The sequence below is a fragment of the Actinomyces sp. oral taxon 170 str. F0386 genome (genome assembly GCF_000195595.1).
GTDB lineage: Bacteria > Actinomycetota > Actinomycetes > Actinomycetales > Actinomycetaceae > Actinomyces.
Window position 1 is genome coordinate 1 of sequence record NZ_GL882544.1, and the last position, 57671, is coordinate 57671.

At 67.5% G+C, this 57671-nt stretch carries 42 protein-coding genes (1 of these 42 running past the window's edge); 34 read left to right on the forward strand and 8 right to left on the reverse strand.

What is annotated here, in order from left to right; translation table 11 throughout:
* The first annotated feature begins 137 nt into the window (after positions 1–137).
* From HMPREF9056_RS08110 to HMPREF9056_RS13135, 15 genes are all read left to right on the forward strand, one after another.
* Positions 138–911, forward strand: a complete 774-nt coding sequence (locus HMPREF9056_RS08110; RefSeq protein WP_009404330.1) for a glycerophosphoryl diester phosphodiesterase — start codon at positions 138–140, stop codon at positions 909–911.
* A 59-nt stretch (positions 912–970) separates the two neighbouring features.
* The gene (locus tag HMPREF9056_RS08115) at positions 971–2365 is read left to right on the forward strand and encodes an MFS transporter (protein WP_009404331.1); all 1395 of its coding nucleotides are present in this window, start codon (positions 971–973) and stop codon (positions 2363–2365) included.
* Between the two features lie 65 nt (positions 2366–2430).
* Positions 2431–3048, forward strand: coding sequence for an L-threonylcarbamoyladenylate synthase (locus tag HMPREF9056_RS08120; RefSeq protein WP_009404332.1), 618 nt, complete (start codon positions 2431–2433; stop codon positions 3046–3048).
* A 133-nt stretch (positions 3049–3181) separates the two neighbouring features.
* A complete protein-coding gene (locus HMPREF9056_RS08125; protein WP_009404333.1) occupies positions 3182–4588 on the forward strand; it encodes a replication-associated recombination protein A in 1407 nt (468 codons plus the stop codon).
* Between the two features lie 255 nt (positions 4589–4843).
* Positions 4844–5467: a 30S ribosomal protein S4 gene (gene rpsD / locus HMPREF9056_RS08130; protein WP_003782217.1), complete on the forward strand. Its 624-nt coding sequence runs from the start codon at positions 4844–4846 to the stop codon at positions 5465–5467.
* A gap of 231 nt (positions 5468–5698) precedes the next feature.
* Entirely contained in the window at positions 5699–8410 is a 2712-nt protein-coding gene (alaS, locus tag HMPREF9056_RS08135; RefSeq protein ID WP_009404336.1) for an alanine--tRNA ligase, read from the forward strand.
* A 34-nt stretch (positions 8411–8444) separates the two neighbouring features.
* Complete coding sequence (gene ruvX, locus HMPREF9056_RS08140) at positions 8445–8960, forward strand: Holliday junction resolvase RuvX (RefSeq protein WP_050793025.1); 516 nt, start codon at positions 8445–8447, stop codon at positions 8958–8960.
* Positions 8957–10171, forward strand: a complete 1215-nt coding sequence (mltG, locus tag HMPREF9056_RS08145) for an endolytic transglycosylase MltG (protein WP_009404338.1) — start codon at positions 8957–8959, stop codon at positions 10169–10171. The genes ruvX and mltG overlap by 4 nt, the downstream gene beginning before the upstream one ends.
* Positions 10164–11117 (forward strand): shikimate dehydrogenase, encoded by a 954-nt coding sequence (locus HMPREF9056_RS08150; protein WP_009404339.1) that lies wholly within the window; start codon positions 10164–10166, stop codon positions 11115–11117. The genes mltG and HMPREF9056_RS08150 overlap by 8 nt, the downstream gene beginning before the upstream one ends.
* A 65-nt stretch (positions 11118–11182) precedes the next feature.
* The gene (gene aroC / locus HMPREF9056_RS08155; RefSeq protein WP_009404340.1) at positions 11183–12403 is read left to right on the forward strand and encodes a chorismate synthase; all 1221 of its coding nucleotides are present in this window, start codon (positions 11183–11185) and stop codon (positions 12401–12403) included.
* A 73-nt stretch (positions 12404–12476) separates the two neighbouring features.
* The gene (gene aroB / locus HMPREF9056_RS08160; protein ID WP_009404341.1) at positions 12477–14348 is read left to right on the forward strand and encodes a 3-dehydroquinate synthase; all 1872 of its coding nucleotides are present in this window, start codon (positions 12477–12479) and stop codon (positions 14346–14348) included.
* On the forward strand, positions 14345–14911 hold the full coding sequence (locus tag HMPREF9056_RS08165; RefSeq protein WP_034514308.1) for a shikimate kinase: 567 nt from the start codon (positions 14345–14347) through the stop codon (positions 14909–14911). Before aroB ends, HMPREF9056_RS08165 begins: the two co-directional genes overlap by 4 nt.
* A gap of 90 nt (positions 14912–15001) precedes the next feature.
* Positions 15002–15565, forward strand: coding sequence for an elongation factor P (efp, locus tag HMPREF9056_RS08170; RefSeq protein ID WP_003782199.1), 564 nt, complete (start codon positions 15002–15004; stop codon positions 15563–15565).
* Positions 15565–16056 carry a transcription antitermination factor NusB gene (gene nusB / locus HMPREF9056_RS08175; protein WP_009404344.1) on the forward strand — a complete coding sequence of 164 codons (492 nt, stop codon included), beginning with the start codon at positions 15565–15567 and terminating at the stop codon, positions 16054–16056. Before efp ends, nusB begins: the two co-directional genes overlap by 1 nt.
* 473 nt (positions 16057–16529) lie before the next feature.
* Positions 16530–17012: a hypothetical protein gene (locus HMPREF9056_RS13135; protein WP_009404345.1), complete on the forward strand. Its 483-nt coding sequence runs from the start codon at positions 16530–16532 to the stop codon at positions 17010–17012.
* 116 nt (positions 17013–17128) lie between these two features.
* On the opposite strand, the gene HMPREF9056_RS08185 is transcribed toward HMPREF9056_RS13135, so the two are convergent.
* Positions 17129–17992, reverse strand: coding sequence for a family 16 glycosylhydrolase (locus HMPREF9056_RS08185; protein ID WP_034514310.1), 864 nt, complete (start codon positions 17990–17992; stop codon positions 17129–17131).
* A gap of 383 nt (positions 17993–18375) precedes the next feature.
* On the opposite strand from HMPREF9056_RS08185, the gene pyrR reads away from it, so the two are divergent.
* From pyrR to HMPREF9056_RS08245, 12 genes are all read left to right on the forward strand, one after another.
* Positions 18376–19047 carry a bifunctional pyr operon transcriptional regulator/uracil phosphoribosyltransferase PyrR gene (gene pyrR / locus HMPREF9056_RS08190; RefSeq protein WP_009404348.1) on the forward strand — a complete coding sequence of 224 codons (672 nt, stop codon included), beginning with the start codon at positions 18376–18378 and terminating at the stop codon, positions 19045–19047.
* Positions 19044–20033: an aspartate carbamoyltransferase catalytic subunit gene (locus HMPREF9056_RS08195; RefSeq protein ID WP_009404349.1), complete on the forward strand. Its 990-nt coding sequence runs from the start codon at positions 19044–19046 to the stop codon at positions 20031–20033. The genes pyrR and HMPREF9056_RS08195 overlap by 4 nt, the downstream gene beginning before the upstream one ends.
* On the forward strand, positions 20030–21352 hold the full coding sequence (locus HMPREF9056_RS08200; protein ID WP_009404350.1) for a dihydroorotase: 1323 nt from the start codon (positions 20030–20032) through the stop codon (positions 21350–21352). The genes HMPREF9056_RS08195 and HMPREF9056_RS08200 overlap by 4 nt, the downstream gene beginning before the upstream one ends.
* Positions 21345–22568, forward strand: a complete 1224-nt coding sequence (gene carA / locus HMPREF9056_RS08205; RefSeq protein WP_009404351.1) for a glutamine-hydrolyzing carbamoyl-phosphate synthase small subunit — start codon at positions 21345–21347, stop codon at positions 22566–22568. Before HMPREF9056_RS08200 ends, carA begins: the two co-directional genes overlap by 8 nt.
* A gap of 1 nt (position 22569) precedes the next feature.
* Positions 22570–25929, forward strand: coding sequence for a carbamoyl-phosphate synthase large subunit (gene carB, locus HMPREF9056_RS08210; RefSeq protein WP_009404352.1), 3360 nt, complete (start codon positions 22570–22572; stop codon positions 25927–25929).
* Positions 25926–26810: an orotidine-5'-phosphate decarboxylase gene (gene pyrF, locus HMPREF9056_RS08215; protein ID WP_009404353.1), complete on the forward strand. Its 885-nt coding sequence runs from the start codon at positions 25926–25928 to the stop codon at positions 26808–26810. Before carB ends, pyrF begins: the two co-directional genes overlap by 4 nt.
* A gap of 144 nt (positions 26811–26954) precedes the next feature.
* A complete protein-coding gene (gene mihF / locus HMPREF9056_RS08220) occupies positions 26955–27266 on the forward strand; it encodes an integration host factor, actinobacterial type (RefSeq protein WP_034514311.1) in 312 nt (103 codons plus the stop codon).
* A 57-nt stretch (positions 27267–27323) separates the two neighbouring features.
* A complete protein-coding gene (gene gmk / locus HMPREF9056_RS08225; protein WP_009404355.1) occupies positions 27324–27911 on the forward strand; it encodes a guanylate kinase in 588 nt (195 codons plus the stop codon).
* 45 nt (positions 27912–27956) lie between these two features.
* Positions 27957–28355: a DNA-directed RNA polymerase subunit omega gene (gene rpoZ, locus HMPREF9056_RS08230; RefSeq protein ID WP_034514379.1), complete on the forward strand. Its 399-nt coding sequence runs from the start codon at positions 27957–27959 to the stop codon at positions 28353–28355.
* An 11-nt stretch (positions 28356–28366) separates the two neighbouring features.
* The gene (gene coaBC / locus HMPREF9056_RS08235; protein ID WP_009404359.1) at positions 28367–29698 is read left to right on the forward strand and encodes a bifunctional phosphopantothenoylcysteine decarboxylase/phosphopantothenate--cysteine ligase CoaBC; all 1332 of its coding nucleotides are present in this window, start codon (positions 28367–28369) and stop codon (positions 29696–29698) included.
* A gap of 68 nt (positions 29699–29766) precedes the next feature.
* Positions 29767–30972 (forward strand): methionine adenosyltransferase, encoded by a 1206-nt coding sequence (gene metK / locus HMPREF9056_RS08240; RefSeq protein WP_034514380.1) that lies wholly within the window; start codon positions 29767–29769, stop codon positions 30970–30972.
* Positions 30973–31012: 40 nt separating this feature from the next.
* On the forward strand, positions 31013–33154 hold the full coding sequence (locus HMPREF9056_RS08245) for a primosomal protein N' (RefSeq protein WP_009404363.1): 2142 nt from the start codon (positions 31013–31015) through the stop codon (positions 33152–33154).
* A 32-nt stretch (positions 33155–33186) separates the two neighbouring features.
* On the opposite strand, the gene HMPREF9056_RS08250 is transcribed toward HMPREF9056_RS08245, so the two are convergent.
* From HMPREF9056_RS08250 to arcA, 7 genes are all read right to left on the reverse strand, one after another.
* Entirely contained in the window at positions 33187–33909 is a 723-nt protein-coding gene (locus HMPREF9056_RS08250; protein WP_253269990.1) for a TetR/AcrR family transcriptional regulator, read from the reverse strand.
* A gap of 131 nt (positions 33910–34040) precedes the next feature.
* Positions 34041–35384, reverse strand: a complete 1344-nt coding sequence (locus HMPREF9056_RS08255; protein ID WP_034514312.1) for an MFS transporter — start codon at positions 35382–35384, stop codon at positions 34041–34043.
* Positions 35385–35530: 146 nt separating this feature from the next.
* Positions 35531–36538: a DMT family transporter gene (locus HMPREF9056_RS08260; protein WP_009404369.1), complete on the reverse strand. Its 1008-nt coding sequence runs from the start codon at positions 36536–36538 to the stop codon at positions 35531–35533.
* Between the two features lie 192 nt (positions 36539–36730).
* Positions 36731–37858 carry a serine/threonine protein kinase gene (locus tag HMPREF9056_RS08265; RefSeq protein WP_009404371.1) on the reverse strand — a complete coding sequence of 376 codons (1128 nt, stop codon included), beginning with the start codon at positions 37856–37858 and terminating at the stop codon, positions 36731–36733.
* Positions 37859–38069: 211 nt separating this feature from the next.
* The gene (arcC, locus tag HMPREF9056_RS08270) at positions 38070–39050 is read right to left on the reverse strand and encodes a carbamate kinase (RefSeq protein ID WP_009404376.1); all 981 of its coding nucleotides are present in this window, start codon (positions 39048–39050) and stop codon (positions 38070–38072) included.
* 3 nt (positions 39051–39053) lie between these two features.
* Complete coding sequence (gene argF / locus HMPREF9056_RS08275; protein ID WP_034514313.1) at positions 39054–40061, reverse strand: ornithine carbamoyltransferase; 1008 nt, start codon at positions 40059–40061, stop codon at positions 39054–39056.
* A 78-nt stretch (positions 40062–40139) separates the two neighbouring features.
* On the reverse strand, positions 40140–41363 hold the full coding sequence (gene arcA, locus HMPREF9056_RS08280) for an arginine deiminase (protein WP_009404380.1): 1224 nt from the start codon (positions 41361–41363) through the stop codon (positions 40140–40142).
* Between the two features lie 349 nt (positions 41364–41712).
* Between arcA and HMPREF9056_RS08285 the strand changes: the two genes are divergently transcribed.
* From HMPREF9056_RS08285 to HMPREF9056_RS08315, 7 genes are all read left to right on the forward strand, one after another.
* Positions 41713–42393: an HAD-IA family hydrolase gene (locus HMPREF9056_RS08285; RefSeq protein ID WP_157185044.1), complete on the forward strand. Its 681-nt coding sequence runs from the start codon at positions 41713–41715 to the stop codon at positions 42391–42393.
* 39 nt (positions 42394–42432) lie between these two features.
* The gene (gene fmt / locus HMPREF9056_RS08290; RefSeq protein ID WP_009404384.1) at positions 42433–43401 is read left to right on the forward strand and encodes a methionyl-tRNA formyltransferase; all 969 of its coding nucleotides are present in this window, start codon (positions 42433–42435) and stop codon (positions 43399–43401) included.
* Positions 43402–43634: 233 nt separating this feature from the next.
* Positions 43635–45026 carry an RsmB/NOP family class I SAM-dependent RNA methyltransferase gene (locus HMPREF9056_RS08295; RefSeq protein ID WP_009404385.1) on the forward strand — a complete coding sequence of 464 codons (1392 nt, stop codon included), beginning with the start codon at positions 43635–43637 and terminating at the stop codon, positions 45024–45026.
* A gap of 45 nt (positions 45027–45071) precedes the next feature.
* Complete coding sequence (gene rpe, locus HMPREF9056_RS08300; protein ID WP_009404386.1) at positions 45072–45761, forward strand: ribulose-phosphate 3-epimerase; 690 nt, start codon at positions 45072–45074, stop codon at positions 45759–45761.
* Between the two features lie 358 nt (positions 45762–46119).
* Complete coding sequence (locus HMPREF9056_RS08305) at positions 46120–47967, forward strand: biotin carboxylase N-terminal domain-containing protein (protein ID WP_034514314.1); 1848 nt, start codon at positions 46120–46122, stop codon at positions 47965–47967.
* Between the two features lie 54 nt (positions 47968–48021).
* Complete coding sequence (locus HMPREF9056_RS08310) at positions 48022–49590, forward strand: acyl-CoA carboxylase subunit beta (protein WP_009404389.1); 1569 nt, start codon at positions 48022–48024, stop codon at positions 49588–49590.
* A 91-nt stretch (positions 49591–49681) separates the two neighbouring features.
* A protein-coding gene (locus HMPREF9056_RS08315; RefSeq protein WP_009404412.1) for a type I polyketide synthase crosses the window boundary here: on the forward strand, positions 49682–57671 show its 5' portion. It continues 1463 nt past the right edge of the window; only the first 7990 of its 9453 coding nucleotides appear in the window; it begins with the start codon at positions 49682–49684; its stop codon lies off the right edge, out of view.

Below are 57671 nucleotides of genomic sequence, written 5' to 3' on the forward strand. Positions count from 1 at the left end.
AAGACAACCACCACACTAGAACACGACCCTCCGCGGGTGTGCCCTTTAGCGTCATGTATTCTTCCGAGTGTTCTCCACCTTGCTCGCGGATATCGGCGATTCCTGAGGGCTGCCGCCGCTCATGTAGCATTCGGCCCATGTCATCGGTGACCACAGAGAGTGACAGATTCCTACTCGACGGCGAGTGCATGATCATCGGGCACCGAGGTCTGAGCTCACTCGCCCCGGAGAACACCATGGCCGCCTTCCGCAGCGCGGTGGGCCATCAGGTGAGTTGGGTGGAGGCCGATGTCGACGTCATCGCCGACGGAACAGTCATCATCTGCCACGACTCGACCCTGGACCGCACCACGAACCGGACTGGCCGGTACGACGACCTGACCATCGCCGACCTGGCAGGTATCGACGCCGGAGGCTGGTTCTCCTCCCAGTACGAGGGCGAACCGCTCCCCACCCTGGGGAATCTCATTGATCTCATGAACGAGGCCGGCCTCAATGCCAATATCGAGATCAAGCCCAATGAGACCGGTAAGGAGGGGACGCTGCGACTCATCGACGGTGTGGTCGCCCAGCTCGAGCGACTGCGCCCAGGCCCGAAGGTCATCGTCTCCTCCTTCAGCCACGTCCTGCTTCATCTGCTCAAGCAGCGCGCTCCACACGTTCCCGTGGGATGCCTCTACGAGAGTCGCACTCTTGGCGACGACTGGAGGAGCACGCTGGAGATTGTGGGAGCCGACTACATCCATCCTGAGGACACAGGCCTGACCCGGCAGCAGGTTCAGGCCTTTCGAGCCGAGGGCTACGGCGTCAACGTCTGGACCGTCAACTCGCTCGGCCGGGCCAACGAGCTCTTCAACTGGGGAGTCACCGGAATCTTCTCCGACATCGCCCACCAGATTCCTCGCCGCTGACACTCCTGTCCGCAGCACATATTTCTCAGATCATCCCTTGAAAGGACGGACCTGGTCCCATGACTGCGTCCATATACGAGTCGTTCCCTGACTCGTCTACCGCCATCGTCTCGGAGAAGAACTCTGAGGGGAAGGGCGAGCATCTCGTCGATCCGCAGGAAGGCGCCGCCGGTCAACGGCGTCCGGTCTTTCTGCGCCGTGACCACGTTGGCGCGTTTCTCAGCATCGTGCTCTCCGGCCAGCTCGTGTACGCCGCCTTCGAAGCGCTCAAGGGCTCCCTCATGCTGCAGATCTCCGACGTACTGGGGATCGGCATCGACGGCTTCGGCGCCATGATGAGCGTCATCGGTCTGGCCATGTACATGTACATCCCGGCCGGATGGATCAACAACCGCTTCACCATTCGCTCGATCCTGGCGACGTGGTGCGCCTGGAGGCTGGTGACGCTTATGGTGCTCTACCTCGTTCCGGGCCTGCCGTTCACGATGATGCTCGCCATCGCGTTCTCCTGGGCGGTCTGGGACGCCATCGGGTGGCCGGCGGTGGTCAATGGCCTCACCTTCATCTCCCGAGGTGATCGCCACCATGGCAGAGGTATGGTTATGGGATTCTTCGAGGCGATCAGACGCAGTGTGGAGTTCATCCTGGCCATGATCGTCGTCGGCTGCGTGTGGGCCTTTCCGCAGCACTGGAGGGTCATCATCATCGGCTTCGCGGTCGGCTACTCCCTGCTGCTCGTCCCGCTGATCGCCTGCCTGCTCCGCCTCGTGCCGAGGAACGCGATCGCCCATCAGGACAACACCTCGGCAAGTACCGCTGCCCTCCTCGGACTGCTCAAGGTCATGGCGCATCCGCGTATCTGGCTGGCCGGGCTGGCGGCCATGTGCCTGTACTGGGCCTACGTCAACCTCATCTACTCCTCGGCCCCCTACCTCAAGCTCGTCTACAACGTCTCCGACGGCGTGGCCGGACTGTTCGGGGCTACGACGACCAGCCTCGTCGGCGCCCTCATCTGCATCCCGTCGGGATTCGTCGCCGACTACATCTTCAAGTCCTCAGCCGCCATGATGACGGCGGCGCTGACCGTCGTCGGGGTCAGCGCCGCAGCGGTGTACATGCTGCCATCATCAAAGATGATGATGTGGCCCGCGATCATTCTCCTTATCGTCATGTCAGTGGGTGTCTTCATGGGAAAATCGGTCATCCTGGCCCCGATCGCCGAGCTCGACCTGCCCGAGGAGGTCAACGGCTCGGCTATGGCGGTTGCCTCGTTCCTCGCCTACGCATCCATCATCTGGGGTAACTCGATGACCTCCGGCATCGTCGAGTCCCACCGCCACAACGCCTACGAGGGCTACCAGACCGTCTTCCTCATCACCTTGGCCGTGGCACTGGCGGGAGCCGCCTGCGCCTTCGCTCTGACCGTCGTCGGACGGGGTCGCCGGCACGTCTGATCAGTTGATTCAATGCATGGCCCGGAAGGCTGTGTGAGCGCAGTCACCAGGGGTAGGGTGAGGGCATGTCACGCTACATCGAGCTCCACCCCGTCAACCCGCAGGCACGTCTGGTTGAGAAGGTCGTCGACACGCTGCGCGACGGCGGCCTGGTCGCCTATCCCACCGATTCGGGCTACGCCCTGGCCTGCGCGCCTGGGAACAAGGAGGGCCTGGACCGTATCCGCGCCATCCGCCAGCTCGACGGCAAGCACAACTTCACCTTCGTGTGCGCCGACTTCGCCCAGGTGGGTCCCCTGGCCATCGTGGGCAACAACGCCTTCAGGCTCATCAAACGCCTCACCCCGGGACCGTGGACCTTCATCCTCAAGGGAACCAAGGATGTTCCCCGGATGACGCTCAACCCCAAGAAGCACACGCTGGGCGTGCGCATCCCCGACCATGCCATCACTCAGTCCCTCGTGGCGGAGTTCGGCGCCCCCATCCTGTCGTCCACCTTCATCCGACCTGGACAGGAGGAGCCGGAGACCAACGGGTGGGAGGTCGAGGAGTCCCTCGGTCATCTCATCGACGTCGTCATCGAGGGGCCTGTGGGACAGGGCGAGCCGACCACCGTCGTCGACCTGACCGACGACGTTCCCGAGGTACTGCGCGAGGGTGCGGGAGACATCAGCCTCCTGTGACCCGCTCTGAGGCCGACACGGCCCCGGATCAGCGATCTGAACCTGGTATCCACCGGTGCGCTCGGCGTCTGAAGTCGAGGTCGAGCCGACCTTCAGCGCGGAGTCGAGAGCAGGTGAGCGATAGGGTCGGTCCATGGACCTCTTCGAGTCGGCCGGTACGGATGACGCCGGGCTCCCTGCGGACTCCCACGCGCCTCTGGCCGTGCGGATGCGTCCCCGCACGCTCGACGAGCTCGAGGGACAGACGCACCTGCTCACTCCTGGTTCTCCGCTGCGACGACTCGTGGAGCCGTCCCGGACCACGGAACAGGTGGATTCGGGGGCGCCGGCACGACCCAATGCGCACAGGCTCGGCGCATCCCTGTCCTCAGTCGTCCTGTGGGGCCCGCCCGGCACCGGCAAGACGACGCTCGCCTACCTGGTGGCGCGCGGCAGCGGGCGCCGCTTCGTGGAGCTGTCGGCAGTGACCGCCGGCGTCAAGGACGTACGCGCCGTCGTCACCGATGCCAGGCGGCGCCTGTCGGCGGGGGAGGAGACGGTACTGTTCATTGACGAGGTCCACCGCTTCTCCCGTTCCCAGCAGGACGCTCTCCTGCCCAGCGTGGAGAACCGGTGGGTCACGCTCATCGCCGCCACCACGGAGAACCCGTCCTTCAGCGTCGTCTCGCCGCTGCTGTCCCGCTCCCTGCTTCTGACCCTTCACCCGCTGGGGGCCGATGACATCGGGCGCCTGGTGGACCGCGCCCTGAACGACGAGCGCGGCCTGGCCGGAGCCGTCCGGATCACCGAGGAGGCCCGCGAGCAGATCGTGCGCATGGCCGGCTCCGACGCCCGCAAGGCCCTGACCGTGCTGGAGGCCGCTGCGGGCACGGTCCTGGCTCAGGGGACGGGGGCCAGCTCGCCGCCACGGATCGAGGTGGCCGACGTCGAGCAGGCCGCCGATGTGGCGGCGGTGCGCTACGACCGCGCCGGCGACCAGCACTATGACGTCGTCAGCGCCTTCATCAAGTCCATGCGCGGTTCCGATCCCGACGCCACCATGCATTACCTTGCGCGCATGATCGCGGCGGGTGAGGATCCCCGCTACATCGCCCGCCGCATCGTCATCCACGCCGCCGAGGACATCGGTCTGGCCGACCCTGCGGTGCTGTCCACCGCCGTGGCCGCGCAGCAGGCGGTCGCCATGATCGGGATGCCCGAGTCTGGGCTCATTCTGGCTCAGGCCGCGCTCGCCGTGGCCACCGCGCCCAAGTCCAACGCCGTCACCGTGGCTCTGAGCGAGTCCCTGGCGGATGTGAGCGCCGGTAGGGCTGCAGCCGTGCCGGCCCACCTGCGCGACGCCCACTACGCCGGGGCCGAGGGGCTCGGACACGGTAAGGACTACCGGTACCCGCACGACTTCCCGCACGGAGTTGTTGGCCAGCAGTACCTGCCCGAAGGGCTCGAGGGCAGCCGGTACTACCGGCCCACCGGCAACGGCTTCGAGAAGCAGCTGGCCTCCCGGCTCGAGGCGGTCCGGCGCATTCTCGACGAGCGATAGCTCGGAGCGACAGCGGATGCCAGCCGCACCACTGCTGAGGAGCGTCTCACACCGGGCGGTTCCGACATAGGTTTTTGCCGGCGAGCACGCTAGAGTTCTCGAGTTGTCCACATCGAAGACGTCTGGCGGCGCCTGGTTATCCGTCCGTCGGCAACGATGCAGACCTCCTGGGGTCCCGGCCCGAACCGCGGCTGACCCCGCGCCGTCGGCACCAGCCCACGGCGTGCGACCACCAATCCGACAGGAAAGAAGTACATGAGCTCTTCGCGCTCCCGCCGTCAGGTGCGCCTTTCTCGCGCCCTCGGCATCCCGCTGACCCCCAAGGCCGTGCGCTACTTCGAGCGCCGCCCCTACGGCCCCGGTGAGCACGGCCGTGCGCGCCGGCGCACCGAGTCCGACTACGCCGTCCGTCTCAAGGAGAAGCAGCGCCTGCGCGCCCAGTACGGTATCCGCGAGGCCCAGCTCCAGCGAGTCTTCGAGGAGGCCCGTCGCGGCCAGGGCCTGACCGGTGAGTCCCTCGTCGAGCTGCTCGAGATGCGCCTGGACGCCCTTGTCCTGCGCTCCGGGATCGCCCGTACCATCGCCCAGGCCCGCCAGGACGTGGTCCACCGTCACATCCTCGTCGACGGCAAGGTCGTGGACCGTCCCTCTTACCGGGTCAAGCCCGGCCAGACCATCCAGGTCCGTCCCCGCTCCCAGGTGATGGTGCCCTTCCAGGTCGCCGCAGCCGGCGCCCACCGCGACGTGCTTCCCCCTGTTCCGGACTACCTCAACGTGGACCTCGAGAAGCTCTCGGCCACGCTGGTGCGCCGCCCCAAGCGTGACGAGGTCCCTGTGACCTGTGACGTCCAGATGGTCGTCGAGTACTACTCGCGCTGACGCCCACGTTCATCCTGACGCCGGGGCGCCCCGGACCCATGAGAGGTTCGGGGCGCCCCGGCGTGGGAGTACGCTCTCCAAGGAGCAACCCAACCGGCTGAGGCCTCGCGGCCACCTGCATATCACCGGGATATCGATTCTGCCGGTCGACCACACCACACAGTCCACACGCCCCGTCACACGGCCCGAGCGCCAAGTGCCCGGGCGCCCCTCGAACAGGATGAGGACCCTATGCGCACATCCGAGATCCGCAGCCGCTGGCTGGACTACTTCGCCGCGAATAAGCACGAGATCCGTCCCTCGGTCTCCCTGGTGTCCCCGGAGCCCTCCATCCTGTTCACCGTGGCGGGCATGGTGCCGTTCATCCCCTATATCCTGGGTACGGAGGAGGCCCCCTGGCCGAGGGCGGCCTCGGTGCAGAAGTGCATCCGCACCAATGACATCGACAACGTCGGCGTCACGACGCGCCACGGCACGTTCTTCCAGATGAACGGCAACTTCTCCTTCGGCGACTACTTCAAGGAGGGGGCCATCTCCTACGCCTGGGGTCTGCTGACCGGTAGTCGCGAGGAGGGCGGCTACGGCCTGGACGGGGACCGGCTGTGGATGACGATCTGGGAAAAGGACCAGGTCTCCCTCGACTACTGGACCCGCGAGATCGGCGTTCCCGCCGAGCGGATCCAGCTGCTTCCGTTCAAGGACATCTCCTGGTCCACCGGTCAGCCCGGACCGGCCGGATCCTGCTGCGAGATCCACTACGACCGGGGCCCCGCCTACGGGCCCGACGGCGGGCCCGCCGTCGACACCCAGGGAGACCGCTTCCTGGAGATCTGGAACCTCGTCTTCGACGAGTTCCTGCGCGGTGAGGGCAAGGGGCACGACTTCGAGCTCCTGGGCAAGCTCGACCAGACGGCCATCGACACCGGTGCCGGCCTGGAGCGCCTGGCCTTCATCATGCAGGACAAGCCCAACATGTATGAGATCGACGAGGTCTTCCCCGTCATCAGAGCCGCCGAGGAGCTCTCCGGCAAGGTCTACGGACGTGGCTCGGCCGGCCCCGAGGCCGGGGACGCCTACCACGACGACGTGCGCATGCGAGTCGTGGCCGACCACGTGCGCTCGGCCCTCATGCTCATTTCCGACGGTGTGCGCCCCGGCAACGACGGGCGCGGCTACGTCCTGCGCCGCCTCATCCGCCGTGCGGTGCGCTCCATGCGCCTGCTGGGCGTCGACGAGGCCGCCATGCCCACGCTGCTGACTGTCTCGAAGGATGCCATGAAGGCCTCCTACCCCGAGCTGGAGACCAGCTGGAGCGCCATCTCCGAGATCGCCTTCGGTGAGGAGGACGCCTTCCGCCGCACCCTGACCGCCGGGACCACGATCCTGGACACTGCGGTGGCCTCGGCCAAGAAGGACGCAGGTCGGACTGGTCGCCCGCTGATGTCCGGCAGAAGCGCTTTCGAGCTGCACGACACCTACGGCTTCCCCATCGACCTCACTCTGGAGATGGCCGCCGAGCAGGGAGTCGACGTCGACGAGAGCGCCTTCCGCAGCCTCATGAACGAGCAGAAGGAGCGTGCCCGCGCCGACGCGCGAGCCAAGAAGACCGGGCACGCCGACATCCGTGTCTTCCGTGAGCTCGAGAAGGAGATGGGTGGCGGCTCGGCTTTCCTGGGCTACACCGAGTCCTCCGCCGAGGCCTCTGTCGCCGGTGTGCTCGTCGACGGCGTTCCGCAGAGCGTCGTCACCTCCCCGGCCGAGGTCGAGGTCATCCTCGACCGGACTCCGTTCTACGCCGAGATGGGCGGGCAGCTCGCCGACCAGGGCACCATTCGTCTGGCCGACGGAGGCACCGTTGAGGTTAATGACGTCCAGGCGCCCGTCAAGGGACTGCACGTTCACCGCGGCACCCTGACCGAGGGCACGATCGCCGTGGGGGAGAAGGCCTTCGCCCAGATCGACGTCGCCCGCCGCCTGGCGATCGCACGCGCACACACCTCCACCCACATGGTGCACAAGGCGCTTCATGAGATCGTCTCCGACAACGCCACCCAGGCCGGCAGCGAGAACTCCCCATCCCGTATGCGCTTCGACTTCCGCCACGGCTCAGCCCTGGCTGGCGAGCAGGTCGCCGGCATCGAGGAGCGCGTCAACGCCAAGCTCTCCGAGGACCTGACCGTCACCGATGAGGTCATGGACATCGACGCCGCCCGGGCTGCAGGCGCCATGGCCCTGTTCGGGGAGAAGTACGGCAAGGAGGTGCGAGTCGTCTCCATCGGCGGCGACTGGTCCAAGGAGCTGTGCGCCGGGACCCACGTGCCTACCACTGGCCACATCGGCCGCATCGCAGTGGTGGGTGAGTCCTCGATCGGCTCGGGCGTGCGCCGCATCGACGCCCTCGTCGGCGACGGCGCCTACGGCTACCAGGCCAAGGAGCACGCCCTGGTCTCCCAGATCTCCACCATGGTTGGAGGCCGTCCCGAGGAGCTGCCCGAGCGTGTCGAGAGTCTCATGACGCGCCTGAAGGACGCCGAGAAGCGACTTGCCGCAGCCGAGCAGGCCGCCCTGTCCGCTCGCACCGCCGGCATCGTCTCCGACGCCGTCCCCGTGGGCGAGGTCCGGCTCGCCTCGGCCAACCTCGGCTCCGTCGGTGCCGCCGACGCCGTGCGCTCCTTGACCCTCGACGCCCGCAGCCGGCTGGGTGACTCGGAGCCCGCTGTCGTGGCCGTCGGTGCAGTCCTGAACTCGCGTCCCGTCATCGTGGTCGCAACCAACGCCGGCGCCCGGGACAAGGGCATTCGTGCCGGAGCACTGGTGCGCACCGCGGCTCAGGTCCTTGACGGTGGCGGCGGCGGCAAGGACGACCTGGCCCAGGGCGGTGGACAGAACCCCGACGCCCTGGACGAGGCGTTGCGCACCGTCGCCGACCAGATCAGGGCCTGACCCGGCGCCTGGCTCAGACTCGGTGGCAGATCACGTGACAGACTCATCAGCTCAACCGGCGCTGACGGGATTCCGTTCCGGTGTGCGACTCGCCTTCGACGTCGGAAAGGCACGTATTGGTGTCGCTCGTTGCGATCAGGACGCGATTCTGTCCGTTCCTGTGGTAACTCTCAGGCGGGACCGTTATGGTGCTGATCTCGACGAGGCCGTTGACCTCGTCGACGAGTACGGTGCCTTCGAGGTGATCGTCGGTCTGCCCAAGCACATGGGTGGTGGCAGCTCGAGCTCAACCAGGGACGCCCGCAGATGGGCCCGAGACCTGGCGAGCCGCCTACCGCAACGGGTGTGCGTCCGGCTGGTCGACGAGAGGCTCACCACCGTCACTGCTCACCGGGACCTGCACGCTGCCGGACTGAAGGAGAGGAGTTTTCGCGGTATCGTCGACCAAGCGGCAGCGGTCGTCATCCTTGAACAGGCCATCACAACCGAGCGGATGTCCGGGGTTCCGGCCGGTGAGCGAGTCCACCCGACCAAGAGAGGCAGAGCGTGAGCCACGACGATTTCTTCGCCGAGCTCGGCATCCAGCGCGATGAAGATGCTGGTAGCGCCACAGAGAAGCCCAAGAGCCGCAAGCAGCGGCGCATGGAGAAGGTCGAGCGTCGTCAGCGCAAGCGGCGCCGTCACTGGCTGACGAGTCTCGCCATCGTCATCACCCTCGTGGCCGTCGGCGTCCTGAGTTACAAGGCCATCGTAATCATGCGCGACGCCTCCGCTCAGGCCACCCATGCCGAGGACTACCACGGTAACGGCGAGGGCGAGGTCACGGTCACGATTCCGGAGGGGGCCTCCGGAGTAGACATCGGTGACATCCTCCAGCAGAAGGGCGTCGTCGCCTCCGGTAAGGCCTTCACCAACGCGGCGAAGAACAACCCGAAGGGCAGCACGATCCAGCCGGGCACCTACAAGCTCAAGAAGAAGATGTCCGCCAACGCCGCGCTCCAGGCGCTGCTCGATCCCGAGTCCAAGGGCGACCACACCCTGACGGTCTCGGCCGGCAACACTAAGCAGATCGTCAAGGACCGGCTCAAGCAGGTCAGCAACTTCACCGATGAGCAGATCGAGGCCGCTTTCGCCGACACTGCCGCCATCGGCCTGCCGGCCGAGGCGGGCGGCAGCGTCGAGGGCTGGCTCGCTCCAGGGACCTACGACGTCACCGAGAACGCGACGCCCACCGAGCTGGTCAAGCAGATGGTCTCCCGGACCACGAGCCAGCTCAACGACCTCAAGGTTCCCAAGGAGAGCTACCACGTCGTGCTGACCAAGGCCTCCATCGTTGAGCGTGAGGTCAACGACTCCAAGTACTACGGGCAGGTGGCCCGGGTCATCGAGAACCGCCTTGCCCAGGTGGACGGAGAGACCCAGGGCAAGCTGCAGATGGACTCGACGGTGCTCTACGGACTGGGCCGCAGCGGCGGGATCCCAACGCCGGAGGAGGCGACCGATCCCAACAACCAGTACAACACCTACGTGCACCCGGGGCTTCCGCCCGGCCCCATCGGCAGCCCCAGTGAGGACGCCATCAAGGCAGTGCTCAACCCGCCTGCCGGAAGCTGGCTCTACTTCGTGACGGTCAATCTCGAGACCGGTGAGACCCTGTTCTCCTCCACGAGCGAGGAACAGGCAGCCAATACCAAGAAGCTCAACGAGTACTGCAAGAACAACGAGGAGATCTGCAACGGCGGAAAGAAGAAGAGTGGCTGAGCACCGCGCCGCCGTCATCGGTCGGCCGGTGAGTCACTCGTTGTCTCCTGTCCTGCATCGCACCGCCTACGCCGGACTGGGCCTGAGCGGCTGGTCCTACAAGCGCCGCGAGACTGAGCCCGAGGCCCTGCCCGCCCTGCTCGACCAGCTGGCGGCCCCGGTCGGCGCCGGGCCCGTCTGGGCCGGGCTGAGTGTGACCATGCCCCACAAGCAGGCGATCCTGACGCACCTGGATGTTGTCGACCCCTTGGCCGAGGCCGTCGGCGCGGTCAACACGGTAGTCGCCCAGCGCAGTGGTGCAGGTGAGGCGCTGCTGGCGGGCTTCAATACCGACGTCGCCGGTATCGTCGGTGCGCTGAGGGAGGCCGCCGGCCACGTCACCGCAGGTCCGGCGAAATGCAGCAGCTATCCGCTCAGCGCCGTCATCCTCGGGTCTGGTGCCACCGCATGTTCCGCCCTGGCCGCGCTGGGCGAGCTCGGGACCCGACGCATCACCGTGGCGGCGCGCCGCCACGCCGGTCCTGGCCGAGCACTCGGCGCCGCGCACCGCATGGGACTGGACATTGAGACCCTCACCTGGAAGCCGGCCGAGCCCGCCTCGAACGCCGAGGTGGCACAGCACCTGGCCGCGGCCGACATCGTCGTCTCCACCCTGCCCGCAGGGGCGGCAGACCCTCTGGCAGGTCCTCTCAGCGAGGCCTGGGAGCGCACAGGCCGTCTCCAACCGGGAGCCGTCATGCTCGACGTCGTCTACGCCCCCTGGCCCACCGCCCTAGCCGAGGCCTGGGAGCGCGCTGGAGGGGCCATCGCTCCGGGCTGGCTCATGCTTCTGCACCAGGCCGTGCCCCAGGTCCAGCTCATGACCGGGCAGCAGCCCGATATCGAGCTCATGCGCACGGCGCTGCTAACAGCCCTCGCAACGCCGTCGGCCTCCACTGTGCAGTGATGGTCCTCCGTACGCGGTGATCACCGACGCTGGAAGGCGGCATCGTGTGTGAGAGTATCTGCCTCATGCTTCGATGGATGACGGCCGGGGAGTCCCACGGTGAGGCTCTGACTGCGGTGTTGGAGGGTGTGCCCGCGGGCGTGCGGGTCACCAGTGAGGACATCAGGGCTGCGTTGGCCCGGAGGCGTCTGGGGCACGGTCGTGGTGCCCGCCAGGCCTTCGAGCGCGATGAGCTGCGGGTCCTGGGCGGTATCCGTCATGGTAGTACCATTGGTAGTCCTGTCGCGCTGCAGATCGGTAACTCCGAGTGGCCCAAGTGGTCCACCGTGATGAGCGCCGACCCCGTGGACCCTCATGAGCTGCTCGTTGACGCGGGCACCGGCGACGAGCGTGAGATCGCCCGTAATCGTCCCTTGACCCGCCCCAGGCCCGGGCATGCGGACCTGCCTGGGATGCTCAAGTACGACCTGGATGAGGCTCGTCCGGTCCTGGAGCGGGCCTCGGCTCGCGAGACCGCCGCCCGTGTGGCGCTGGGGGCACTCGCCGAGGCCGTCCTGGCCCAGGTTGCCGGTATCGGGTTGGTCAGCCACGTCGTACGCATCGGGACTGTCTCCCTGCCAGATGACGTGCCTGCGCCGACTGCTGAGGACACTGAGCGTCTCGACGCCGACCCCGTGCGCTGCACCGATCCCGCTACCAGCGCCGCCATGGTCGTGGAGATCGACGCCGCCAAGAAGGCCGGGGACACGCTCGGGGGCGTCGTCGAGGTCGTTGCCACCGGTGTCCCGGTGGGACTGGGCACGCATGTCTCGGCCGACCGTCGTCTCGACGCCCGGCTGGCGGCCGCTCTCATGGGCATTCAGGCCGTTAAGGGCGTGGAGATCGGTGACGGTTTCGCCGAGGCGGCTCGGCGGGGCTCGGCCGCGCACGATGAGATCGTCTCAGCGCGCGATGGTGAGATCACCCGGAGTACGAACCGAGCCGGCGGCGTCGAGGGCGGCGTCTCCAACGGCTCCGAGTTGCGGGTGCGGGCCGCCTTCAAACCGATCTCGACGGTGCCGAGGGCTCTGCGTACCGTCGACCTGGCCACGGGCGAGGCGGCCACCGGGCTCCACCAGCGCTCCGACGTGTGCGCCGTCGTCCCTGGAGCGGTGATCGCCCAGGCCATGACCGCCTTGGTCCTGGCCGATCTTCTCCTGGACAAGACCGGTGGTGACTCGGTTGCCGAGGCCAGGCGCAACCTTCAGGCCTACCTGGCCCGTATAGCCCAACGGACACACTGGTGAACCGAGTGGTAAATCCGCCGGTGAACGCGATACTGGTGCCGATGGCCAGCTCGACGGTGAGGGAGACACGATCATGACCTGGAAGCGCGTTCCAACCATCGCCCTGCGGGACGACCAGCTGCCCCTGGTCCTGGTGGGGCTGCCCGGTGCGGGCAAGACCACCCAGGCCCGGCTCCTGGCCCAGGCGCTGGGTGTGCAGGTCACCGATACCGATGCCGAGATCCGGCGCCGTGCCCGGATGACGATCCCAGAGATCTTCGCCTCCGAGGGGGAGGAGGGCTTCCGCGACCGCGAGCACCGCGCCATGCGAGCCGTCCTGGACTCTCCGGCGGCTGCGCACGGTGTCATCGCCCTGGGCGGGGGAGCGGTGATGCGTCCTGAGAACCGGGAGCTGCTGCGCGGACACACCGTCATCCACCTGTCCGCCTCCCCAAGCACGGCCGCCGAGCATGTGGGTGACGGTACCGGCCGTCCTCTCATGGCCCCGGATGCCGACTCCGATCAGACCCGGGCCGCTCAGCGCAGCAGCAATGACGATGTCGAGCACTCCGGTCAGGGCGATACTGTCCTGGCGCGGATGGAGGCTCTCCACGCTCAGCGCTCACCGCTGTACTGTGAGGTGGCCACCCTCACCGTGCCCACCGACGGGCTGAGCCCCCAGCAGGTCGCCGCCCTCATCCTCGTGGCACTGGGGGTTCAGACCCCCCAGGCGGTCAGTGTCCTGGCTCCTATGGCGGACGGGCAATCGGCCTCCTCCACCGCTCTGGGTGGGGTCAGCGGCTCAGCGGGGCGTACCCGGGTCCGACCCGCTGAGGCACCTGGGACCCGCGGCGGCGCCAGACGTGTCAGCGTCACCGGCGAGAGCCCTTACGACGTGCTCATCGGTCACGGGCTCCTGGCCGACCTGGCACGGGCTGTCCGGGAAGCTCCGGGAGCGGGCGCCGGAGGTGTTGCGGTCATCCATGCCAAGGCTCTGGCCGAGCGGGCCGCCGGCACCGAGGAGCAGCTGGTCCGCCAGGGGCTGCGCGTCGTGCGGCTCGAGGTGCCTGACGGCGAGGCGGCCAAGAAGACCCGGGTTCTGGAGTACCTGTGGGAGCGGCTCGGCTCCTTCCGCCTCGGACGTGACGGACTTGTCGTGGGCCTGGGCGGCGGCGCGACGACGGACCTGGCCGGTTTCGCGGCCGCCACCTGGTTGCGCGGCGTGCCTGTGGTGCAGGTGCCCACCACATTGCTGGCCATGGTGGACGCGGCCGTCGGAGGCAAGACCGGTATCGACACGCCGGCGGGCAAGAACCTGGTCGGCGCCTTCCACCCACCGGCCGCCGTCGTCGCCGACCTGGAGACGCTGTCCACCCTGCCGGCCGCCGAGCTGCGGGCAGGGCTTGGTGAGGTTATCAAGTGCGGGCTCATCTCGGATCCTGTCATCCTCGATCGCGTTCTGGCCGAGCCCGCCGACTGCCTGGCCTGGGACTCGCCGGTTCTGGCTGAGCTCGTCGCCCGGTCGGTCGCGGTCAAGGCCGCCGTCGTGGGGGAGGACCTCACTGAGGCCGGCCTACGGGAGGTTCTCAACTACGGGCACACCTACGCCCACGCGATCGAGAAGGTCACCGGCTACTCCTGGCGGCATGGCGAGGCGGTCGCCGTCGGCTGCGTCTTCGCCGCCGAGGTCGCTCACCGCAGCGGCAACCTGAGCAGCGACGCGCTGGCACTGCACCGTCAGAGCCTTGAGGCGGTCGGGCTGCCGACCCGCTTCCCCGAGGGCGGGGGGCGCTGGGAGGAGCTCAAGGCGGCCATGATGAGTGACAAGAAGGTACGCGGCGGCCGGTTGCGGCTCGTCCTGCTCGACGACGTCGCCAGGCCCGTCAGGGTGCAGGCGCCCGACGAGAGCGTCCTGCTCAAGGCCCATGAAGCCGTCACCAACCCAACCGAAAGGACACCGGCTTGACCTCGAGCGCGCCCCGGGTACTGGCCCTCATCGGTCCGCCAGGAGCCGGGTGCTCCAGCGTGGGACGCGCTGTCGCAACCGCCATGGATCTGCCGGTGCTCGACCTCGCCCGTCGTGTCGCCGACGAGCTGGGGACCGGCCCCGATCTGGCACTGGTAGCCGTACCGGAGGCCGAGTACCGCCGGGTCGAGTCCCGCACCGCTATCAGCCTGCTCGACCGTGCGGTCGCCCAAGGCGCCGTCGTGGTCCTGGGTTCCGGCTGCCTGGCGGATCCTCAGACACGTCGGCGCCTTGAGGACGTGCGCGGCCATGACCGGCCTCACCGGGTGGTGGTGGCCCTGACCTGTGCCACCCGGGTGCTGACCACCCGCAACGGCCTCGACGCACCTCGGTCGGTAGCGCTGGGGACCGTCCACCATCAGTTCGTCCAGATGCTTCACGAGCGAGAGTCCCAGTGCCGGGAGCTGGCCGATATCGTCGTCGACACCAGCTCGACCACACCCCAGGAAGCCGGAGAACAGGTCATCGGGGCCATGCTGTCCGCTTTCTTCCACCACTCGTGACCGGCGTGACACACCTGCCCTGGGGAGAGTGCGCTACGTCGCGGTAGTATCAGCGCGTCCCAGACGCAACGCAACAGTGAGGAAACCCTCGTGGCAACGACGAACGACCTGAAGAACGGCATGGTGCTCAACCTCGAGGGCCAGCTGTGGCAGGTAGTGGAGTTCCAGCACGTCAAGCCCGGCAAGGGCCCCGCCTTCGTACGCACCAAGATCAAGAACGTCCTGTCCGGCAAGACCGTCGACAAGACCTTCAACGCCGGCCTCAAGGTCGAGACCGCGACCGTTGACCGGCGCGACATGCAGTACCTCTACAAGGACGGCGACGACTACGTATTCATGGACGTCAAGTCCTACGAGCAGACCTACGTCCCCTCGGCGACCGTCGGCGACGCCGCCACCTTCATGCTGGAGAACCAGGACGTCATCGTGGCCTTCCACGAGGACGCCGTCCTGTTCGTCGAGCTGCCCGCCTCCGTGGTTCTGACGATCTCCCACACCGAACCGGGCCTCCAGGGCGACCGCTCCAGCGCCGGCACCAAGCCGGCCACCGTTGAGACCGGTGCTGAGATCCAGGTCCCCTTGTTCCTCAACACCGGGGACAAGGTGAAGGTGGACACCCGCTCCGGCTCCTACATCTCCCGCGTCACCGACTGATGACCGAGCATCCCGGGGAGGGCTCGTCCCACTCGAGCCCCGCGTCGCGTCATCCCGTGACAGCCCGAACCAAGGCGCGCCGGCGTGCGATCGAGATCCTCTTCGAGGCCGACCAGCGCGGAATGCTGATCTCCGGCGACGCCGAGGAGCTGCGTTCCTTCGCTCAACTACGAGCCGTCAGCTCGGCCAACCACACTGAGGCCCCCGCCTACACCCGGGAGATCCTTGACGGCGTGTGCGACCACCTGGCCGACGTCGACGAGACGATCCAGACTTACGCCCAGGGGTGGACGCTGGGACGTATGCCGGCCGTCGATCGGGCCATCGCCCGAGTCGCCACCTGGGAGATCGTCTACAACGACGACGTCGATGCCCCCGTTGCGGTAGACGAGGCGATGACGCTCAGCCGGATGCTCTCCACCGACGAGTCACCCAGGTACCTCGGGGGACTGCTGGGGCGTATCGGTGACCTCGCGGACACACTGCGCTAGCTCTTGCCCGCTCTGCTCATGGCATAGGGAGAGTACACCCCATGTCATGAGCTGGGCCTGGTCGGCTGTTGTCATCTAGCCTGGGCTGAGTCCATCCGCCGATGCCGGAGCATCCTGTGACCCAGTTACCTCCCCAAGACCCCAGCGACTACCCCTACATCAAGGGCGACTCCGCGGACGTACCGCATGATTCGAAGGCCTCTGTGCCGCCGGGTACAGGGCCTGTCAACGGTGTATGGCCCGCTCCCGGACCGGGAGCGGGCCATCCCGGTGGTCCGCCTCCTGGCGGAGGAGCCTGGGGGCCTCCGCCAGGGCCGGGTGGCTACCCGTGGGGCGCGCCCGGCCCCCTCCCGTACCCCCCACCGGTTCCGGCCCCCGTTCCGGGGATCGGCTGGAACGATCCGGCCTACGTTCTGGAGCGCAAGCGCACCACGAACCGTCGGGTCGCGGTCTCAGGCAGCATCGTCGGACTCGTGACCGCGATCATCCAGATGATTGTCACGGCAACTCTCTTTATCGCCAACGAGTATGTGGGAGTTCGTGACATCGGACTGATGCTCCTGTCCGCCCTCATCATTGTGTTCGGTCCGGTAGTGGTTGGTATCGGATGCGTCGGCAGCTTCATCCTCGGCCTCATCGCATGCATCCAGTCGCATTCCCGGATTGACAGGATCCAGCCGGACGGATGGGGCGAGGCCAAGATGCCGACATCAGCGCTTCTGGCTACCAGCATCGTGCTCGGGCTCCCCACCGTGGTCATGTATGCGGCCCTGTACTGGACGGTGCAGGATGACGACGGCGAGTGGTTGATCCGCAGCAGTGCTGGGCCGGTGGTCATCATCTGCGCACTGGTCCAGGTTCTGCTCGTGGTGGGTCATCTCGTTCTTCTGAGAAGGATCACGTCATTGGATCCTGCTGTCGCAGCACCCGAGTCACTGGGGGAGCGGACTCACTGATCCGGACTCACCATCGGTGCCGGCGCCACCTGACCGCGCCGACTGGACACCGCCCCTCGGTCCGCGAGATCTGCTGGTGACGAGCTGATCGAGCCGGGCCGAGGGGCATTGAGCGGCTACTGGTCCATCGCACGTACGACGATGTAGTCGATATCCACCTGGGCCTGAGTAAAGTCCTCATGGTCGAGCCGACCTCGGTGGATGCTGCCGCTGTGGGTGGTCAGGCAGATGTGGTACGGGGAGCTCGGGCCGAAGCAGGCGTCGAACTCCTGCTGTGAGTCTGAACGGCGTACCTCGTGATAAGGCTTGCCATCGAAGAGGAACAGGATGCTCTCCGGGGTCTTCTCCATGCCAAAGGTGTGCCACTCGGTGAGATCAGGCTTCGGCGAGACTCCCAGGTTGCTTCCCGTGCCTCCGGCCTGGCCGAAGTGAACAGTTGACTCGGCGATACCGGTGGCACTTCCGCCGCCGTAGGTCTCAACGACATCGATCTCGCCCCCGTTCTTCCCCTGGTCCGCCCGCAACCAGATCCCGGCGAACAGGCCCTCATCCGACTGGGGGAAGCGCGCTCTGGTCTCCAGGGAGCCGTAGATGAAGGAGAACAGGCCCTCAGTGGTGACGAAGGCCTGGTCGACGTAGCGGACGGTTTCCTGCTTGTCGAAGCGGTTCTGGAAGCCCTTGAGGGGCGTAGCGCGTTTGCGCCAGAGAACATGACCCACACCGTCGCTGACGCTGTGGGTGTCATGGGTGAAGACGCCCCAGTCGTAGCTCGTGCACGACTCCGGTTCAGAGCTGTTGTCCCGCCAGCGGGATGATGAGAAGTCGGCCCCTTGAGAGAACTGCTCGTCGAAGATGACGGAGCTGAAGCTGTGGGTCCGGTCGGCTGCAGACGCTGGGGAGTGCGAAAGCAGGCCGGCAGTGGCCAGGCCCGCCCCGGCGCCGAGGCCGGTGATCATCGAACGTCGAGTAGGGAGTGTCATATCGTTCCTTGCCAGAGAAGAAGTTACCGACGCAGCAGTAATGCCAGTCCTGCCTGGCGACATCGTTCAGTTCTCAATCGGGCTCAGATGGATCCGGCACTCACTTCTCAAGCTCTCGACATGTTGTGACGATCTCGCGCTCAACGCCTGACGGCGCTGCGGCATTGGGGTGAGAGTACGACATTGTTACGGAAAATCTGTAGATGAGGAACATCGTCTACAACGGCTCGTGCTAAGTGCGTACTGATTCGCCGCACACTGGCGTGATCTTCGTCTCGGCGGGTTTCTCGATCATGTCGCGCGAAGGCCGGATCGGCGACGTAAACTTACGGGCGACCAACATCCTTTAAGTCCGTCCAGAGAGGCGGGGAAGGAGGCCTGAAATGGCCGAACGTTTGTCAGGCGCTTCCAGCGCACCATCCTCGGGCAAGGAGATCCTCGGACCTCCTGAGATAGCCCGGTCACTGTTCCGTATCGCGCACGAGATCCTGGAGCGCAACCACGGAGCCCAGGACGTCGTCGTCCTGGGGATCCCCAGTGGGGGAGTTCCTCTTGCACACAGACTCGTCGAGGCGCTCGCCGTCGCCTCAAGTGAGGGGGCGCAGCAGGATGAGCAGGCGGAGCGGTCACAGACCTCCGGTGACAGGGTTCCGGTCGGCACCTTGGACATCACCATGTACCGTGACGATCTGGGACGTCACCCGATCCGCGTTCCCCGTCCCACTGAGATCCCCCGGGGCGGCATCGACGGCAGGATCGTCATCCTCGTCGACGATGTCCTCTACTCCGGACGCACGATCCGCGCCGCCCTCGACGCCCTGGGTGCGATCGGCCGCCCCCGGGCCGTACAGCTGGCCACGCTCGTGGACCGCGGACACCGCGAGCTGCCCATACGAGCCGACTACGTGGGCAAGAACCTGCCGACGTCCCGAACTGAAAAGGTCGTGGTCTCCCTGACCGAGCTGGGTGCCCCCATCGACGCCGTCACCATCGTTCCCGCAGACGTCCCCACTGAGCGTTCGAGCGAGCGCACCGACCAGGAGGCCACCCGATGAAGCACCTGCTCTCCGCCAAGGACCTGACCCACGACGAGGCGGTCATGGTCCTGGACACAGCCGAGGCCATGGCCGCCACCCAGAGCCACGCGGTCAAGAAGCTGCCCACCCTGCGCGGCAAGACCGTGGTCAACCTCTTCTTCGAGGACTCCACCCGGACCCGGCTGTCCTTCGAGGCAGCCGCCAAGCGCCTGAGCGCCGACGTCATCAACTTCTCCGCCAAGGGCTCCTCGCTGTCCAAGGGGGAGTCCCTCAAGGACACCGCCCAGACGATCATGGCCATGGGGGCGGACGCCGTCGTCGTGCGCCACTCGGCCTGCGGCGCCGCGCATCTGCTGGCCCATGCCGGCTGGATCAACGTGCCCGTCCTCAACGCGGGTGACGGCACCCACCAGCACCCCACCCAGGCGCTCCTGGACGCCATGACCCTGCGCCGCTGGTATATCCCGGGCGCGCCAGCCACGGCGGACGGGAGCCCCGCCCCCCAGGGACGTGATCTGGAGGGGGCCCGTGTCATCATCGTCGGAGACGTCCTGCACTCCCGGGTGGCGCGCTCCAACGTGGACCTCCTGACCGCGCTCGGCGCCCAGGTCACCCTGGTGGCGCCCCCGACGCTGCTTCCCGTCGGCATGGACGACTGGCCCTGCGAGGTCTCCTACAACCTCGACGAGGCCCTTGAGGAGGTTCAGCCCGACGCCGTCATGATGCTGCGCGTCCAGCGCGAGCGCATGAGCGCCGCCGGTGGCGGCTTCTTCCCGAGCCCCGCCGAGTACTCCAGCGTCTACGGCCTCAACTCCGCCCGTCGCCGGGCCATGCCGGAGCACGCCATCGTCATGCACCCCGGTCCCATGAACCGCGGCCTCGAGATCACCGCCGAGGCCGCAGACGACCCCCGCTCGCGCATCATCGAGCAGGTCGGCAACGGCGTCTCCGTGCGCATGGCCGCTCTCTACCTCCTCCTCGCTGACGAAGGGAACCAGCTGTGACCTCCCACCTCCTGACCGGTGTCCGCCCCTACGGCGAGGACCCCACCGACATCCTCATCACTGACGGAACCATCACCGCCATCGGCCCCGACGCCGCGGCGAAGGCCCCTGCCGACGCCGTGCGCCACGACCTGAGCGGGCTCATCGCCCTGCCCGGGCTCGTCGATATCCATACCCACCTGCGCGAGCCTGGCGGGGAGTCCGCTGAGACCATCTACTCCGGTACCCGTGCCGCGGCCGCCGGCGGCTACACCGCCGTCTTCGCCATGGCCAACACCACTCCGGTTCAGGACAGCGCCGGCGTCGTCGAGCAGGTCCTACGACTGGGGCGCGAGGCCGGCTGGGTGGACGTCCACCCCGTCGGCGCCGTTTCCGCGGGCCTGGCCGGCGAGCACCTCTCCGACATGGGGGCGATGGCCTCCTCCGCCGCCCGGGTGCGTGTTTTCTCCGACGACGGCAAGTGCGTCTCCGACCCCGTCCTCATGCGCCGGGCTCTGGAGTACGTCAAGTCCTTCGACGGCGTCATCGCCCAGCACGCACAGGATCCCCGCCTCACCGAGGGCTCCCAGATGCACGAGGGCGTCATCTCCGCCGAGCTGGGCCTGCGCGGGTGGCCGGCGGTGGCCGAGGAGTCGATCATCGCCCGCGACGTCCTGCTGGCCGAGCACGTCGGTTCGCGCCTGCACGTGTGCCACCTGTCCACCGCCGGCAGCGTCGACATCATCCGCTGGGCCAAGGCCCGCGGCATCAACGTCACCGCGGAGGTCACCCCGCACCACCTCCTGCTGACCGATGAGATGGCACGCACCTACTCGCCCCTGTACAAGGTCAACCCCCCACTGCGCACGGCCGAGGACGTCGAGGCCGTCCGCCAGGCCCTGGCCGACGGCATCATCGACGCCATCGGGACCGACCACGCCCCCCACCCGCTGGAGGACAAGGACTGCGAGTGGCAGGCAGGAGCCTTCGGCATGACGGGCCTAGAGACCGCGCTGAGCGTCCTGATCGAGACAATGGTGAGCACCGGTCGCATGACCTGGCGCGACATCGCCCGGGCCATGTCCTCGGCGCCCGCCCGCATCGGTCGCCTGAGCGACCAGGGGCGCGAGCTCGAGGTCGGTGCCCCGGCCAACATCACAGTGGTGGCCCCCGAGGTCCGCCGCACCGTCGACGGCGCCGCTCAATGGACCAGCTCCACGAATACCCCCTACGCGGGCATGGAGCTGCCGGGGCACGTCAAGGCCACCTTCCTCCACGGCCGTCCCACCGTCCTGGACGGGGTTCCCGTCGAAGCCCCTGCCGGCTCGGCCCATGCCTGAGTCGAGCCACCGCCCAGCCGCCCTCCTCGTCCTGGAGGACGGCTGGGCCCTGCGGGGCCGCAGCTACGGGGCTCAAGGACGCACCATTGGAGAGATCGTCTTCTCCACCGGGATGACCGGGTACCAGGAAACACTGACCGACCCCTCCTACCACCGTCAGATCGTGGTGCAGACCGCACCACATATCGGTAACACCGGGGTCAACGACGAGGACGCCGAGTCCGACCGCATCTGGGTGGCCGGCTACGTCGTACGCGAACCTGCCCGACGAGCCTCCAGCTGGCGCTCCCGCCGTGAGCTGGAGGACGATCTTCGTGACGGCGGCATCGTCGGCCTCTGCGAGGTCGACACCCGGGCCCTGACCCGGCACCTGCGCGAGGCCGGCGCCATGCGCGGCGGCATCTTCTCCGGTCAGGCCCTGCCGTCCGGCGCTACCGACCCCGGTGGCCCCAGTCAGGCCTGCATCGATATCTGTCTGGAGGCCGTGCGCAGTGAGCCGCCCATGAACGGCCGCGCCCTGGCCGCCGAGGTGACCACTACCTCCGGCTACGTCGTCGAGCCCACCGAGCCGGCCGAGAGACAGGAGCCGGTCGCGGTGCTGGCCGCCATCGATCTGGGCATCAAGTCCCGCACCCCGTGGCAGTTCGCTGAGCGCGGCATACGCGTCCACGTCCTGCCCCAGTCCACGACTCTCTCCGAGATCCTCGCCCTCAGACCCGATGGCGTCCTGTTCTCCAACGGCCCTGGAGACCCGGGGACCGCGGACGCCGAGATCGAGCTGCTGCGCGGCGTACTCGACGCTCACATCCCCTTCTTCGGCATCTGCCTGGGCAACCAGCTCCTGGGACGTGCCATGGGCTACGGCACCTACAAGCTCGCCTACGGGCACCGCGGTGTCAACCAGCCCGTCCTGGACCGCGCCACCGGCAAGGTGGAGATCACGGCACACAACCACGGCTTCGCCGTCGACGCACCCGTTGACGAGCCCTCCACAGCCCCCTTCGACAACGGCCGCTACGGTCGGGTGGAGGTCTCCCACCTGGGACTCAACGACGGTGTCGTCGAGGGACTACGGGCACTGGACCTGCCGGCCTTCTCCGTCCAGTACCACCCCGAGGCCGCTGCCGGACCCCACGACGCCGAGCACCTCTTCGACCGATTCATCCGCCTCATGCGGGAGCACCGCGAGGGCCAGGACCGTGAGGACACGAACTGACATGCCTGCTCGCCCTGATATCACCTCCGTCCTGGTCATCGGATCGGGACCCATCGTCATCGGGCAGGCCTGCGAGTTCGACTACTCCGGGACCCAGGCCTGCCGCGTCCTGCGCGCTGAGGGAATCCGCGTCATCCTGGTCAACTCCAACCCGGCCACGATCATGACTGACCCCGACGTCGCCGACGCCACCTACATCGAGCCAATCACCCCCGAGGTACTGACCACCATCATCGCCAAGGAACGGCCCGACGCCCTCCTGCCCACCCTGGGCGGGCAGACCGCCCTCAACGCCGCCATGAGCCTGGTCGAGCGCGGTGTGCTCGATGAGTACGACGTCGAGCTCATCGGTGCCTCCGCCGCCGCCATCAACGCCGGGGAGGACCGTGACGAGTTCAAGGACGTCGTCGAGCGCTGCGGCGCCGAGGTCGCCCGCAGCGTCATCGCCCACACCATGGATGAGTGCCGCGCGGGAGTCGATGCCCTGGGCGGCTACCCGGTCGTCGTGCGCCCCTCCTTCACGATGGGCGGCCTGGGCAGCGGCGTCGCCTTCAATGACGCGGACCTGCATCGCATCGCCGGGGCAGGTCTGGCGGCCTCCCGCACCACCGAGGTCCTCCTGGAGGAGTCGATCCTGGGCTGGAAGGAGTACGAGCTCGAGCTCATGCGCGACACCGCCGACAACGTGGTGGTCGTGTGCTCCATCGAGAACGTCGACCCCGTGGGAGTGCATACCGGTGACTCCATCACCGTGGCCCCTGCCCTGACCCTCACCGACCGCGAGCTCCAGCGGCTGCGGGACATCGGCATCGCCGTCATCCGGGAGGTCGGGGTCGATACCGGCGGCTGCAACATCCAGTTCGCCGTCGACCCGGCCACCGGCAGGATCGTCGTCATCGAGATGAACCCGCGCGTCTCCCGGTCCTCAGCCCTGGCCTCCAAGGCCACCGGCTTCCCGATCGCCAAGATCGCCGCACGCCTGGCCGTGGGTTACACGCTCGACGAGATCCCCAACGACATCACCGGCTCCACCCCGGCCTCCTTCGAGCCGACCCTGGACTACGTGGTCGTCAAGGTCCCGCGCTTCGCCTTCGAGAAGTTCCGGGGCGCCGACCCCAGGCTCACCACCACCATGAAGTCGGTGGGAGAGGCCATGGCGATCGGCCGCTCCTACACCGAGGCCCTCCAGAAGGCCTTGCGCTCCCTGGACAAGAAGGGATCCGTCTTCCACTGGGACGGACCGGCCCCCAGCCAGCAGCAGACCGCCGAGCTGCTGGAGTCCATCGCCATCCCCAGCGAGCACCGGTTGGTCGACCTCCAGCAGGCCGTGCGCGGCGGAGCCACGATTGCTCAGCTCCACGAGGCCACCCGCATCGATCCCTGGTTCCTGGACCAGATGCTGCTTCTTGAGGAGGTGGCCCAGGAGGTCAGGGGCGCATCCGCGCTCACTCCGGAGGTCCTGGCCCTGGCCAAGCGCCACGGCTTCTCCGACGTCCAGGTCGCCGCCCTGCGCGGCATCAGCGAGGACACGGTGCGAGAGGTCCGCCATGCCTTCGGCCTGCGGCCCGTCTACAAGACCGTGGACACCTGCGCCGCCGAGTTCGCCTCGCGCACCCCCTACCTCTACTCCAGCTACGACCTGGAGACCGAGGTGGCATCCCGTGAGCGTGAGGCCGTCATCATCCTGGGCTCGGGCCCCAACCGGATCGGCCAGGGCATCGAGTTCGACTACTCCTGTGTTCACGCCGCGATGGCGCTGTCCGATCGCTACGAGACCGTCATGGTCAACTGCAACCCTGAGACCGTCTCCACCGATTACGACATCTCCGGCCGGCTTTACTTCGAGCCCCTGACCTTCGAGGACGTCATCGAGATCTACGAGGCCGAGCTGGCGGCCGGCCCCGTGACCGGTGTCATCGTCCAGCTCGGTGGCCAGACACCGCTGTCTCTGGCCGCCAGGCTGGCCGAGGCCGGTGTGCCGATCCTGGGGACGAGCCCTGAGGCCATCGACGCCGCTGAGGACCGCGAGGCCTTCGGCGTCGTTCTTCAGCGCGCCGACCTGCCCGCACCGGCGCACGGCACCGCTCTGAGCGACGAGCAGGCGCGCTCAGTCGCCCAGGGCATTGGCTATCCGGTCCTGGTGCGCCCCAGCTACGTGCTTGGCGGTCGCGGCATGGAGATCGTCTACGACGCCCAGGGACTCGACGACTATCTCCAGCGCGCCAGTCTTGAGCCCGGAGGCGTCTACGGGACCGGGCCACTACTCATCGACCGTTTTCTCGACGACGCCATCGAGATCGATGTCGACGCCCTTTACGACGGCAGCGAGCTGTTCCTCGGCGGGGTCATGGAGCACATCGAGGAGGCCGGTATCCACTCCGGTGACTCCGCCTGCGTCATGCCGCCCATGACCCTGTCCGACACGGAGATCGCTCGCATCCGACGCTCGACCGAGGCGATCGCCAAAGGGGTGGGCGTGCAAGGGCTGCTCAATATCCAGTTCGCCCTGGTCTCCGATGTTCTCTACGTCATCGAGGCCAACCCTAGGGCATCGCGCACAGTCCCCTTCGTCTCGAAGGCATCCGGTGTGCAGCTCGCCAAGGCGGCGGCCCTCATCATGACGGGGGAGACCATCGCCTCGCTCAGGCGCTCCGCTCACCTCCCCGAGGCCGACGCCGCCGTCTCCGATCCCGATGACCCGATCGCCGTCAAGGAGGCGGTCCTGCCCTTCAAACGGTTCCGTACCACCGAGGGGCGCGTGGTCGACACGATCCTGGGGCCGGAGATGCGTTCCACCGGGGAGGTCATGGGCTACGACGTCGACTTCCCGCGGGCCTTCGCCAAGTCCCAGGCCGGTGCCTACGGTGGCTTACCAGGAGAGGGCACGCTGTTCGTCTCGGTGGCCGACCGGGACAAGCGCGCCATCATCCTGCCGGTGGCCCGGCTCGCCGAGCTCGGCTTCACGGTCCTGGCCACCACCGGGACCGCGCAGGTGCTGCGCCGCAACGGGATCGACGCCATGGCGGTGCGCAAGATCAGTCAGGGTGTCGGCGCCCACGGTGAGCAGACGATCGCCGGACTCATCGAGTCCGGAGCCATCGACATGGTTGTCAACACCCCCAAGGGCCAGGGTGCCCGTGCCGACGGGTACTCCATCCGCGCGGCCACCACCGGCGCCGACCGTCCCATCATCACCACCGTCCAACAGCTCCAGGCGGCGGTCCAGGCCCTCGAGGCCCAGCTGCGCGGTCCCTTCCAGGTTCGCAGCCTTCAGGAGCACATCGCCGCCCGCCGATCCCGGCGGGGCTCGACGCCCGAGTCCCGCCCCGTTGCCCCTGTTGACGACAAGGAGACTCGATGAGCCCCGCCGCATCCCCCCAGCCCGGTCGGCTCCGGCGCCCCTTCGGTGCCCGCCTGGCCGATGCCATGGACGACCAGGGTCCCCTGTGCGTCGGCATCGACCCTCATCCGAGCCTTCTCGATGCCTGGGGGCTGGCCGACTCCGCCGCCGGCCTACGGGACTTCGCCCTGCGAACCGTCGACGCGGTGGCCGGACGAGTGGCCGCCGTCAAGCCGCAGTCCGCCTTCTTCGAGTGCCACGGCAGTGCAGGCATCGCGGTTCTCGAGGAGACCCTGGCGGCACTGCGCGATGTCGGCACCCTGTCGGTCCTCGACGTCAAGCGCGGCGACATCGGTTCCACCATGGTCGGCTACGCCCAGGCCTATCTGTCCGACGGGGCGCCCCTGGCCGCCGACTCCATCACCGTCTCACCCTACCTGGGCTACGGCTCCCTCACCCCCGCGCTGGACCTGGCGGAGGCGAGCGGGCGGGGCATCTTCGTCTTGGCGCTCACCTCCAATCCCGAGGGGGCCACCGTCCAGCACGCCATCCGCGGGGACCAGGCGGTGGCTGCCGGCGTCGTGGAGGGCGTCACTGCCTCCAACGCCCCGGCCAGCGGTGAGGGCAGGCTCGGCAGCATCGGGCTGGTCGTTGGCGCCACCGTCGGGGAGGCCGTCTCCCATCTGGAGATCGACCTGCTGCACGCCAACGGCCCGCTCCTGGCTCCCGGTGTCGGCGCACAGGGGGCGGGACCCGCCGAGTTGGAGTCCGTCTTCGGAGCGGCTCGCCGTCATGTTCTGGCTTCCACCTCACGCGGGGTTCTCAAGGCCGGCCCTTCCATCGAGGCGCTACGGACGGCTGCGCTAGCAGCTACCCATGAGGCAGCCACCGCCTTACGCTGACGCCGCGTGACTGCACGCGATCAACGTGTGTGCGGGAACACGAAGTCAGTGCCGGAATAGCGGCCCCTGCGAATGCGAGTGCATCCGACCCGACTTATGCTTGTGGTGCGGGTCACTGGCACTGGACTGGGGGAGGAGACCACCATGACGCTTCCTACACTGACACCCGAGCAACGGGCTGAGGCGCTGGAGAAGGCTGCCGCTGCGCGATCGCAGCGCGCTCGTATCAAGTCCGAGCTCAAGAGCGGAGAGCTCAAGCTCTCCGACTTCTTCACCGCCTCGGACACTGATGAGGTCCTGGGCAAGATGAAGGTCAGGGCGCTACTCGTCTCCCTCCCGCGCGTCGGAACGACAACAGCCGACGCCATTCTCGCGGACGTGCATATCGCCGAGTCCCGGCGGGTGCGTGGCCTGGGGGCGAACCAGCGGGCAGCACTGGTGGAGCGTTTCGGCTAGCACGCCGTCTGAGACAGCGGGTCGTGCTGGCGGCGTCCGGTAGGTCATGATGTGACCATGACCGACGCCGCCGCCTCGTCCGCTCCCTCTCTCGCTCGTCTGACCGTCCTGGCAGGACCAACAGCGGTGGGCAAGGGCACTGTCGTCACCGAGTTGCGTAGACGCCATCCGGACCTCTTCGTCTCGATCTCCGCCACCACCCGCAGGCCCCGCCCCGGCGAGGTTGACGGTGTGCACTACTACTTCGTCAGCGACGAGGACTTCGACTCCCTCGTCGCAACCGACCAGATGCTGGAGTGGGCCCTGGTTCACGGTGCCCACCGCTACGGCACCCCTCGTGGTCCCGTTCAGGATGAGCTCGACGTCGGGCGACCCGCACTCCTGGAGATCGACGTGGCCGGCGCTCGCCAGGTTCGCCGGGCCATGCCTGAGTCCCGACTCGTCTTTCTCGCGCCGCCGAGCTGGGAGGAGCTCGTCCGCCGGCTCGCCGGCCGTGGAACGGAGGACTCTGAGGAGCAGAAGCGACGTCTGGCCACGGCACGCACCGAGCTGGACGCGGTCGGCGAGTTCGACCACGTGGTCATCAACGACACCGTGGCGAGCGCCACCGCAGAGCTCGAGAGACTCATGGGACTTGGCAGTTAGAATATCGTGGCTCTGAACTATCGAGATTGAACCGGAGGCATGCACATGCTCGGAACCTCTCCCCAGCCCGAGGGCATCACCAACCCGCCGATCGATGACCTTCTGGAGAAGGTCGACTCCAAGTACGGGCTCGTGGTGGAGGCCGCCAAGCGCGCCCGCCAGATCAACACCTACACCCAGCAGCTAGAGGACAACCAGTTCGAGTTCTTCGGGCCGCTGGTCGACTCCGAGGTCGGCGAGAAGTCGCTCGGCATCGCTCTGCGGGAGATCGCCGAGGACAAGCTCGAGGTCATCCCCGGAGACGTCGCCCGTGCCCGCCGCGCCGAGGCCGAGGAGGCCCGTCGCGCCGCCGAGGCCGACATGTTCAGCGACATCTCCCTGGACGCTCCGGTCTCCCTCGAGGCGGGTGAGACTCCCACCAGCCTCGACGACATCCAGTTCTGAGCCTCGCTCGCATGGACGAGCCGCACACCACTGCGAGTGAACGCGCCGCGACCGCCCTTCGGGCGCCGCGGCGCGTCGTCGTCGGCGTGGCCGGTTCCATTGCCGCCTACAAGGTGCCCTTTGTCATTCGACTGCTGCGTCAGGCCGGGCACGAGGTCAAGGTGGTGGCCACCGAGTCGGCGCTGCGTTTCATCGGGGCGCCGGCACTGGCAGCGGTCAGCGGGCAGACCGTGTCCACCGGTGTCTTCGATGACCCGGCCGCGGTGGAGCACGTGGCTGTGGCCGAGTGGGCCGAGCTGGTCCTGGTCGCCCCGGCCTCGGCGGACCTGCTGGCGCGGGTGCGTGCGGGGCGGGCCGATGATCTGCTGACTGCGACGATCCTGACCACTGAGGCCCCCGTCGTCTTGGCACCTGCTATGCACACCCAGATGTGGCTCAATCCCGCCACCCGGGACAATGTGACAGTGCTGCGTGAGCGCGGCCTGACGGTCATTGATCCCGACTCCGGTCGTCTGACCGGCAGGGACTCCGGCTTGGGGCGCCTGCCTGAGCCCGAGCAGATCGTCTCCCGGGCCCTGGCCATCCTGCGGCAGCCCGAGCACCAGGATGACGACGTCGCTTCGGCCGAAACGACTGGGAGCCTAGAAGGACGGCATGTCGTCGTCTCCGCCGGTGGCACGCGCGAACCCATCGACCCGGTGCGCTACCTGGGAAACAGGTCCTCCGGCCGTCAGGGGTGCGCGCTAGCCGCGGCCGCGGCCGAGCAGGGCGCCCGCGTTACCCTCGTACAGGCCCATGTGGCCTCGGAACTGCTCGATGCTCTACCACCGGGTGTCGCCGTCATCGCCGCCGGCACCGCCTCCGACATGCTCCATGCCGTGCGTGAAGTCGCCCGCGATGCCGACGCCGTTATCATGGCAGCGGCCGTCGCCGACTACCGGCCGCTCACCGTGGCGGCCACCAAGATCAAGAAGCAGGCATCCACGGTGTCGGATCACCGGAGCGGACCCACGATGTCCATCGAGCTCACCACCAACCCGGATATTCTGACCGGGCTGGTGACCGATCCGCCCCGAGCCGGCCAGATCGTCGTCGGGTTCGCCGCCGAGACCGGGGACGACGATGGCGACGTGCTCTTCCACGGAGCGGTCAAGGCCCGTCGTAAGAGGGCGCACCTCCTGGCGGTCAACGCGGTAGGGGAGGACCTCGGATTCGGCGACGTGCCCAACGCTGTGGTGGTTCTGGACGGCCAGGGCTCGGAAGTGGCTCGTGGACAGGGCAGCAAGATGGACATCGCCCGCCTTCTCATCGGCCTTACTGCAGACCTGGTGAACGGTTCCTGAAGATCCGCGGTGCACTTTCGTGGGTAATGCCACCATGGATCGGCACCGGTGGTGGCTACGATGGACAGGTGAGTTCCTCTTTGCGTCTGTTCACCTCCGAGTCGGTCACTGAAGGACACCCGGACAAGGTCTGTGACCGCGTCTCCGACGCGATTCTTGACGCTATCCTCGAGCAGGACCCCACCGCGCGCGTCGCAGTCGAGACCATGGTGACGACCGGCTTGGTGCACGTGGCCGGAGAGGTGACCACCGAGCGGGCCTACGTGGAGATCCCCGAGATCGTCCGCCAGGAGATCTCGGCCATCGGCTACACCTCCTCGGAGGTCTGCTTCGACGCCCGCTCCTGCGGGGTGTCGGTGTCGATCGGCCAGCAGTCCCCGGACATCGCCGCCGGAGTGGACAAGTCGCTCCAGGCCCGCCAGGACATCGGAGACATCGATCCCCTCGATCTGCAAGGCGCAGGCGACCAGGGCCTCATGTTCGGCTACGCCTGCGACGACACCGCCGCTCTCATGCCTCTTCCCATCCACCTGGCGCATCGCCTGGCGGAACGACTGGCGCTGGTGCGCAAGCAGGGGATCGTCCCGGGTCTGCGCCCCGACGGCAAGACCCAGGTGACCATCGGCTACGACGGTCAGCGCCCCGTCAGCCTGGAGAACCTGGTCATCTCGACCCAGCACGATGAGGACCGCAGCCGCGCCTGGCTCACCGATGCCCTTCAGGCCGAGGTCATCACCCCGGTGCTGACAGCCGAGGCCGAGGCCGGTACCGAGCTCGCCACCGCTGACGCCGAGGTCCTCATCAACCCTTCGGGACAGTTCGTCATCGGTGGCCCGGCAGGTGACGCCGGTCTGACGGGACGCAAGATCATCGTGGACACCTACGGAGGCATGGCTCGTCACGGCGGGGGGGCCTTCTCCGGCAAGGACCCCTCGAAGGTGGACCGCTCCGCCAGCTATGCCATGCGATGGGTCGCCAAGAACGTTGTCGCTGCCGGACTGGCCAGGCGCTGCGAGATTCAGGTGGCCTACGCCATCGGCTCGGCCCATCCGGTGGGTGTCTACGTAGAGACCTTCGGCACGGCGACTGTTCCCGAGGAGCGCATCATGGCGGCCGTCAACGGGGTCTTCGATCTGCGCCCTGCGGCGATCGTCCGTGACCTTGACCTGCTGCGCCCCATCTACCGCGCCACCAGTGCCTACGGACACTTCGGACGTCCCGGCTTCACATGGGAGGCCACCGACCGCGCCGAGGCACTGCACCAGGCCGTCTGAGACCCCCGTACTCGTGCAGGAACCTTCCTAAGGCTTCTATATGGCACCCGGCCACGACGACGCTCCCGCCTCCGCAGAGCCAGCCGGACTCGCGCGTCGTCGCGGCGCGAGCACGCAGGGTGAGCTGCTGGACCTGCCCGAGCCCGGTGAACGCAGGGTCACGGCGGCCGGCGTCACCAACCCCGTTGCCAGGGTCCTCCTGGATTCCCCGGTACCGCACCTGGATCGCGTCTTCGACTACATGGTCCCTGCGGCAATGGCCCAGGAGGCCCTGCCCGGAACCCGGGTGGTGGTTCGCTTCGGTGAGCAGGACATGCGGGGATGGATCTGGGAACGGGGGGACACGACGACGCACATCGGTCGGCTCTCGGCGCTGCGCCGTGTAGTTTCCGACCTGCCGGTCCTTCCAGAGACGTCGCGTCGGCTCATCGAAGCAGTCGCCACCCGTAGTGCTGGGACGCGCTCCGACGTCGTCCGACTCGCCCTGCCCGCCAGGCACGCCACCACGGAGAAGTCCGAGCGGGACAAGGGGACACGTGAACTGCCCACCTGGCAGCAGCCTTCCAGCCAGTGCGGCTGGCAGCACTACGACGGTGGTGAAGAGCTTCTCTCCCGGTTGGCCGCCGGCGAGGCGCCACGGGCGGTGTGGTCAGCTCTGCCGGCACAGGACGAGCTGTACGAGACGACATCGTCGAGCGGTGGCAGTGAGCCAGAACGCATGGTTCAGCCGTGGCAGATATGCCTGGCTCGTGCGGTGCAGGCCTGTCTGGCGGGTTCACGGGGCTCGGTCATCGTTGTGGCAACGACCGAGCAGGCTGAGAATCTGGCTGCTCGGCTCCGGCAGGAGCTGGGGGAGGAACCGGTGGTGGTGCTCTCGGCAGAGCACGGACCAGCCAGACGCTACCGGGTCTTTCTGACCCTGCTGCTGGGGCGTGCGCGGGTGGTGGTGGGTACTCGGGCGGCGGCCTTCGCTCCGATGCGGCGGCTGGGCCTGGCTGTGATCTGGGATGACGCGGACAGTCGGCTGGCCGAGCCCCACGCACCGTACGCTCATGCACGTACGGTGCTGGCTCTGCGTTCTACTCTTGAGGGCGCCGGCCTGCTCATCGGCGGCTTCAGCCGCTCGGTGGAGGCGCAGTCGCTGATCGAGCAGGACTGGTGCCGTGACCTGACTGCACCTCGGCATGTCGTGCGCGCAGTGGTGCCTCGCATCCAGGTGCCCGGTACGGCCGAGCTGGAACGGGAGGGGGCCTCCGGGGCGGCCCGGATTCCCTCGTTGGCGCACCGGGCGCTGCGACGCGCCCTGCAGGATGGGCCGGTTCTCATCCAGGTACCGCGCGCCGGTTACGCACCGCTGGTGGCCTGCGCTCGCTGCCGCACCGCGGCCCGTTGCCCTGTCTGCGGCGGTCCTGTGGCGATGGATCGCCAGGGCCTCACAGCCTGCCGCTGGTGCGCGCGGACGGTGGGGCGGTGGACCTGTCCTGAGTGTGGCGGTCATGCCTTGAGGATGGTGACGGTCGGTTCGACGCGTACGGGGGAGGAGCTGGGGCGAGCTTTTCCTGGTGTTCCGGTGGTGGTGTCAGGAGCTCGGGAGGCTCACGGTGTGGTGGGCCAGGTTGACGGCTCACCGCGTCTCGTTGTAGCCACACCTAGCGCGGAACCGCTGGCTACGGGCGGATACCGGTCTGTGCTCCTGCTCGACGGCGGTGCACTGTCCTCGCGGCCCGATCTGGGGGCTGCTGGTGAAGCGCTGCGTCAGTGGACGAATGCCGTGGCTCTGGCGGCACCGTCGGCCCAGGTCATTCTTCTGGGAGGCCCGGATCCGGCGGCGGCTCAGGCGCTGCTGAGATGGGATCAGGCGGGCTTCGCACGCAGAGACCTCATCGAGAGGGCTGAGCTGCATCTGCCGCCGGCGTGGCGGGTGGCGCGCCTGGACGGACCGGCGCGTGGTGTGGAGAGTGTGCTGGCTCAGGCTGACGCCGATGGTTTTGAGGTGCTGGGCCCGGTGGCGCCTCCACCGATCAACGGCCAGGTGGCTCCTGGTGTGGCGAGAGCGCTGGTTCGCGTTCCACGCTCACACGGCAGAGAACTGTCCGAGATGCTCGCGGTGAGACTGCGGGACCGCTCGGCGCGGCGGGAGGAACCTGTTCGGGTCGAGATGGATCCCACCCACCTATGGTGAAACAACCAGTGCGCGACTATCGAGAAGTGGGCTCAGTGGGTAGCACTGCCTGACTCTGCTGCTGCAGACGGATTCGCTTTCGCCGTGGGGGACGGAGCCGGAGGAGCGGGCACCTGGAAGGCCGGCATACCGTGCGCCAGGGTGATGAGATCGGTGAGAAGACCTGCTGCGGTGGACTTGACGTTCCATCCTTCACTGAGCGCCGTAACGGCTGCGCCGTCGACGATGGCGATGACCATCTCCGGCTCAAGCGGGCTGTCGAGCTGACGCAGTACCCGACGCAAGGCGACGTTGAGGCGTTGACGTCCCTGGCGGTAGGCCTGCTTGACCGGGGCCGCCTGGCTGGCTGAGATGAGCTGAAGGTAGTGCCCGAAGTAGCCGCTGTGGGCCGGCAGAGTTGCCTGAAGGATGAACCGAACCCGCTGGGACAGATCTGGAACTCCTTTGAAGGCCTCCACCCGGTCCGCGACCCGCTCGGCACGAGAGGCCCACAACCCGATGTTGACCAGTCCTGCTTGATGGAGGAGATCCTCCAACCCGTCGAAGTAGTAGGTCGTTGCGGACAGTGAGCATCCGGCGCGCTTGGCGACGCTGCGGTGGCTGACCCCTGAGGGGCCGGACTCACGGATGATGGCTGCAGCAGCATCGATGATGGCTTGACGACGGTCCTCACCCCGTGGCGTGACCCGAGAGTCTGATCGATTCCTTGATCGAGCCGCAAGGCCCTTGGATGCACTGTCTTCAGAACCGGCCATGATCATATATTACGGCTGTTCGCCGTGACCCGTCGACGACAAAACCGTGACAATGGACTCGCACAGAGGAAGATAGTATGTGACTGGTTGTCAACAGCTCTCAATGAAAGCCATCATACTGGGCGAGCATCTCAGGTCTCAGTCAGCTCGGACCCGTGAATCGTGCGGGACCGGAAGATCGCCACCATGGCAATGAGTGCGATCACAGTGAGATAGACCGCTGGTGCGAGGGAGGAGCCGGACACTTTGATAAGCCAGGTGAGAACAAATGGTGTCGTGCCCCCAAGAAGCGCGTTGGCGCCATTGAATGACAGGGCAAATCCGGAGTAGCGCACGTTGGTCGGGAACGATTCGGCAAGAAATGTGGCCAGCGTGCCGTCATTGGCCGTCAAGACGATAGCGAAAACGATCTGGCACAGGATGACCACCATGAGCGTAGTAGCCTTGGTCATGACGACGAACAGTGGAATACTCACCACAATAAAGGCAATGCAGGCGGAGATCAGCATACGGCGGCGCCCGAAGGAGTCGGACATGTGACCCATGAGGAAGATTGAGACGATGTAGCACACAAGTGTCACCGAGGTGGCGAAGTTCGCCGTGTCCTGGGAGAACCCAAGCTCTTGATGAGCATAGGTGGGCATGTAGGTCAGGAGCATGTAGAAGGCGACTGCGTTGAGGCAGGAGACTCCGAAGGTGATGAGAGTCTCATGCCTGTGATCTCGGAACAACAGTCGTAGAGGCTCGGACCAGCCGGCCGACTTCTGCTCCTGCGGCATTTCTGCACGCATCTCCTGATAAGCAGGGGAGTCCTCCAGGTGCACCCGGATATAGCGACCAATAAGCCCTAGCGGACCGGACAGGAGGAAGGGGATGCGCCACCCCCAGGTATTGACTGCGCTATCGCTCAGCATCGAGAACATCCCGGTTGCCGTGAGGGAACCGGCGAGCAGGCCGCATGCAGTGGAGGCGGGGACCAGGGAAGTGTAGATACCTCGCTGGGAAGGGGGCGAATACTCAGCCAAGAATGTGCCGGCTCCAGCGTATTCACCTGAGGCGGAAAAACCCTGAATCATGCGAAGCAGAAGTAGACCAATCGCTCCCAGAATACCAATCGCCGAATGTGGCGGAAGTAAACCGATCAAAAAAGTTGAACCCGACATAATAAGGATGGACCAGGACAGGGCCCAACGACGGCCCCAGCGGTCGCCCCAAGCACCCCACACAATAGCGCCGATCGGTCGAAGAATGAACGACATAGCGAACACCGCATATGCCTCCAGAAGCCGGGCAGATTTGTCTCCCCCTGGGAAGAAGACGATTCCGATGACCGATGCCAGGTACGTGTATGAGGCGTAGTCAAACCACTCAATGAAGTTTCCGATGAAACTTGCTTTTGCCGCACGCCTCAATGCGAGACTTCGCTCGGGATCCAGGTGATGGTCGTTCGTGCTTCCTGGGTGGACGGTATTCATAGCCTATGGCTCCGGCTCGATCGATGTCGACGATGATGTTATGTGGCCCTGTCAAGATACCTGGATGATTGTTTCCACCATCCTGCCTGTCCGCGGGGCTGCTGGGCCTGTTTCCGCAGGCAGACAGGATGGCATGATGATCAGGCCTAGGAAGCGCGAGATCTCCGGGAGACGGCATCCAGGACAATGGGTGCCAATCCCCCTCCGACGATGAGTACTCCTCCAACCATTCCCACAGGAGTGAGTTGCTCCCCCCAGACGAGGAGACCGCACAGAATAGCAACTGGACATTCCCAGTAGGAGATCGTCGAGTACTCCACGGCGGGGAGGTTGCGTCCAGCAACGACCAGGAATCCTAGTGCGAAGAGGCCGCACACGAGGAACAGGGCTACTGCCCACATCCAGTTGGTGGCGGTGAAGGACGAAACGCCGTGCCATGGGCGCAAGAGGATTGACATCGCCAGCGTAGCAGAAGCAGCCCAGAGAAAGTTCCAAACGCCGCGGACAACTGAGTCAACATCCTTGCGGTATCCATAGAAGAACATCGCCAGGCCGTAGAAGACTCCTGAGAGAAGACCAAGGAGGTCTCCCAGACTCTTGTTGGGGAACTCTGGAGACGACGCCGACAGGTCCAGTCCGAATGTCAGACTCCCGTTCTTGAAGTCGATAATACCGATGGTCAGTAGCATTCCGATGAACACAAGAGTCAGGAAAATACCTGAAATCACGCTAATCTTTTCCTTGCGGAAGATGCGAGCGAGTAGCGCACAGAACAAGGGACCGGTGTAGATGAGGAAGACCGCGTTGGCGATCGATGTCATCAGCGTTGAGGAGATGTAGCAGCCCAGGGAGAGGCCGATGCTCACCCCTCCCAGGATCACGGTGGCGCTCAAGCGGGTCCGCCGGAACAAGCCGGCCTTCCCGGTGAGGACAAGGATGAGGATGAAGCCGAGTAGGCCAACGGTCATGCGACCAAAGGCCAGGAATGATCCGATGACGGATTTATCGGCTTCAGCGAGACCCGCAGTCGTACCGCGGCTGATGGTGCCGACCAGGCCCATTCCGGTAGCAGAGAGAAGCATGGCAATCGCGCCGAGCTTCTTGTTCATCACGTATTCTGTGACGGAGGAGTCGGTAGACGTTGTCTGTGACATGGCAGTTGTGTCTCCTGAGTTCTCTCCCGGCGTACGTGGTAGGGCACAGCTTCATTGCTGAGCATCGTACGGCTGCACCAGTTCTCGTCCGTTTCCACGGGGAGTCCGATCACCGCGCTGCGATTACCCGAGCCGGGAACGGTGCGGGGCGGCAGCCCGATCCATGAGCCACCGCCCCGCACCCGCTTGGAATCAGACCAGAGTCGGGTCAGCGACCTGGTTGGGGAAGTAGTCCTCGCAGCCGCCCTCGCGGTACACGTCCGCCGTCGCGCAGTGGAGACCACCGCCGAAGGCGTATGCGTCACGGAAGGGAACCGGGATGACGTTCATGCCCAGCTTGTCCATCTGCTCCATCTGGTGGACCTCACTGGCCTCGACACACACGGTCTTGTGGTCGATGACGAGGCAGTTCATGGACAGCCAGACGGAGGAGTAGCACAGCGGCGGCGGCACCTCGTGGGCCGGGGGAGCAGCGTCGACGATCTGCCAGTCGTTGGCCTCGAAGATCTTGCGCTGCTCCTCGGGCAGCCGGCGGTGCGGGTTGTTGATGATGAGCCCGGGCCGCAGCGGCACGAAGGTGGCGTCGATGTGGATCGGGTACGGGTCGCCGGGGAAGTTCACCGCGTGCACCCGGAAGTCGGGGTAGTAGCGCTTGAACCACTCCATCGCCTTGCGGTTGGTGGTGAGGCCGTGCTGGATGAACAGGTCCTTGCCCACGCGCATGACGTCGGCGGCGTCCCACATCGGCTCAACCTCAGTGGTCACGAAGTCCTTGGCTGCGGTGCGCTCGAGGCGCTCCTCCAGGGAGATCCGCTCGTCGTAGTAGTTGTGCTTGTAGGACTTGTCCGTCAGCCGGGGACGAGGCGCCTGAGTCCACTTGAACTCCGGGTCCTCCTCGAAGTACTGGTTCATGAGGGGCCAGTAGGCGAGGTACTCGAAGTACCGGCACCGGAACGAGTTGGCCGACGACATGATCTCGTCACCGATGGTCAGCAGGATGTCGCGCGGGGGCATCTGGGTGAAGCCCGACTCCGTGCGGAAGTCAGGCGTCTGGATGGCCTGGTTCCACTGCAGCGGTGTGGGCCGGTCCACCTTGACGCCCAGCCCCTCGAGGATCTTGACGTAGTTGTCGAGCTGCTCGTTGGCGGCCTCGACGGTGGCGGTGGGGCGAGGACCCCACATACCGCGCATCTCGGAGTCGATCGGCACCTTCTCGGAGGTGGCCGGCTCCTCGGGAGGAATAACCGAGAAGTCCGCGCGCCCGACGATGACGTGCTTGAGCGGGTCGAAGTCGTTCCAAGAGTTGACAATCTTCGTCATGAGTGAGTCACTCCCTTGTGCTCGTTGAGTGGTGTGTGAATTGAGACGGATGGATTTGTCTGTGGGTTCAACACTCTCATTCTATCCTGGAGAAATCTCGAAAGTTGCCACAGGAATATCTGTGTCAAAGAATGACGGCTGAACCATGGCATGGTCATATGTGGTTGACGGTTCCCACCACCTCCTTGAAGGACCGATGCCGTCGTTCCGGTCAGGCCCTGCGAATGCGGGTATCGAGCTGCTCGGGAATCGGGGGATGGATATCGTCGGGACCTCCGTAGTTACCCCCAGGGGTCACAATAGTCCCTGCGTGGCCGTCAATGATGGAAACGGCATCCTCAAGACGGCCGATCGCCGCCATGTCTCCGGTCAGCTCAACAAATCGACATACCGCCTCGACCTTCGGTCCCATGGATCCACTGGGAAGCCCCATAGCGCGCAGCTCTGCCGGCGTGGCCCGTGGAACCTGCTTCTGGTTCTCGGTTCCGAAGTCCTCAAAGACGCCGTCGACGTCGGTCAGGATGAGGAGCGCATCAGCCTCAAGCGCCTCGGCCATGACCGATGCGGTGAGGTCCTTGTCGATGACGGCCTCAATGCCCTTGAGCTTGCCTTCTTCGCTGCGGACGACGGGAACTCCGCCTCCACCGGAGCAGACGACGATGGCTCCGGCCTCCAGGAGCGTGCGCACTAGTCGGGTCTCGATGACCCGCTGCGGCTTGGGCGAGCCGACGACGCGACGGTAGTGCTCGCCGTCGGGCTTGACTACCCAACCTCGTTCCTCGGCCAGCTTCTCGGCCTCCTCCTTGGTGTAGACCTCACCGACGAACTTGGTGGGGTTGGAGAAGGCCGGGTCCCCGGCCATGACCAGGGTCTGGTTGACCATCGCGGCCACGTGGCGCCCCGGCAGGGCGTTCTGCATGGCCTGGAGCAGCCAGTAGCCGATCATGCCCTGGGTCTGAGCGCCGAGGGTGTCGAAGGGGTAGGGCTCCGAGAGGCGCTCATCATTGGCGGACTCCAGAGCCAGGACCCCCACCTGAGGGCCGTTGCCGTGGGTGAGGACCAGCTCGTGCTTCTCCGCCAGCTTGGCGAGCTCACGCGCCGCCACCTCGACGTTGTGGATCTGAGTGCGGGCGTCGGGCTTCTCGCCCCGACGCAGGAGGGCGTTTCCGCCGAGGGCAACAACAATTCTCACGACTCAGTCCCACTCTCCGAGGGTTGCGACCATGACGGCCTTGATGGTGTGCATACGGTTCTCGGCCTGGTCGAAGGCGACGTTGCGCTCGGTCTCGAAGACGTCATCGGTCACCTCCAGGCCTTCCATGCCTGTCTTGGCGAAGATATCTTCACCCACCGTGGTGTTGCGATCGTGGAAGGCCGGCAGACAGTGGAGGAACTTCACGTCGGGATTGCCGGTGGCCTCGACCAGCTCGGCGTTGACCTGGTAAGGGCGCAGCAGGGCGATGCGCTGGTCCCAGACCTCCTTGGGCTCGCCCATCGAGACCCACACGTCGGTGTAGAGGAAGTCGACTCCCTTGACGCCTTCTGCAGCGTTGTCGGTGACGAGAATATGAGCTCCACTCTTCTCCGCCAGCTTCTGGGCCTGGGCCACCACCTCGGGAGGCGTCTGCAGTTCCTTGGGAGCCACCATCCGCACATCCATTCCCATGAGCGCGGCTGAGATGAGCAGCGAGTTGGCCACGTTGTTGCGGGCGTCCCCGAGGTATGCGAAGGAGATCTCCTCAATCGGCTTGCCCGCGTGCTCCAGCATGGTCATCTGGTCTGCGAGCATCTGCGTGGGGTGCCACTCGTCGGTCAGCCCGTTCCACACCGGCACGCCCGAGAGCTCGGCCAGAGCCTCGACGTGCTCCTGCTTCTTGCCGCGGAACTCGATGCCGTCGTAGAAGCGGCCCAGGACCCGGGCGGTGTCCGCCACCGACTCTTTGTGCCCCATCTGCGAGCCCGAGGGGTCCAGGTAGGTCACCTGGGCTCCCTGGTCGTAGGCGGCCACCTCGAAGGAGCAGCGGGTGCGAGTCGAGGTCTTCTCGAAGATGAGTGCGATGTTCTTGCCGGTCAGCCGCTTCACCTCGCGGCCGGCCTTCTTGTCCTCCTTGAGCTGAGCCGCCAGCTGGAGCAGGGTGCCCCACTCATTTGCGGTGAAGTCGAGCTCTTTGAGGAAGCTGCGGTTGTGCAGGGGGTGGGTCATGAGGACTCCTTCGTCTAAGGGGGTGAGCGGGTGATGGGGTTTCTTCATTGACGCCGAAGGCGCAGATGGGGGATCGGCTCAGACAACCGGGTCCCGCAGAATTGGGCAACTCATGCAGTGCGGGCCGCCACGCCCGCGCCCGACCTCCGAGCCCGGGATCGTCAGGACCTCGATACCGCGGGAGGTGAGGTACTCATTGGTGTTGACATTGCGTTCGTAGGCGACGATGACGCCCGGGGCGATGGCCAGCGAGTTGGAACCGTCATCCCACTGCTCACGGGCTGCCGCCATCGAGTCCTGAGGCGTGATGAGCACGGTGAGGTCGTCGATGCCCAGTGCCTGGGCGATGACGCGATACATGTCCTCAGGGTCGTTACGGGTGACGTTGATCTGCCCGCCGTCGCCCGGCCGAAGGGTGAGCGTTGGCAGCATCCCCAGACCTCCATAGATGGTGAAGGTGCCGACATCGACCATGGTCATGACCGTGTCCAGGTGCATCTGCGCGCGCGTCCGGCTCATCTCGACGGCGACGACCCGGTTGACCTTCCCTCCGGCGAAGAGTCTACTGGCGAGTCTTTCGATGCCCTGGGCGGTGGTGCGTTCCGAGACGCCGACCAGTACGGCGCCGTTGCCGATGATCTGGACGTCGCCTCCCTCGACGGTGGCGGGGCCGGCCTGGGTACCCTCGGACCACACGGGGAAGCTCGCGTTCGCGAACCTGGGATGCCAGCGATAGATCGCCTCGTAGTTGATGGTCTCGCGCTGCCTGGCCGGCATCATCATTGAGTTAATGGACACACCGTTATAGATCCAGCAGGACGTGTCACGGGTGAAGAGGTGGTTGGGCAACGGAGCCAGGAGAAGGTCATCGTCGTCCATGGAGGCTAGTACGAGCGAGTCCGGACAGGAGACGCGCTCGAGCAACTCAGCCTTGGTGATGCCAGCGATGAGCACCTCAGCTAGGTCCGCCCCGGACAACCCTTGAGCCAGAGCGCGCAGCGGCTCGGCGGCACTGGGGCCATTGGTGTTCTCATTGACGACTCGGTCCAGGACGTAGTCCCGAGCCTCGGGTACCTCCAGGGTCTCGGCCAGAAGGTTACTGAGGTAAAGCACCTCGATGTCGCGGTCGGTCAGTACGCGTGCAAACTGGTCGTGCTCCTCCTGGGCCCGCTCCAGCCACAGGACATCGTCGAACAGGAGGTGCTCCTTGTTCTGTGGGGTGAGTCGAAGCATCTCACTGCCGGGCCTGTGCAGAATGACCTGCTGAAGCCTCCCGATTTCGGAATCTACGGAAAGATCCATGACTCCCTCTCTGACACTGCACTGTGTCGTTGATGTGGACCATGACGCGTATCACGCGCTCTGACGATTGAAGTGGTACGCCCGTACCGGATTAGTACGAGCGTACCAGACTCACAGAGGGTTGGAAACCTCTTGGCGGAACTGAGTTCGAGGCAAGTTGCGTGAACAACCGTCGTCAAGGCGTGACATTCATCCCATGAGGTGTGTGCTCTTTCGATGGGATTGCTAGGTGTGTCCTGCCTTACAGTCGACATGCCCCCGCGTTGGTAGAAGCCGTACAAAAACGAGGATCCCATCCAGGGCCACCATGAGCGGGACTCTTGCGGGGAACCGTGGAAGGATGCCGAGCATGACCGAGCCCGGCTCCTCCACCTCCGCCACTGCCATCGAGATAGATTCTGAGTCCGTGAACGCTGTCGTCCTCGACTACGGCAATGTCCTGTACGCCTGGGAGCCGATGGCCGCTGTGGCCGGACACGTCTCCGAGGAGGACTGGGAGGAGTTCGTGGCCGACGGCAACTTCCTCGCCTGGAACGAGCGACTGGACCTGGGAGAGCCCTTCGAGCAGGTGCTCGCCGACTACGCCCGCGCACACCCGGACCGCCCTGACTGGACGGAGATCCTCGCCTTGTACCGCGAGCGCTTCACGGCCTCACTGACAGGCCCCGTGCCCGGCATGGCGTCGGTGCTCGATGATCTTCTCGAGGCGGGGGTGGTGCTGTACGGGCTGACGAACTTCGATTCCAGCCTCTTCGAGCAGGCCCGACTCCTGGTGCCTCAGCTCGAGCAGTTCGCTGGCATCGTGGTCTCCGGACGTGAGCACCTGGCCAAGCCCGACGCTGCCATCTTCGAGTTGCTTCTGGAGCGCTATGGTCTCGATGCCGCCAGCACCCTGTTCGTAGACGACTCGGTGGTCAACATCCACTCCGCCGACCGGCTGGGCCTGCGTGTGCACCGCTTCTCCGGTGCGGGACGGCTACGGGCCGCACTGATCTCACTGGGCCTGCTTCCCACGCCGGGGCGGCAGTGAACCCCGCGTTCGGCGGCGTGGAGCCGTAGACTCGGCCCCATGCGTGTGCTTTTCGCCGGAACTCCTGAGGCGGCCCTTCCCACTTTGGAGGCCCTCATCGCCAGTGAGCACGACGTCGTCGGCGTCCTCACCCGTGCGGACGCCCGCAAGGGCCGTGGTCGCTCACTGCATCCCTCGCCGGTGGCCGCCACGGCTCGTGAAGCCGGTCTCGACGTGCGCACTCCGACCACGCTCAAGGGCGAGGCTGCTGATGAGGTGCCTGACTGGGTACGAGGGCTCAATGCCGACGTCGCCGTCGTGGTTGCCTACGGGCGTCTGATCCCGGCCGACCTGCTGGATGTTCCTGAGCACGGATGGCTGAACCTCCACTTCTCCCTGCTCCCGGCCTGGCGCGGAGCCGCCCCTGTCCAACGGGCGGTCATCGCCGGTGAGGAGATCACCGGTGCCTGCGTGTTCCGCCTCGAGGAGGGTCTCGACACCGGCCCTGTTTACGGCCGCATCACCGAGGCGATCGGCGCGACCGACACCAGCGGGGACCTCCTGGAGCGACTGGCGCGAGCCGGGAGCTCTCTGGTTCTCGACGTCCTGGGCTCGGTCGAGGACGGGAGCGTGCGCCCTGAGCCGCAGGACGACGAACTGGCCACCCTGGCTCCGATGCTCTCCACCGCCGACGGCGAGGTTCGCTGGGACGATCCTGCGCTCACCATCGACCGGAGAATCCGGGGAGTGAGCCCGGCGCCAGGTGCGCACACCACCTATCTCGGGGCCAGGTTCCGTCTGGGGCCGGTCACCCCAGTTCCGGAGGTCACTGATCTTCTGCCCGGTCAGATACGTGCCACCAAGCGCGAGGTCCTTGTGGGGACCGGAGGCTGCGCCGTGCGCCTGGGACAGGTCGCACCCGCCGGGCGCAGCTGGATGGCTGCGGATGCCTGGGCTCGTGGCGCCCGTCCGGGGGTGGGGACCGTCCTGGGGGCCCCGGCGTCCGAAGACGGCGAAGGGGACGGCTGATGGGGGAGCGGCCGATGCGTCGAAACACGTCAGGTGGCCACGGTGGGCGTCGCGGCGGTGGAGCCGGTGGACGGCGCAGCAACCGCAGCGAGGACATGAGACGCAGTGAACGGGGTAGCGGAGGCGGCCGAGGGGGTGGACGTGGTCGAGGCAGGCGATCCCGTACGTCAGACGGCGCAGGAGCGGGTGTGCGGTCGCAGGCCCCTCAACGCAGGTCGGATTCGGCGCGCCGAGTGGCCCTGGAGGCGCTCACCCGTGTCCGTCGCGACGACGCCTTCGCCAACCTCCTCCTGCCCGAGCTGCTGGACTCCGCCGACCTGGACCGCCGCGATGCCGGCTTCACCACGGCTCTGACCTACGGAACCCTGCGCCTCCAGGGACGCTACGACGCGATGATCAGCTCCTGCACGGACCGGACCCTGGAGAGGATCGATCCGACCGTGCTCGACGTCCTGCGCCTGGGGTGCCACCAGCTCATGGGGATGAGAGTGGCTCAGCACGCTGCCGTGAGCACCACCGTCGACCTGGCGGCGGACTCCTGCGGTCGCGGTGCCGCCACCTTCGTCAACGCGATCATGCGCCGGCTCAGCGGTCAGGACCTGGACGCCTGGATGAACGACCTACGCCAGAGCGCCCCTGATGAGACAGTCGCCCTGGCGCGTACCCAGTCCCACCCACAGTGGATCGTCAAGGCGCTGCGCCAGGCCCTGACCACCCACGGTCGCAGTGCCGACGAGCTGGAGGCGCTCCTGGTCGCCGACAACACCGACCCCGAGGTGGCTTTGTGCGCCCGGCCCGGTCTCATCGCCCCTGAGGCCCTGGCCAAGATCGCTCGCAAGGCCGACCGGGTCCACGACGTCGAACCCCGCCTGGGGAGGATCAGCCCGCTCGCCGTTGTCATGGTCGGAGGAGATCCCGGCAGGATCGAGGCGATCAGGGACTCCCGGGCCGGGGTCGAGGACGAGGGCAGTCAGCTGGTGGCGCTCATCGCCGCCGAGGCCCCTCTCGAAGGGCGTGACGAGCGCTGGCTCGACCTGTGCGCCGGCCCTGGCGGCAAGGCGGCTCTGCTGGCCGCCAGGGCCGGTCAGAAGGGCGCCCACCTGCTCGCCAATGAGATCAGTCCCCACCGGGCCGACCTGGTGCGCTCCGCCCTGCGTGCGGTGCCGCAGGACACGGTCCATGTGCGCTGCGGGGACGGACGGGATGTCGGACGCGATGAACCGGACTGCTACGACCGGGTCCTGGTCGATGCGCCCTGCACGGGACTCGGCTCGCTGCGTCGTCGGCCGGAGGCCAGGTGGCGCCGGAGGCATGAAGATGTCGCCGTCCTGGCCGAGCTCCAGCGCGAGCTGCTGACCAGTGCCCTGCACGCTGTACGGCGTGGGGGAGTGGTGACCTACGTGACCTGCTCACCGCACGCCCTCGAGACGAGCCTTGTGGTTCGGGACGTCACCCGCCTCCTGAAGCGTCAGGGCCTGAGTGCCGAGATCCTGCACGCCGGAGACGTCGCCACTCGTCTGGCTCCTCAGCCGCCGGCCGGAGCCGACCGCGAGATGCTTCAGCTCTGGCCCCACCTCGACGGCACCGACGCCATGTTCTGCGCCCTGCTGCGCCGCACCAGCTGACGTATCACAGCACCAGGTCACCAGCACCTCGTGAGGAGCATCCCGATGACGACCATCCACCCCTCGATCCTCAACTGCGATATCGCCCATCTGGCCGACGAGCTCGACCGGGTCACAGGAGACGACGGCGCCAGGGGCGCGGACGGGATCCACGTCGATGTCATGGACAACCACTTCGTGCCCAACCTGTCCTGGGGGCTGCCGGTGGTTGAGGCGGTCCTTGCCCATACCGCACTGCCCGTGGACGCCCACCTCATGATCTGTGACGCCGATCGCTGGGCCCCTGCCTACGCCGAGGCCGGCTGTCAGGTCGTCACCCCCCATGCCGAGGCCACCACGGCCCCGGTCCGTCTGGCGCGCGAGCTTCACCGGCTCGGCGCAGGCGCTGGCATTGCGCTGAGACCCGCCACCCCCTTGGAAGCCGTTGCTGACGTGCTGGGGGAGTTCGACCTCCTTCTGCTCATGACCGTGGAGCCGGGATTCGGGGGCCAGTCCTTCATCGAGCCGATGCTGCCCAAGATCCGCCGCGCCCGCGAGCTTGTGGGAAACGGCGGGCTCGACCTGCGCGTGCAGGTCGACGGCGGCATCACCCCTCAGACGATCGAGCGCGCTGCTGAAGCCGGGGCCGACGTCTTCGTCGCCGGATCGGCGGTCTACCGGGCCGACGATGCCCTGGCCGCCATCTCGGAGCTGCGCCAGGCCGCCTTCTCTCACCGGAATGACACCTGCCGCTAATCGCGGAACTGACCCACCCCTCAGAAAGGAGAAGCTCATGAGACAGGTGCGACAGATGGTGCGAAGACACGTCCCTCCCCACCATCCTTGTGGGAAACCTCAAAGGCCCTCAGGGGGTGGGAACCACCTTTGTGAGGCGCCCGTTATGCCGCACCATTGCTGGGGTCTCGGTTGTTACACCAACGCAACTCCCAGTCTTTGTGAGGTTTCCACAAATGGATTGTGGTGCCCTGACCACGTAACGTCGTCGTCCAGCGGATCCTTCAACCTGCGCTTGTAGGGAAGGCACGGATCCATCGCCCGGGCCCATGGAGGGCCCCGCCGCCAACCCGGCACTGTCCAGGCAAGGAGACTCTTGGTGACCCTCTCCCGCATCCTCATCGCCAACCGCGGTGAGATCGCACTACGTATCGTGCGAACCGCCCGCGATCTCGGGGCGACATCGATTCTTCCGTACACGCCCGAGGACCTCATGAGCCCGGCGGCAGAGCTCGCCGACGAGGCCTACGCGCTGCCCGAGGGGTCGTCCTACACCGACGCGGCGGCAGTCCTGGAGCTGGCCCGCACCACCGGTGCTGACGCCATCCACCCCGGTTACGGCTTCCTGTCCGAGGACGCCGACTTCGCCCGCTCAATCATCGAGGCCGGTATCACCTGGGTTGGTCCCTCGCCCGAGGCCATGGATGCCCTCGGAGACAAGATGAGCGCCCGCGCCACCGCCGAGCGCGCCAAGGTCGCTCCCGTCCCCGGCATCACCGACTCGGTCACCGACGCCGGAACCGTCATCGACTTCGCCGCCACCCATGGATATCCGGTCGCCCTGAAGCGCACCGACGGCGGCGGTGGGCGTGGCATCACCGTTCTGCACAACGACGACGAGGTCAGGTCCACCCCCGCTTTCGAGTCCGCGGCGCTGGGTGGCGGCACCCTCATCCTGGAGCGCTTCGTCACCGCCGCGCGCCACATTGAGACCCAGTGCGCCCGGGACTCCCACGGCGGCTTCGCCGTCGTCTCGACTCGCGACTGCTCCTTGCAGCGACGCAACCAAAAGCTTCTCGAGGAGGCCCCGGCCCCCTTCCTGCCCGAGGACGTTCACGACCGTCTCGTCGAGGCCTCCCGCCGCCTTCTGGAGACGGTCGACTACATCGGGGTGGCCACCTGCGAGTTCCTCCTGACCCCTGAGGGCGATGTCTGGTTCCTCGAGGTCAACCCCCGCCTCCAGGTGGAGCACTGCGTCTCCGAGGAGGTCACCGGAACCGACCTGGTCGAGGTCCAGCTGCGCATCGCCGAGGGCGGTCGCCTCGGCGAGCTCAACGAGCCCCGTGGCCACAGCCTCGAGCTGCGCATCACCTGCGAGGATCCCTCCCGCGGCCTGGCCCCCTCCACGGGCGCCATCACCCGCCTGCGCTGGCCGGCCGGTCCCGGTATCCGCATCGAGTCCGGGGTCACCGAGGGCGATGTCGTCACCCCCATGTTCGACCCGATGCTCGCCAAGATCGTGGTCACCGGCGCCACCCGGGAGCAGGCTATCGCCCGCGCCCGGCGTGCCCTGCGCGAGACGATCGTCGAAGGCGTCACCGTGTGCACCCCTCTGCACGCCGAGGTCCTGGAGCGTTCCGACTTCACCACGCCCGACGAGTCCGGACGGCTGACGGTGACGACCCGGTGGATCGAGAACGAGGTGCTGCCCGATCTCGCTGACGCCGGTGCTCCGGCAGACGCCGACGGTTCTCAGGCCGCCCAGGAGGCGGTCACCAACCCGCGTACCCGTTCCAGCTACATCATCGAGCTCAATGGCCGCCGGATGCAGCTGACCCTTCCCGACGGGATCCTCGCCCCCTCCAATCCGGCGCGCGGCTTCAGCCCGCGCAGCAACCGGGCCCAACCGTTACGCGGTCGCTCCGGAGGGGCCACGCGCTCGGCCCGCGGTGGCGCCTCCGGCGAGACCGAGTCAACCAGCTCCGAGCCCGGCGTCATCGCCGCCCCCATGCAGGCGATCGTCACCCGTATCTGTGTGGAGCCCGGCCAGCAGGTCTGTCAGGGCGATCTGCTCGTGGTCCTGGAGTCCATGAAGATGGAGAACTACGTCCACGCGCTCAGTGACGGCACCATCTCGGAGATCCCCGTCGGTGCCGGACGCACGGTCTCCGCCGGTGATGTCCTGGTGCGCATGCACACCCCCGAGAACAGCCCCGAGGAGGCCTGAACCGTGAGCACAGACTCCAGCGCCGGCTCCAGCACGCCGACACAGGGAGCCACGATGGCGGACTCGCCCTCCACCACGGCCTTCCGCCAGCGCATCACCCGCGTCGACAGGGAGGCCGAGGAGCGCGCCGCCACTCGGCAGCACGCCAAGGGAAAGCGCACCGCCCGGGAGCGCATCAACGACCTGCTGGACGACTCCACCTTCCTGGAGATCGGCCGCTACACCGGTTCGGGCGCCGGCGACAAGGCCCGACCCTCCGGCGTCGTCACCGGCTTCGGGCAGATCGACGGCCGTCAGGTGGCCGTCTACTCCCAGGACTTCTCCGTCTCCGGCGGAGCCCTGGGCACCATCGAGGGCGACAAGATCGTTCGCCTCCTGGACGACGCCCTGCGCCTGCGCATCCCCGTCATCGGACTCATCGACTCCGGCGGCGCCAAGATCCAGGAGGGCGTGGGAGCCCTGAGACAGTACGGGCGCATCTTCAACCGCACCTGCGCAGCCTCCGGACTGGTCCCGCAGATCAGCGTCATCCTCGGACCCTGCGCCGGCGGCGCCGTCTACAGCCCGGCCCTGACCGACTTCGTCATCGCCACCCGCCAGGCCTCCCACATGTTCGTCACCGGTCCCGACGTCGTACGCGCCACAACCGGTGAGCAGATCAGCGCCGAGGACCTCGGCGGCGCGAGGATCCACGGTTCGGTCTCCGGCGTCGTCCACTACGTGGCCGAGGACGAGGAGGACGCCCTGGGTCAGGTCCGCAGCTTCCTGGCCTACCTGCCCTCCTCATCCGGGGTCAGCGCCCCCCTGTACGCCTACGACGACGCCGACTCCCAGGCCGACGCCGAGGCCGCCCGCAGCGTCGGAGAGATCGTCCCGGCCTCCACCCGCCAGGCCTATGACGTCGTCGAGGTGGTCTCGGCGGTTGTCGACCACGGTGAGCTCGTCCAGGTCCAGGAGGAGTTCGCCGCCAACGTGGTGGTCGGCTTCGCCTGCTTCGAGGGCCACCCCGTGGGGATCGTCGCTAATCAGCCGCTGGTGGACGCCGGCACTCTAGATGTCGACGCCTCCGAGAAGCTCGCCCGCTTCGTGCGCTTCTGCGACGCCTTCGGGCTGCCGGTGGTCACCTTCGTCGACGTGCCCGGCTACCGCCCCGGCGCCGAGCAGGAGCACGCCGGCATCATCCGCCGCGGCGCCAAGGTCATCAACGCCTACGCCACCGCCACTGTGCCCCTGGTGACGATCGTCCTGCGCAAGGCCTACGGCGGCGCCTACATCGTCATGGGCTCCAAGGCCATCGGCGCCGACCTCAACTTCTGCTGGCCGGGAGCCGAGATCGCCGTCCTGGGCGCCGCGGGCGCAGTCGGCATCATCCACCGCCGCGACCTGGCCAAGGTCCGCGACGAGCAGGGTGAGCAGGCTGCCACCGCCGAGCACGAGCGGCTCGTGGCCGAGTACACCGACGCCGTCATCAACCCCGACAAGGCCGTGGCCATCGGGGAGATCGACGCCGTCATCGCCCCCGAGGACACCCGTGGCGTCATCATCGACTCGCTGGCCGCGCTGCGCGCCAAGAACGACGCCCGCCCCGACTCTCCCAAGAAGCATGACAACATCCCCCTCTGACTCTCTGTCTTCGTCATCATCCGTCCCCAGCCCCGGTCACCGTTCCGAGACCTCCGACCACGCCGTCGCAACACCGAAGGACACCACCACCGTGCACACGACCTCGCAAGCCCCCAGCCCCGCGACCACCATCGCTGAGCGTCTGAGCGGAGGCGAGCCCTACATCATCACCTTCGGTGGCCAGGCCACCCCATGGCGTCAGACGCTCGCCGACCTGGCCTCCCTGGACCAGGCGCTGGCCGACGACGTCGTCGCCGTGGACCAGGCCGTGTCCGAGCGCCTGGCCCCCGTGGCCACCGATCTGCTCACCGTGACCCCGCGTGGCTCGCGGCTTCTGGACGATGCGGCCGCTCCGGTCGTGCCCCAGCACCGCACCACCGCCGACGGAGCCGATGTCTCCGTACCCGGCATCCTCATGGCCCAGCACGCCGCCCTGGCCTCGCTGCCCGGCGTCGGTATCGACACCACCGCCCACGCCCCGATGGGGGCCATCGGCCACTCCCAGGGCGTCCTGGGCGTCAGCCTCCTTGAGGCCGTTCGGACTTCGGACCGCGAGAGAATCATCCAGGTCCACGCCATCGCCCGCCTCATCGGCGCCGCGGCCACCCGCACCACCCGCCGTCTCGACCTGGGGACGGTGGGGGAGTCCACCCCCATGCTCTCGGTGCGTGGTGTGACCCGCAGCGTGCTCGACACCGTCCTGGCCCAGGTGCCCGGCTCCGAGAGGATCTCCGTGGGCGTCACCAACGGTCGCCAGGCCCACATCCTCTCCGGGCGACCCGCCGACCTCGAGCGCGTCGTCACCGCCCTGGAGGCGGCCGCCGCCCGCAGCGCCAAGGCTCGTAAAGACCGCCGCCGCGGCGGTGCCGTTCTGTCTCCCGTCACCGAGTTCCTCACCACCTCGGTGCCCTTCCACACCCCGCTGCTGGGCAGCGCCGTCGACGACGTCGCCGCCTGGGCGGCTGCCTGCGGTCTGGACGAGAAGCTCGCCCGGGACCTGGCCACCGCTGTGCTCATCGACCCGGTCGACTGGCCCGGTCTGGTCACCGAGGCCCTTGGTATCGGCTCGGCCGACCCGGTGCGCACCGTTGTGGACCTGGGGCCGGGCACCGTGCTGGTCCGTCTCACCGAGGGCGTCGTGGCCGGCACCGGTACCACTGTCGTGCCCGCGGGCACCGCCAAGGCCATCGACGACCTCGACCGCGCCGGCGCTGCTCCCCAGCCCAGCGTCGACCGCTCCCGCTTCGCCCCGCGCATCACCCGCCTGCCCGACGGCCGCCTCACCCTGGACACGGCCTTCACCCGCCTGACCGGCCGCAGTGCCGTCCTCCTGGCCGGGATGACCCCCACCACTGTGGACCCCGCCATCGTGGCGGCCGCCGCCAACGCCGGCTACTGGGCCGAGCTCGCCGGTGGTGGGCAGACCACCCCCGCCGTCCTGGCCGAGAACCTGGAGGGCCTGGAGGAGGCGCTCGAGCCCGGGCGAACCGCGGCCTTCAACGCCATGTTCATGGACCGCTACCTGTGGAACCTGCACCTGGGCACCCAGCGCCTGCTGTCCAAGGCCCGTGCCGGCGGTGCCCCCATCGACGGCATCACCATCTCCGCAGGAATCCCCGAGCTCGACGAGGCCACCGCTCTGCTCGAGCGCCTCCACGCCGAGGGCTTCCCCTACATCGCATTCAAGCCCGGCACCGTGGACCAGATCCGCCAGGTGCTGGCCATCGCACGTGCCGTGCCCGACAGCCCCGTCATCATCCAGATCGAGGACGGGCACGCCGGTGGCCACCACTCGTGGGAGGACCTGGACACCATGCTCCTGGCCACCTATGACGCCATCCGCGCCGTGACCAACGTCGTGCTCGTCGTCGGAGGCGGCATCGGTACACCCGCCCGCGCCGCCGACTACCTCACCGGCCGCTGGGCCGAGGCCTACGGCACGGCCGCCGCCCCCGTCGACGGCGTCATGATCGGTACCGCCGCCATGACCTGCCTGGAGGCCAGGACCAACGACGACGTCAAGCAGCTCCTCGTCGATACCCCCGGAATCCCCGAGGACTCCGGGGTCGAGGGCGGCTGGGTCGCCTCGGGGGAGTCCATCGGCGGCATGACGTCGGGTCTGTCCCACCTGCGCGCCGACCTCTACGAGATCGACAACTCCTCGGCCCGGGCCTCCCGCCTCATCCAGGAGCTCGCCGGTGATGAGGCCGCCATGGCCGCTCGCCGCCAGGAGATGATCGACGCCCTGGCCAAGACCGCCAAGCCCTACTTCGGCGACGTCGAGGAGATGACCTACCTCGAATGGGCCACCCGCTACGCCGAGTTGTGCGTCGCCCCGCACGAGGGTCGGCCCGCCACCCGCGCCGACTGGGCTGACGAGGGGTGGTACGACCGCTTCATCGACCTGCTGCACCGTGTCGAGGCCCGCCTGAGCCGGGCCGACCACGGTGAGATCCTCACGCTCTTCGCCGACTACGACGCCGTCATCGACTCCGACGCCGCCCTGGCCGCCCTGGCTGAGCGCTACCCGTCGGCCGCCTCCACCCTCGTGGAGCCCGTCGACGCCGCCTGGTTCGTCGACCTGTGCCGCAAGCACCCCAAGCCCGTGCCCTTCGTGCCCGTGGTCGACGCCGACATCCTGCGCTGGTGGGGCACCGACTCCCTGTGGCAGTCCCAGGACCCGCGCTACACCGCCGACCAGGTGCGCATCATCCCCGGTCCCGTGGCTGTCGCCGGCATCACCACCATCAACGAACCCGTCGGTGAGCTGCTGGGCCGCTTCGAGACCGCCGCCGTCGAGGCCCTCCACGACGCCGGCACCGGCGAGCAGGAGGCAGCCGGCCGCCTGGGCGCTGCCCCCGCCGTGGCCGACGGGGCGCTGGCCGCCCCTGTGGCCGACGCCAAGGAGCTCGTCCAGGTCGCCCCCCACGTCCTGTGGAACGGCCACCTGACCGTCAACCCGGCCACCGTCCTGGGTGACGACGCCTACAACGTCGTCGCCCGCCCGGACGTCGCCGAGGACGCCTACGACCTCGACATCCGCCTCGACACCCACTGGGACGGCACCCCCGGCGGCGACGAGATCCACGCAGTGCGCCGTCTTGTGGTGCCGCTGCGGCTGGCCCGCGCCTGGGACGGTGCCGCCCCGCTGGTCGACCCTGAGCGCATCAGCGAGACGATGAACGACCTGCTGCGCTCCACCGCCGGTGTGGGCGCCGTGTCGATCACAGGCGACGACGTCGACCACCTGCCCGAGGTCCGCCCCGCGCAGCCCGAGGCCACGGACGCCCTGGGGCGTCTCGCCACCCAGCCCTTCGGCACCATCCACGGCTCCTTCACGCTGGCTAGCACCCTGGGCCACGACCACGCCTCGGTGACGGCCGACGCGCTACCGGTGGACCTCTCAGCCGCCCCGTTCGTCCCCGACGCCCTCCTCGGCCCCTGCTGGCCGGTGGTCTACGCCGCCCTGGGCAGCGTCGTCGAGGACGGCATGCCGCTCATCGAGGGGCTGCTCGGTGCGGTCCACCTGGACCACACCATCGACCTGCATCTCACCCTCCACCAGCTCCAGGCAGCTGCGGCCACCACCAGCCCCACGATCAAGGTCACCGGCTGGGTCGCGGCCCTGGAGGAGTCCAGCGCCGGCCGCGTCGTCGACGTGCGCCTGGAGCTGACCGACGCAGATGACGGCACCATCGTGGCGCTCATGCGCGAGCGTTTCGCCATCCGCGGCCGAGCTTCCGGCAACGCCGTGCCCAGCGCACCCGAGCTGGCCGGTGGCACCGGGCGCGAAACCGCTCCGGCAGCCCGTCGTATCCTGCGCCGCACCACCGTCACCGCGCCTGCCGACATGACGGCCTTCGCCCGGGTCACCGGCGACTTCAACCCGATCCACACCTCTTACAACGCCGCCCACGTGGCCGGCATGGACGCACCGCTCGTCCACGGCATGTGGCTGTCGGCCACCGCCCAGCAGGTGGCGGCCTCCACCGCAGCCGACGGCTCGCGCCACGTGCTGGCGGGCTGGACCTACGTCATGACCGGACCGGTGGAGCTGGGCGACGACGTCGAGATCACCGTGGAGCGCACCGGCCTGGTGGTCGGTGGTGGCTACGTCCTGGAGGTCGTCTGCCGCATCAACGGTGAGGTCGTCTCCCGCGGCACTGCCGTGACGACGCCCGAACCCACCGCCTACATCTACCCCGGCCAGGGCATCCAGGCCCCCGGCATGGGTCTGGACGAGATGAGCTCCTCCAAGGCCGCTCGTGAGGTCTGGGAACGAGCCGACGCCCACACCCGCGCCGAGCTCGGCTTCTCCGTCATCAACCTGGTGCGTGACAACCCCACCGAGATGACCGCCCGCGGCGTCACCTACCGCCACCCCGAGGGCCTGCTCAACCTCACCCAGTTCACCCAGGTGGCCCTGGCCACCGTGGCCATGGCGACCACCGCGCGCCTGGCCGAGGCCGGTGCCCTGGTGGAGAACGCAGCCTTCGCCGGCCACTCCCTGGGCGAGTACACGGCCCTGAGCGCCTACGGACGCGTCATGCCCGTGGAGACGACGATCTCGATCGTCTTCCAGCGCGGCTCCACCATGCACTCGCTGGTGCCGCGCGACGCAGACGGTGCCTCGAATTACCGGATGGGCGCGCTGCGCCCCAACCAGGCCGGGATCAAGGCCGACGAGGTTGAGGCCTACGTGCAGTCGATCTCCCAGGAGACCAGCGAGTTCCTCCAGATCGTCAACCACAACCTGGCCGGCGTCCAGTACGCCGTCGCCGGCACAATCAAGGGCCTGGACGCCCTGGCCGCGGACGCCCGCGCCAAGGCCAAGGCGCGCGGTGGCAAGAACCCCTTCATGTTCGTGCCCGGCATTGACGTGCCCTTCCACTCCGAGGTGCTGCGTCCCGGCGTCCCTGAGTTCCGCGGTCGCCTGCTCGAGCTCGTCCCCAACGACCTCGATGTCGAGCGCCTCGTGGGCCACTACGTGCCCAACTTGGTGGCGCGTCCCTTCGCACTGACCCAGGACTTCGCCCGCTCGATCCTTGAGGTCGTTCCTTCCGAGCCGATTGAAGAGATCCTGGCCGACTGGGACTCCTGGGTGAAGCGTCCCACCGAGCTCGCCCGTGTCCTACTGGTCGAGCTCCTGGCCTGGCAGTTCGCCTCCCCGGTGCGTTGGATCGAGACCCAGGAGGTCCTGCTGTCCTCTCTGAGCGAGGGAGGCCTGGGGATCGAGCACGTCGTCGAGGTCGGCCTGGCGGGCTCGCCCACCCTGGCGAATCTGGCCACCAATACCCTGCGCCTGCCCCAGCACGCCGGGCGCCACGTCACCGTGCACAACGCGCGCCGTGACGAGGCGCGGGTCCTGGCCACCGACACCGACCCGGCTGTGGAGCTCACCGAGCCGGAGTTCGACGCCCCGGCCACCGAGGAGCCCGCCGCTGAGACCGGCTCCTCTGCAGAGACGGCTGCCGCCACGCCATCCCCGGCTCCCACGGTCGAGGCCGCACCCGCTCCGACGGCTCCGGCCGCCGGCGGGCCGGTCGATGACCTGTCCTTCGGAGCGACCGACGCTCTGACGGTGCTGCTGGCCCACGCCTCACGCATCCGCCCCGAGCAGATCGGCGCCACCGACACCACCGAGACGCTCACCAACGGCGTCTCCTCGCGCCGCAACCAGCTCCTCATGGACCTGGGCACCGAGCTCGAACTCGCCTCCATCGACGGCGCCGCCGATGCCGACATGACCGCCCTGGCGGCCACGGTCGCCAAGGGCGCCCCCGGCTACAAGGCCTTCGGCCCCGTCCTCACCGAGGCTATCCGTGTGGGCCTGGGCCGTCTGCTCGGCCCCTCCGGCGTTCGCGCCTCACGGATCGCCGACCGCGTCACCGGCACCTGGGGCCTGGGTCAGGGCTGGGTCTCCCACGTGACCGCCGCCCTGTTCCTGGGCACCCGTGAGGGTTCCTCGATGCGAGGCGAGGACCTGGCCTCTTTGGGGTCCTCGGCCCCGCTGACCAGCGCCGGCGCCGTCGACGCTCTTATTGACTCCGCTGTCCAGGCGGTTGCCGCCGACCACGGTGTGGCCGTCTCCAAGCCGAGTGCCGGTGGCGCTGGCGGAGCGGTCGTCGACTCCGCCGCTCTGGACGCCTTCGCTCAGAGCGTCACCGGTGAGGAGGGAGTCCTGGCCGCTACCGCCCGCACCCTTCTGGATGCCCTGGGCCTGACCGAGAAGGCCACTGTTCCGGCAGACGCCGACGACGAGGCCGCTCGCACCCGGGCCGCTCTGGCAGCCCTGGACGCCGAGCTCGGGGCAGGATGGGTCAAGTCCGTCACCCCGGCCTTCGCCGCCGAGCGCGCCGTCCTCATCGACGACCGCTGGGCCACCGCCCGTGAGGACGTCGCCCGCCTCGGTTCCGGCGAGACCGACCTGGACGCCTCCCGCCACCTCCTGGCACCCGAGCGCTTCGTGGGCCTGGGGCAGGCGGTGGCCGACCACGCCACCTGGTGGGCGAAGCAGGTCAAGGGCTCCGAGCTGGCCGACGCCGCCGAGCGCGCCGCCATCCTGACCGAGATCGCCCAGGCAGCCCCGAAGACCCCCCAGACCGGTGACTCCACGGTCCGCTGGTCCGAGGACGTCGCCGTCGTTACCGGCGTGGCGCCCAGCTCCATCGCCGCAGCCGTTGTCGGGGACCTCCTAGCCGGTGGAGCCACCGTGGTGGCCACCAGCTCGCGTCTGACACACGAGCGCCTGGACTTCGCCACCGCTCTTTACCGCGAGCACGCCGCGGCCGGGGCCAAGCTGTGGATGGTCCCGGCGAACCTGTCCTCCTACCGCGACGTCGACGCCCTGGCGGAGTGGATCGGCAACGACCAGGTGGTCACCTCCGGCGGATCCACCAAGGTCGTCAAGGAGGCCCTGGTTCCCACCCTCCTGTTCCCCTTCGCCGCGCCACGCGTCTCCGGAACGCTGGCCGACGCCGGCCCCGCCGCGGAGTCCCAGTCCCGGCTGCTGCTGTGGTCGGTGGAGCGCACCATAGCCGCCCTGAGCGCGATCGGCACCGACACCCACGTCGACCATCGTCTCCACGTGGTGCTGCCCGGGTCCCCGAACCGGGGCATCTTCGGCGGTGATGGCGCCTATGGCGAGGTCAAGGCCGCCCTGGACGCGATCGCCAACCGCTGGTCCTCCGAGCGGGCCTGGGCCCAGCGCGTCACACTGGCTCACCCACGTATCGGCTGGGTCAAGGGCACCGGCCTCATGGGCGGCAACGACCCACTCGTCGCCGCCGTCGAGGCCGCCGGGATCCGCACCTGGACCACCGAGGAGATCGCCTCCGAGCTGACCGACCTGTGCACCACCGAGGTGCGCACCCGCGCCGCGGAGGCTCCCGTGAACGCCGACCTCACCGGCGGACTGGGTGACGGCATCGACCTGGTCGCCCTGCGTGAGAACGCTGCCGCACAGGCCACCGCACCCGCTCAGGAGACCGAGATTCCGGCCGTCATCAAGGCCCTGCCCACCCCGGTCGTTCCGACCCAGCCCACCGCCCCCCAGTGGGGCGAGGTGAACGCCGACCTCGATGACCTGGTCGTCATCATCTCCACCGGCGAGGTCTCCACCTGGGGCTCGGGCCGCACACGTCGCGAGGCCGAGCTGGGCATGAGCGGCGGGGAGGACGTCGACCTGACCGCCGCCGGCGTTCTCGAGCTCGCCTGGGGCATGGGGCTGCTCACCTGGCAGGACAGCCCCAAGGCCGGCTGGTACGACACCGACGGCGAGATGGTCGAGGAGTCCGACATCCTGGACCGCTACCGCGACGAGGTCGTGGCCCGCTGCGGAATCCGCGAGTTCGTTGACGACGGTGTCATCGCGCCGATCGCCGACGAGGAGGTCACCGTCTACCTCGACCGCGACATCACCCTGTCGGTTCCCGACGAGGCCACGGCCCGCACCATCGAGGCCTCCGACCCCGAGCACACACTCGTGGTGCCCGATGCGGAGACCGGCGAGTGGACCGTCACGCGCCTGGCCGGCTCACTGGCCCGGGTGCCGCGCCGTGCTGCCCTGTCGCGCACGGTCG

Excerpts from the sequence above, each read along its gene's own strand:
- argF (WP_034514313.1), bottom strand. The coding sequence starts at position 40,061 with ATGACCCACCCCCTGCACAACCGCAGCTTCCTCAAAGAGCTCGACTTC.
- pyrF (WP_009404353.1), top strand. The coding sequence starts at position 25,926 with ATGAGCCCCGCCGCATCCCCCCAGCCCGGTCGGCTCCGGCGCCCCTTC.
- HMPREF9056_RS08185 (WP_034514310.1), bottom strand. The coding sequence starts at position 17,992 with ATGACACTCCCTACTCGACGTTCGATGATCACCGGCCTCGGCGCCGGG.
- HMPREF9056_RS08250 (WP_253269990.1), bottom strand. The coding sequence starts at position 33,909 with ATGGCCGGTTCTGAAGACAGTGCATCCAAGGGCCTTGCGGCTCGATCA.
- fmt (WP_009404384.1), top strand. The coding sequence starts at position 42,433 with ATGCGTGTGCTTTTCGCCGGAACTCCTGAGGCGGCCCTTCCCACTTTG.
- rpe (WP_009404386.1), top strand. The coding sequence starts at position 45,072 with ATGACGACCATCCACCCCTCGATCCTCAACTGCGATATCGCCCATCTG.
- aroB (WP_009404341.1), top strand. The coding sequence starts at position 12,477 with ATGACCTGGAAGCGCGTTCCAACCATCGCCCTGCGGGACGACCAGCTG.
- arcA (WP_009404380.1), bottom strand. The coding sequence starts at position 41,363 with ATGGATCTTTCCGTAGATTCCGAAATCGGGAGGCTTCAGCAGGTCATT.
- HMPREF9056_RS08125 (WP_009404333.1), top strand. The coding sequence starts at position 3,182 with ATGGACCTCTTCGAGTCGGCCGGTACGGATGACGCCGGGCTCCCTGCG.
- gmk (WP_009404355.1), top strand. The coding sequence starts at position 27,324 with ATGACCGACGCCGCCGCCTCGTCCGCTCCCTCTCTCGCTCGTCTGACC.
- mihF (WP_034514311.1), top strand. The coding sequence starts at position 26,955 with ATGACGCTTCCTACACTGACACCCGAGCAACGGGCTGAGGCGCTGGAG.
- carA (WP_009404351.1), top strand. The coding sequence starts at position 21,345 with ATGCCTGAGTCGAGCCACCGCCCAGCCGCCCTCCTCGTCCTGGAGGAC.
- rpsD (WP_003782217.1), top strand. The coding sequence starts at position 4,844 with ATGAGCTCTTCGCGCTCCCGCCGTCAGGTGCGCCTTTCTCGCGCCCTC.
- pyrR (WP_009404348.1), top strand. The coding sequence starts at position 18,376 with ATGGCCGAACGTTTGTCAGGCGCTTCCAGCGCACCATCCTCGGGCAAG.
- HMPREF9056_RS08115 (WP_009404331.1), top strand. The coding sequence starts at position 971 with ATGACTGCGTCCATATACGAGTCGTTCCCTGACTCGTCTACCGCCATC.
- HMPREF9056_RS08195 (WP_009404349.1), top strand. The coding sequence starts at position 19,044 with ATGAAGCACCTGCTCTCCGCCAAGGACCTGACCCACGACGAGGCGGTC.
- nusB (WP_009404344.1), top strand. The coding sequence starts at position 15,565 with ATGACCGAGCATCCCGGGGAGGGCTCGTCCCACTCGAGCCCCGCGTCG.
- coaBC (WP_009404359.1), top strand. The coding sequence starts at position 28,367 with ATGGACGAGCCGCACACCACTGCGAGTGAACGCGCCGCGACCGCCCTT.
- HMPREF9056_RS08260 (WP_009404369.1), bottom strand. The coding sequence starts at position 36,538 with ATGTCACAGACAACGTCTACCGACTCCTCCGTCACAGAATACGTGATG.
- HMPREF9056_RS08310 (WP_009404389.1), top strand. The coding sequence starts at position 48,022 with ATGGCGGACTCGCCCTCCACCACGGCCTTCCGCCAGCGCATCACCCGC.
- HMPREF9056_RS08255 (WP_034514312.1), bottom strand. The coding sequence starts at position 35,384 with ATGAATACCGTCCACCCAGGAAGCACGAACGACCATCACCTGGATCCC.
- carB (WP_009404352.1), top strand. The coding sequence starts at position 22,570 with ATGCCTGCTCGCCCTGATATCACCTCCGTCCTGGTCATCGGATCGGGA.
- rpoZ (WP_034514379.1), top strand. The coding sequence starts at position 27,957 with ATGCTCGGAACCTCTCCCCAGCCCGAGGGCATCACCAACCCGCCGATC.
- alaS (WP_009404336.1), top strand. The coding sequence starts at position 5,699 with ATGCGCACATCCGAGATCCGCAGCCGCTGGCTGGACTACTTCGCCGCG.
- aroC (WP_009404340.1), top strand. The coding sequence starts at position 11,183 with ATGCTTCGATGGATGACGGCCGGGGAGTCCCACGGTGAGGCTCTGACT.
- HMPREF9056_RS08265 (WP_009404371.1), bottom strand. The coding sequence starts at position 37,858 with ATGACGAAGATTGTCAACTCTTGGAACGACTTCGACCCGCTCAAGCAC.
- HMPREF9056_RS08110 (WP_009404330.1), top strand. The coding sequence starts at position 138 with ATGTCATCGGTGACCACAGAGAGTGACAGATTCCTACTCGACGGCGAG.
- HMPREF9056_RS08285 (WP_157185044.1), top strand. The coding sequence starts at position 41,713 with ATGACCGAGCCCGGCTCCTCCACCTCCGCCACTGCCATCGAGATAGAT.
- HMPREF9056_RS08120 (WP_009404332.1), top strand. The coding sequence starts at position 2,431 with ATGTCACGCTACATCGAGCTCCACCCCGTCAACCCGCAGGCACGTCTG.
- HMPREF9056_RS08245 (WP_009404363.1), top strand. The coding sequence starts at position 31,013 with ATGGCACCCGGCCACGACGACGCTCCCGCCTCCGCAGAGCCAGCCGGA.